49 protein-coding genes (2 of these 49 cut by a window edge) are annotated in these 57,398 nt (G+C 67.0%); 35 read left to right on the top strand and 14 right to left on the bottom strand.

Features of this window, described 5'->3' with window-relative positions:
• Both A7V84_RS10750 and A7V84_RS10745 read right to left on the bottom strand, forming a co-directional pair.
• Positions 1-348, bottom strand: partial view of a RidA family protein gene (locus A7V84_RS10750; protein ID WP_025512866.1) — the 5' portion only. 33 nt of this gene lie to the left of the window's left edge; 348 of the gene's 381 nt are visible here — the first part of the coding sequence; its start codon is at positions 346-348; the stop codon falls past the left edge of the window.
• A gap of 37 nt (positions 349-385) precedes the next feature.
• Positions 386-1,522, bottom strand: coding sequence for an NAD(P)/FAD-dependent oxidoreductase (locus tag A7V84_RS10745; protein ID WP_025512867.1), 1,137 nt, complete (start codon positions 1,520-1,522; stop codon positions 386-388).
• A 151-nt stretch (positions 1,523-1,673) separates the two neighbouring features.
• On the opposite strand from A7V84_RS10745, the gene A7V84_RS10740 reads away from it, so the two are divergent.
• From A7V84_RS10740 to yghU, 4 genes are all read left to right on the top strand, one after another.
• Positions 1,674-2,627: a LysR substrate-binding domain-containing protein gene (locus A7V84_RS10740; protein WP_052125833.1), complete on the top strand. Its 954-nt coding sequence runs from the start codon at positions 1,674-1,676 to the stop codon at positions 2,625-2,627.
• Positions 2,628-2,700: 73 nt separating this feature from the next.
• A complete protein-coding gene (locus A7V84_RS10735) occupies positions 2,701-3,960 on the top strand; it encodes a carboxylesterase family protein (RefSeq protein WP_063491899.1) in 1,260 nt (419 codons plus the stop codon).
• Between the two features lie 36 nt (positions 3,961-3,996).
• Positions 3,997-4,944 (top strand): tripartite tricarboxylate transporter substrate binding protein, encoded by a 948-nt coding sequence (locus tag A7V84_RS10730; protein ID WP_033535426.1) that lies wholly within the window; start codon positions 3,997-3,999, stop codon positions 4,942-4,944.
• A gap of 113 nt (positions 4,945-5,057) precedes the next feature.
• Positions 5,058-5,924: a glutathione-dependent disulfide-bond oxidoreductase gene (gene yghU / locus A7V84_RS10725; RefSeq protein WP_025512871.1), complete on the top strand. Its 867-nt coding sequence runs from the start codon at positions 5,058-5,060 to the stop codon at positions 5,922-5,924.
• A gap of 57 nt (positions 5,925-5,981) precedes the next feature.
• Here yghU and A7V84_RS10720 read toward each other — a convergent pair whose 3' ends face one another.
• Positions 5,982-7,220 carry an MFS transporter gene (locus tag A7V84_RS10720; protein ID WP_063491898.1) on the bottom strand — a complete coding sequence of 413 codons (1,239 nt, stop codon included), beginning with the start codon at positions 7,218-7,220 and terminating at the stop codon, positions 5,982-5,984.
• Positions 7,221-7,341: 121 nt separating this feature from the next.
• Between A7V84_RS10720 and A7V84_RS10715 the strand changes: the two genes are divergently transcribed.
• Positions 7,342-10,059, top strand: a complete 2,718-nt coding sequence (locus A7V84_RS10715) for an ATP-binding protein (RefSeq protein ID WP_157988185.1) — start codon at positions 7,342-7,344, stop codon at positions 10,057-10,059.
• A 135-nt stretch (positions 10,060-10,194) separates the two neighbouring features.
• Here the strand turns inward: A7V84_RS10715 and A7V84_RS10710 are convergent, their stop codons facing one another.
• The gene (locus A7V84_RS10710; protein WP_025512874.1) at positions 10,195-10,794 is read right to left on the bottom strand and encodes a nitroreductase family protein; all 600 of its coding nucleotides are present in this window, start codon (positions 10,792-10,794) and stop codon (positions 10,195-10,197) included.
• 173 nt (positions 10,795-10,967) lie between these two features.
• A complete protein-coding gene (locus A7V84_RS10705) occupies positions 10,968-11,753 on the bottom strand; it encodes an alpha/beta fold hydrolase (RefSeq protein ID WP_033535430.1) in 786 nt (261 codons plus the stop codon).
• A gap of 176 nt (positions 11,754-11,929) precedes the next feature.
• On the opposite strand from A7V84_RS10705, the gene A7V84_RS10700 reads away from it, so the two are divergent.
• The 10 genes from A7V84_RS10700 to A7V84_RS10655 all read left to right on the top strand — a co-directional run bounded on the left by A7V84_RS10700 (position 11,930) and on the right by A7V84_RS10655 (position 22,429).
• Entirely contained in the window at positions 11,930-12,937 is a 1,008-nt protein-coding gene (locus A7V84_RS10700; RefSeq protein WP_063492573.1) for an ABC transporter substrate-binding protein, read from the top strand.
• Positions 12,934-13,728, top strand: coding sequence for an ABC transporter permease (locus tag A7V84_RS10695; protein WP_231886707.1), 795 nt, complete (start codon positions 12,934-12,936; stop codon positions 13,726-13,728). Before A7V84_RS10700 ends, A7V84_RS10695 begins: the two co-directional genes overlap by 4 nt.
• A complete protein-coding gene (locus tag A7V84_RS10690; protein ID WP_063491896.1) occupies positions 13,716-14,456 on the top strand; it encodes an ABC transporter ATP-binding protein in 741 nt (246 codons plus the stop codon). The genes A7V84_RS10695 and A7V84_RS10690 overlap by 13 nt, the downstream gene beginning before the upstream one ends.
• Positions 14,449-14,751 carry a DsrE family protein gene (locus A7V84_RS10685; protein ID WP_063491895.1) on the top strand — a complete coding sequence of 101 codons (303 nt, stop codon included), beginning with the start codon at positions 14,449-14,451 and terminating at the stop codon, positions 14,749-14,751. The genes A7V84_RS10690 and A7V84_RS10685 overlap by 8 nt, the downstream gene beginning before the upstream one ends.
• Positions 14,752-15,070: 319 nt before the next feature.
• On the top strand, positions 15,071-16,327 hold the full coding sequence (locus A7V84_RS10680; protein ID WP_063491894.1) for a M20 family metallopeptidase: 1,257 nt from the start codon (positions 15,071-15,073) through the stop codon (positions 16,325-16,327).
• Positions 16,328-16,372: 45 nt separating this feature from the next.
• Positions 16,373-17,875, top strand: coding sequence for an ABC transporter substrate-binding protein (locus tag A7V84_RS10675; protein WP_063491893.1), 1,503 nt, complete (start codon positions 16,373-16,375; stop codon positions 17,873-17,875).
• A 3-nt stretch (positions 17,876-17,878) separates the two neighbouring features.
• Positions 17,879-18,838: an ABC transporter permease gene (locus A7V84_RS10670; protein ID WP_063491892.1), complete on the top strand. Its 960-nt coding sequence runs from the start codon at positions 17,879-17,881 to the stop codon at positions 18,836-18,838.
• Positions 18,816-19,667: an ABC transporter permease gene (locus A7V84_RS10665; protein ID WP_063491891.1), complete on the top strand. Its 852-nt coding sequence runs from the start codon at positions 18,816-18,818 to the stop codon at positions 19,665-19,667. The genes A7V84_RS10670 and A7V84_RS10665 overlap by 23 nt, the downstream gene beginning before the upstream one ends.
• Before the next feature lies 1 nt (position 19,668).
• On the top strand, positions 19,669-21,297 hold the full coding sequence (locus tag A7V84_RS10660) for a dipeptide ABC transporter ATP-binding protein (protein WP_063491890.1): 1,629 nt from the start codon (positions 19,669-19,671) through the stop codon (positions 21,295-21,297).
• Positions 21,298-21,367: 70 nt separating this feature from the next.
• Positions 21,368-22,429, top strand: coding sequence for a LacI family DNA-binding transcriptional regulator (locus tag A7V84_RS10655; protein ID WP_063491889.1), 1,062 nt, complete (start codon positions 21,368-21,370; stop codon positions 22,427-22,429).
• A gap of 167 nt (positions 22,430-22,596) precedes the next feature.
• On the opposite strand, the gene A7V84_RS10650 is transcribed toward A7V84_RS10655, so the two are convergent.
• Positions 22,597-23,562, bottom strand: a complete 966-nt coding sequence (locus A7V84_RS10650) for a Bug family tripartite tricarboxylate transporter substrate binding protein (RefSeq protein WP_025512881.1) — start codon at positions 23,560-23,562, stop codon at positions 22,597-22,599.
• A 198-nt stretch (positions 23,563-23,760) separates the two neighbouring features.
• The gene (locus A7V84_RS10645) at positions 23,761-24,306 is read right to left on the bottom strand and encodes a GNAT family N-acetyltransferase (RefSeq protein WP_033535431.1); all 546 of its coding nucleotides are present in this window, start codon (positions 24,304-24,306) and stop codon (positions 23,761-23,763) included.
• A gap of 114 nt (positions 24,307-24,420) precedes the next feature.
• Here A7V84_RS10645 and A7V84_RS10640 point away from each other — a divergent pair, with 114 nt between their 5' ends.
• The 3 genes from A7V84_RS10640 (at position 24,421) to A7V84_RS10630 (ending at position 28,050) form a co-directional block, all read left to right on the top strand.
• Positions 24,421-25,221 carry a nucleotidyltransferase domain-containing protein gene (locus A7V84_RS10640; RefSeq protein WP_025512883.1) on the top strand — a complete coding sequence of 267 codons (801 nt, stop codon included), beginning with the start codon at positions 24,421-24,423 and terminating at the stop codon, positions 25,219-25,221.
• Positions 25,222-25,336: 115 nt separating this feature from the next.
• Positions 25,337-26,539 carry a sodium/glutamate symporter gene (gltS, locus tag A7V84_RS10635; protein WP_025512884.1) on the top strand — a complete coding sequence of 401 codons (1,203 nt, stop codon included), beginning with the start codon at positions 25,337-25,339 and terminating at the stop codon, positions 26,537-26,539.
• A gap of 2 nt (positions 26,540-26,541) precedes the next feature.
• The gene (locus tag A7V84_RS10630) at positions 26,542-28,050 is read left to right on the top strand and encodes a TAXI family TRAP transporter solute-binding subunit (RefSeq protein ID WP_063491888.1); all 1,509 of its coding nucleotides are present in this window, start codon (positions 26,542-26,544) and stop codon (positions 28,048-28,050) included.
• Between the two features lie 34 nt (positions 28,051-28,084).
• On the opposite strand, the gene A7V84_RS10625 is transcribed toward A7V84_RS10630, so the two are convergent.
• Positions 28,085-28,876: an IclR family transcriptional regulator gene (locus A7V84_RS10625; protein ID WP_025512886.1), complete on the bottom strand. Its 792-nt coding sequence runs from the start codon at positions 28,874-28,876 to the stop codon at positions 28,085-28,087.
• Between the two features lie 170 nt (positions 28,877-29,046).
• Between A7V84_RS10625 and A7V84_RS10620 the strand changes: the two genes are divergently transcribed.
• Genes A7V84_RS10620 through A7V84_RS10585 form a run of 8 tightly spaced genes read left to right on the top strand, consistent with a single transcriptional unit; the run spans position 29,047 to position 38,555 of the window.
• Entirely contained in the window at positions 29,047-30,189 is a 1,143-nt protein-coding gene (locus A7V84_RS10620; protein ID WP_081694972.1) for an ABC transporter substrate-binding protein, read from the top strand.
• Positions 30,190-30,226: 37 nt separating this feature from the next.
• Positions 30,227-31,093, top strand: a complete 867-nt coding sequence (locus A7V84_RS10615; protein WP_157935662.1) for a branched-chain amino acid ABC transporter permease — start codon at positions 30,227-30,229, stop codon at positions 31,091-31,093.
• Between the two features lie 2 nt (positions 31,094-31,095).
• Positions 31,096-32,076, top strand: coding sequence for a branched-chain amino acid ABC transporter permease (locus tag A7V84_RS10610; RefSeq protein ID WP_063491887.1), 981 nt, complete (start codon positions 31,096-31,098; stop codon positions 32,074-32,076).
• A complete protein-coding gene (locus tag A7V84_RS10605; RefSeq protein WP_025512890.1) occupies positions 32,073-32,855 on the top strand; it encodes an ABC transporter ATP-binding protein in 783 nt (260 codons plus the stop codon). The genes A7V84_RS10610 and A7V84_RS10605 overlap by 4 nt, the downstream gene beginning before the upstream one ends.
• Complete coding sequence (locus tag A7V84_RS10600) at positions 32,842-33,543, top strand: ABC transporter ATP-binding protein (RefSeq protein ID WP_025512891.1); 702 nt, start codon at positions 32,842-32,844, stop codon at positions 33,541-33,543. Before A7V84_RS10605 ends, A7V84_RS10600 begins: the two co-directional genes overlap by 14 nt.
• Before the next feature lie 20 nt (positions 33,544-33,563).
• Complete coding sequence (locus tag A7V84_RS10595; protein ID WP_063491886.1) at positions 33,564-34,892, top strand: aspartate aminotransferase family protein; 1,329 nt, start codon at positions 33,564-33,566, stop codon at positions 34,890-34,892.
• Positions 34,889-36,907, top strand: coding sequence for a hydantoinase/oxoprolinase family protein (locus A7V84_RS10590; protein WP_063491885.1), 2,019 nt, complete (start codon positions 34,889-34,891; stop codon positions 36,905-36,907). Before A7V84_RS10595 ends, A7V84_RS10590 begins: the two co-directional genes overlap by 4 nt.
• 7 nt (positions 36,908-36,914) lie before the next feature.
• Positions 36,915-38,555: a hydantoinase B/oxoprolinase family protein gene (locus A7V84_RS10585; RefSeq protein ID WP_025512893.1), complete on the top strand. Its 1,641-nt coding sequence runs from the start codon at positions 36,915-36,917 to the stop codon at positions 38,553-38,555.
• A 43-nt stretch (positions 38,556-38,598) separates the two neighbouring features.
• Here the strand turns inward: A7V84_RS10585 and A7V84_RS10580 are convergent, their stop codons facing one another.
• Positions 38,599-39,891, bottom strand: coding sequence for an O-acetylhomoserine aminocarboxypropyltransferase/cysteine synthase family protein (locus A7V84_RS10580; RefSeq protein ID WP_033535432.1), 1,293 nt, complete (start codon positions 39,889-39,891; stop codon positions 38,599-38,601).
• A gap of 152 nt (positions 39,892-40,043) precedes the next feature.
• A complete protein-coding gene (locus A7V84_RS10575; RefSeq protein ID WP_063491884.1) occupies positions 40,044-41,432 on the bottom strand; it encodes a metal-dependent hydrolase family protein in 1,389 nt (462 codons plus the stop codon).
• A 268-nt stretch (positions 41,433-41,700) separates the two neighbouring features.
• Here A7V84_RS10575 and A7V84_RS21355 point away from each other — a divergent pair, with 268 nt between their 5' ends.
• The 8 genes from A7V84_RS21355 to A7V84_RS10535 all read left to right on the top strand — a co-directional run bounded on the left by A7V84_RS21355 (position 41,701) and on the right by A7V84_RS10535 (position 51,143).
• Entirely contained in the window at positions 41,701-42,234 is a 534-nt protein-coding gene (locus A7V84_RS21355; RefSeq protein ID WP_025512896.1) for a DUF3455 domain-containing protein, read from the top strand.
• 556 nt (positions 42,235-42,790) lie between these two features.
• A complete protein-coding gene (hdeA, locus tag A7V84_RS10565) occupies positions 42,791-43,099 on the top strand; it encodes an acid-activated periplasmic chaperone HdeA (RefSeq protein WP_025512897.1) in 309 nt (102 codons plus the stop codon).
• Between the two features lie 100 nt (positions 43,100-43,199).
• Positions 43,200-44,600 carry a glutamate decarboxylase gene (locus A7V84_RS10560; protein ID WP_063491883.1) on the top strand — a complete coding sequence of 467 codons (1,401 nt, stop codon included), beginning with the start codon at positions 43,200-43,202 and terminating at the stop codon, positions 44,598-44,600.
• Between the two features lie 169 nt (positions 44,601-44,769).
• Positions 44,770-45,063, top strand: a complete 294-nt coding sequence (locus A7V84_RS10555; RefSeq protein WP_101604638.1) for a YtcA family lipoprotein — start codon at positions 44,770-44,772, stop codon at positions 45,061-45,063.
• A 1-nt stretch (position 45,064) separates the two neighbouring features.
• Complete coding sequence (gene mdtN, locus A7V84_RS10550; protein ID WP_033535433.1) at positions 45,065-46,117, top strand: multidrug transporter subunit MdtN; 1,053 nt, start codon at positions 45,065-45,067, stop codon at positions 46,115-46,117.
• Complete coding sequence (locus A7V84_RS10545) at positions 46,104-47,981, top strand: FUSC family protein (RefSeq protein ID WP_063491882.1); 1,878 nt, start codon at positions 46,104-46,106, stop codon at positions 47,979-47,981. Before mdtN ends, A7V84_RS10545 begins: the two co-directional genes overlap by 14 nt.
• A complete protein-coding gene (locus A7V84_RS10540) occupies positions 47,971-49,473 on the top strand; it encodes a TolC family protein (protein WP_025512902.1) in 1,503 nt (500 codons plus the stop codon). Before A7V84_RS10545 ends, A7V84_RS10540 begins: the two co-directional genes overlap by 11 nt.
• Positions 49,474-49,496: 23 nt before the next feature.
• On the top strand, positions 49,497-51,143 hold the full coding sequence (locus A7V84_RS10535; RefSeq protein ID WP_025512903.1) for a Na+/H+ antiporter: 1,647 nt from the start codon (positions 49,497-49,499) through the stop codon (positions 51,141-51,143).
• Between the two features lie 11 nt (positions 51,144-51,154).
• Here the strand turns inward: A7V84_RS10535 and A7V84_RS10530 are convergent, their stop codons facing one another.
• Positions 51,155-52,054: a LysR family transcriptional regulator gene (locus tag A7V84_RS10530; protein WP_025512904.1), complete on the bottom strand. Its 900-nt coding sequence runs from the start codon at positions 52,052-52,054 to the stop codon at positions 51,155-51,157.
• Between the two features lie 88 nt (positions 52,055-52,142).
• Between A7V84_RS10530 and A7V84_RS10525 the strand changes: the two genes are divergently transcribed.
• Positions 52,143-53,750 carry a thiamine pyrophosphate-binding protein gene (locus A7V84_RS10525; protein WP_063491881.1) on the top strand — a complete coding sequence of 536 codons (1,608 nt, stop codon included), beginning with the start codon at positions 52,143-52,145 and terminating at the stop codon, positions 53,748-53,750.
• Positions 53,751-53,755: 5 nt separating this feature from the next.
• Here A7V84_RS10525 and A7V84_RS10520 read toward each other — a convergent pair whose 3' ends face one another.
• The 3 genes in view from A7V84_RS10520 to A7V84_RS10510 are tightly spaced (at most 30 nt apart) and all read right to left on the bottom strand, a layout consistent with a single transcriptional unit that may run on beyond the window.
• Positions 53,756-54,709, bottom strand: coding sequence for a tripartite tricarboxylate transporter substrate binding protein (locus A7V84_RS10520; protein ID WP_063491880.1), 954 nt, complete (start codon positions 54,707-54,709; stop codon positions 53,756-53,758).
• 21 nt (positions 54,710-54,730) lie between these two features.
• Entirely contained in the window at positions 54,731-55,468 is a 738-nt protein-coding gene (locus A7V84_RS10515) for an enoyl-CoA hydratase/isomerase family protein (RefSeq protein WP_025512907.1), read from the bottom strand.
• Between the two features lie 30 nt (positions 55,469-55,498).
• Positions 55,499-57,398, bottom strand: partial view of an acetate--CoA ligase family protein gene (locus A7V84_RS10510; protein ID WP_063491879.1) — the 3' portion only. The gene runs 209 nt beyond the window's last position; 1,900 of the gene's 2,109 nt are visible here — the last part of the coding sequence; the start codon falls outside the window, past its right edge; the stop codon is at positions 55,499-55,501.

The following is a 57,398-nucleotide window of genomic DNA, read 5'->3' as shown; positions in this document are numbered from 1 at the left end:
GATTTCCACATCCACGCCCATGGCCAGCGCAGCCTGCACGGTGGAACGCGACGGGAACATGCCGTCCTTGAAGTGGCTGCGATAGGCTTCGTTGAAATCCGCGAACTGCGCCAGATCGGTCAGCCAGATCGTGGCGCGCACCACGTCGTCCAGGCTGGCGCCGGCCAGGGCCAGGGTTTCCTTGATGCGCTCCATGGCGGCATGGGTCTGCTCGCGGATATCGCCGCGCACGACCTGCCCGCTGGCATCCAGCGGAATCTGCCCCGACAGGAACAGGAAACCGCCGGCGCGCGTGGCGCGCGAGAAAGGCAGCGGCAGGGAACTCGGATAACGGGTGATGGCGCTCAAGACAGCCTCCGGCAAGAAATTAGGAAAGGGAAAAACGTCAGCGCAGCCGCGCCGGCGACAGCGCATCGCCCTGCACGCCATGGCGCGTCAGGGTGTCGGGCAGGGCTTGGCGGCTGACCAGCGCGGCCGCCAGCTCCGAAGCCGCGGCAGCCGTCTGGATGCCATAGCCGCCCTGGGCGGCCAGCCAGAAGAACGCAGGCGCGGCATCGTCCCAGCCGATCACGAAATCGCCGTCACGCACGAAGGAGCGCAAACCCGCCCAGGTATGGCGCGGACGGCGGATCTGCAAGGTGGTGGCCGCTTCGATGCGATAGATGCCCGTGGCGACGTCGAGCTCTTCGGGCACCACGTCGTGGGCATCGACCGGGTCGGTGTTGGCCGGAGAACCCAGCAACTGACCGGCATCGGGTTTGAAATAGAAACTCTCATCGATTCCGACGACGGCCGGCCAGCCGCTGAAATCGACCTCCTGCGGGCCGCTGAAGGTAAAGGCGGTGCGCCGGCAAGGCTGCAAACCCACCGGCTGCGCGCCGCAGACGGCCGCCACCTGGTCGGCCCAGGCGCCGGCCGCATCGATGACGACCCTGGCGCGTACCGTGGCGCCGTCGGCAAGGGTCAGGTTCCAGACGCCGGCCTCATGCCGGGCCGCCACCACTTCGGCGTTGTTACGCAGTTGCGCGCCTCGCGCGCGCAGGCCGCGCAGAAAACCCTGGTGCAAGGCGTGCACATCGATATCCTTGGCATCGGGCTCCTCCAGCACGCCGGCCAGCTCGGCCGGCCGCAGACAGGGCACGCGACGAGCGGCCTCCTGCGGATCGATCAGGCGCACATTGTCGGATTGCTGGCGGAAGTCGTCGTAGGTCTGCTGCAGCAGCTCGCGCTGATCGTGCGTGGCCAGGTAGAACACGCCGCGCTCGATCAGCAAGGGATGCTCGCTGAACCCTTGCGGCGGCTGTTCATAGAACGCACGGCTGGCGCGCGTCAGCGCGCGGATCTGCGGCGTGCCATAGGTTTCCATGAACATCGCGGCCGAGCGGCCGGTCGAGTGGTAGCCGGGCTGGGCCTCGCGCTCCAGGACCATCACGCTGGCGTGCTGGCTCAAACGCCAGGCCACGGACGAGCCGGCAATGCCGGCGCCGATGACCGCGTAGTCGAATACAAGATCACTGCTCATGGGTATCGGATACGAGAATTCTATTATCGGAAAATTCTCAGATACGATAATGAAGCCTGCACCGCAACGTAATAAGGGCTTTTACCGATCCCGCATTGCCAGAAGACGTGCCAGCCGAGAATAATCGGGGCTTCATCCCGACAGGCAAGACATGACTCCCTTCAAAGGCAAGCTGCGCGTGCGACATCTGGAAATCGTGCTGGCGGTGGCCGAACTCGGCAATCTGTCGCGCGCGGCCGCCCAGCTGCAAACCAGCCAGCCCAGTCTGTCACGAGCGATCGCCGAGATCGAAGAGCTGGTGGGCGCGCGCCTGTTCGAGCGCACCGCCAAAGGCAGCCACTGCACCCCGCTGGGATTGGCCATGTGCCGCCACGCGCGCCAGCTGCTGATCGATTTCCGCAAGGCCGAGGTCGACATGGCCGCGCTGCTGCGCGGCGACCAGGGCAGCCTTACGGTCGGCTGCTTCGCGCTTTTCAGCGGCTGGCCGGCCGCGCCGGCGGCGCGGCGCTTTCGCGCCGATTTCCCCCGCATCACCCTGAGCATCGAGGTCGGCACGCATGAGCAACTGATCGAACAACTCGATGCGGGCGCCATCGATCTGTTGGTCAGCCGCTACTCGGCCGCCGTCAATCCGCAGATCTATCGTTCGGTCACCCTGCTCAATGACCCGGTGGTGCTGGCCTGCGCGCCGGGCCATACGCTGACGACACGCCCTGGCGCCACGCTGGCCGATTACGCGCGCTACCCGTGGATCACCGCCCTGCCCGGCAGCCGGATCCGCGCCGAGCTGGAAATGAATCTGGTGCAAGCCGGCCTGCCCGTGCCGGATATGATCGGCGCTCTCTCGCCCGAATTCAGCCGCGAACTGCTGCGGGACAGCGACTATCTCTGGATGCTGCCCGGCAGCGTGGCCGCCGTGCACCAGGCCCGCGGCGAACTGGCCGTGCTGCCGGTGCTGCCCGGCATCCAACCCTCGCCGCTGGCGGCCATCTGGCGGCGCGACCGGCCCAGCAGCCGGCCGGCGCGCGCCTTCACGGCCCGCATGGCGCAGGCCATCCGCCACGACCTGCCGCCCGGCCAGCCATTCGCTTTGCGCATGGCCTGAATCGCCACACGCATGAAGGCGGCCGGGTTTCGTTCGTACCATAGCCGCATCCGACATCCCGCAGGCCTGATCCATGACCCAGAACGTCTACGCCACCCTGCCGCAAGGCCGGGTGCGCGGGCTGCGCCAGGGCGCAGTCAGCCGCTACAGCGCGATCCCCTATGCCGAACCGCCGGTGGGCGAGCTGCGCTTTGCCCCACCCCGGCCCTTTCTCTGGCAGGGCGAGCTCGACGCCCGCCTGCCTGGCCCGGTGGCGCCTCAGCTGCCCTCGCGCCTGGAAGCCGCCATGGGCGGCTTTCGCGCCGCGCAGGCTGAGGATTGCCTGCACCTGACTGTCTGGACGCCGGTAGCCGACGAAGCCCGCCGCCCCGTGGTGCTATGGGTGCACGGCGGCGCCTGGCAAAGCGGCGGCGTACTGCCCTGGTATGACGGCGCGCGGCTGGCCGCCGAGGGCGATATCGTGGTGGTGGCCGTCAACTACCGCCTGGGCGCGCTGGGCTGGCAGCCCCTGCCGGGCGGCACGGCCAATGCCGGCCTGCTCGACCTGGAACTGGCGATCGACTGGGTGCATGACCACATCGCCGCCTTCGGCGGGGATGCCTCGGCGCTGACCGTCATGGGTCAATCGGCCGGCGCCTCGAATCTGATTGCCCTGCTTACGCGCCAGCCGCGCTTCTCGCGCGCCATCCTGCAAAGCGCGGCGCTGGGCAGGGGCTGGCGCAGCGCCGAAGACAGCGCACGACTGGGCCGGGCGCTTTATGCCGCCTGCGGCATCGAATCGCTGAGCCAGGCCCGCGCCCTGCCGGCGGCCGCCTGGCTGCAGGCCGGCACCCATCCTGCCGTGCTGCTGGCCCTGCAGGAGGAAGGCCAGGGCCGCAGTCTGGCCGCTCCCGTGTGCGATGGCGAGATTCTGCCTCGGGACATGAACGCCGCGCTCACGCGCGCACAGGCCCACTGCGATGTGCTGGTCAGCTACACCCGTGACGAAATGGCGGCCTTCCCCGGCCACGACCGCCACAGCCAGGCCGAAACCGGGCGCCTGTTCGGCCAGCCGGCGCGCGACTGGGCCAGCGCGGCCGCCGCCCACGGCCGCCAGTCCTGGCTGGCGCGCTTTGACGTCGGGCCCAGCGAACGCTTCGGCGCCTGCCACTGCATCGAGCTGCCCTTTACCTTCGGCACGCTGGACACCTACGCCAACGCCCCCATGCTGGCCGGCCTGTCGCCGGCCGCAGGGCAGGCGCTGTCGCAACGCGTGCGCCAGGCCTGGATTGCCTTCATCCGTGGCGGCAGCCCCGGCTGGGCCCCGGCGCCGCAAGAGGAAATCCTGGCCTGAAGGCCGCACTTTGAAGATCGACGGAGGAGACACCCCATGCTACGACGCGCCCTGCTCGCGCTGACCCTGACCCTGCTCGCGCCGCTGGCGCTGGCCGCCTATCCCGACAAACCCTTGCGGCTGATCATCAACAACCCGGCCGGCGGGCCGGTCGATGCCATGGCCCGGCTGCTGGGCACGCGCCTGGGCGAACGCTGGGGACAACCCGTCATCGTCGAGAACCGTCCCGGCGCCTCGGGCATGATCAGCGTCAATGCCCTCACCAAGGCCGCCCCCGACGGCTATACCCTGGGTCTGGTGGTGGCCTCCACGGTCACCATCGTGCCGTTCGCGGTCAGCAACTTCGATCCGGTCGACGCGCTGACGCCCATCTCGCTGGTGGCACGCACCCCCTTCGTGTTCGTGGTCGCCGCCGACAGCCCCTTGCGCAGCTGGGAGGATTTCGTGGCCGCCAGCAAGGCGCGCGAACTGAACCTGGGTTCGTTTTCGATCGGCACCGCCTTTCACCTGGTATGGGAGCAGACCGCGCGGCGCGCCGGCATCCAGGCCTTGTATGCGCCGTCGTCATCCTCGGGCAAGACCCTCAACGACCTGATCGGCGGCCAGCTCGACATCGCGCTGGATGCCCCCTCCAGCGCCAAGGGGTTGCTGGACAGCGGCCGTCTGAGGGCGCTGGCGATCACCAGCCCGCAGCGCTTTGCCAACCTGCCCGATACGCCCACCCTGCAGGAAGCCGGCATGGACGGCTATGCGGCCCAGCCCTGGATCGGGCTGATGGGGCCGGCCGGCCTGTCTGCCGAACAGGCGGCCTTCATCGGCGACAGCGTGGCCGAGGTATTGCAGGAGCCCGCCATGCGCCAGCAGATGCAGCAGCTGGGCATGATCCCGATCGGCGGCGATGCCCGGGCGCTGCGCGAGACGATCGCCGCCGAGCGCGCCGAGATGGCCCCGCTGGTGCGCGAACTGGGAATCCGGCTGCAATAACACAACACAGGGGAAAACCCTGAACATCCCCCACGACAGGAGGGCGCGGTCGCTGACGTCGGGGGAAACGCGGCACAATCATGGCTGCTCGTCATTACCGGAACCGCATAGTCATGGAATACACCCCTCCCAAAGTCTGGACCTGGAACCAGGGCGGCGCCAGCACCGCCTCGCCGGCCTCCTCGCTGAACCGGCCCGTGGCCGGCGCCACGCATGAGAAGGTCCTGCCGGTCGGCCGCCATCCCCTGCAGCTCTATTCGCTGGGCACGCCCAACGGCCAGAAGGTCACCATCATGCTGGAAGAACTGCTGGCACTGGGCCACCAGGGCGCCGAGTACGATGCCTGGCTGATCCGCATCGGCCAGGGCGACCAGTTCGGCAGCGGTTTCGTCGACATCAATCCCAACTCCAAGATCCCGGCCCTGATGGACCGCTCGGGCGAACAGCCGATCCCGGTGTTCGAGTCGGGCGCCATCCTGCTGTATCTGGCCGAGAAGTTCGGCGCCCTGCTGCCGCAGGACCCGGCCGGACGCGCGCGCACCCTGTCGTGGCTGTTCTGGCAGATGGGCAGCGCCCCCTTCGTGGGCGGCGGCTTCGGCCACTTCTATCATTACGCGCCGGTGAAGATCGAGTACGCCATCGACCGCTTCACCATGGAAACCAAGCGCCAGCTCGACGTGCTGGAACGCCGCCTGAGCGAGTCGCCCTATCTGGCCGGCGCGCAGTACACCATCGCCGACATTGCCGCCCTGCCCTGGTATGGCGGCATCGTCAAAGGGATGCTGTACGACGCCGCCGAGTTCATCTCGGCCCAGGATTATCCGCAGGTGCAACGCTGGGCCGACGAACTGCTGGCCCGCCCCGCCGTGCAGCGCGGCCGCATGGTCAATCGCACCTCGGGCGAACTCTCGCAGCAACTGCACGAACGCCACGACGCCAGCGACTTCGACACCCGTACGCAGGACAAGCTGCAGGGCTAGGAAAGGCCGGGGATCGGACCTCCCGTGGGCCTGCCGCGAGATTCGATCCCCGCCTGCTCAAGCCTGCGGGGAAGAAGGGTCATGCGCATCGCCCCGGGTGCCGCTGCGGTGCAGTATCAAGCCGGTCAGCACCAGCATGCCGCCCGCCGTGCAGGCGGCATGCCATCCCCCCATGCGCCAGCTTAGGCCGGCTACCCATGAGCCTGCTGCGCCACCGACGAACATGCCGCTCATGAACAGCGTATTGAGCCGGCTCCTCGCCTGCGGCTGCAGGGCATAGATCACGTGCTGATTGGAAATGAGCGCCAGCTGCTCACCGATATCCAGCAAAAGAATGCCGGCAATCAGCCCGGCCATGCTGCCCCATAGGCCCAGAACCGGGTACGACAGCAACATGATCAGGCAGGCGCCCCCGATCACGGCCTGCGGGCCGCGACGATCCGCCATGCGCCCCGCCAGCGGCGCCATCAAGACTCCCGCCGCCCCCACGACCCCCATCAGGCCGGCAACATCGGCGCCCAAGCCATAGGCTTGGTGCATATGCAGGGCCAGAATGGTCCACAAGCCCATGAAGGACGCAAAGAGGGCGGCCTGGATACACGTTGCCCGGCGCAGCAAAGGCTCCGCGCGCCACAGACCGATCAGCGACCTCATAAGTGCGAAGTAACCATGCCCGGCCTGAGGCTCGCTATGGGGTAGTTTGACGCGCAACACCAGCCAGGCCAGCGCCGTCAGGACCGCACCCAGCCAATACGTCGCGCGCCAACCCCAGTGGTCGCCGACAACTCCGCCAACAGCCCTGCCCAGCAAAAGCCCGCACAGCACTCCGCTCATCACGATGCCGACGGCCTGACCGCGCCGATCGGGCGCAGCCAGCTCTGCGGCGAACGGCACGATTTGCTGCGCCACCGAGGCCGAGATGCCCACACACGCCGAGGCGAGCACCAGCCCCCAGGCATTCGGCGTGGCAGCCAGGACGATCAAGGCCACCACCAAGGCCGCGGCCTGGCCAAGAATGAGTTTTCTGCGATCGACCCGGTCGCCGAGAGGCACCAGGAAAAACAGGCCGCAGGCAAATCCCAATTGGGTCGCGGTCGGAGCCACACTGACCAGGCCGCCTGCCTGCGGGAAGGCCTGGTGCAGCAACTCCAGCAACGGCTGGTTGTAATAGACGTTCGATACGAAGATGCCGCAGGCGAGCGCCATTGCCGCCAGCAAGGCCGTATCGAGGCGGCCGGGCGGCGTCCTGGCCTCATTCTGCGGCTGAGATCCGCTCGCAACGGTTTCCCGACTCATGGACGGCTCACAAAGTAATAGACAGGCCGCCATGGTGGCCGAGGGGGCAGGCAAAGTCTTTGGCTTAGAATTTCAGATGTCTGAAATCCCCAAGCCCGTCGGCTCTTGCCCTGTGATGAGGATGTCCAACGCTGACCAGGCAGGCCCCTCCAGGCCACATGCCCGCGCCGATACGCGCGACGACGATATGGTGGCCTTTGGCCCGTACCAGTTGTTTCCACGGCTGCGGCTCCTGCTCAAGGAGGGGGTACGGTTGAAGCTGGGCGACCGGGCTCTCGACGTGCTCATCCAGCTGGTCGGCGCTGCCGGGAAACCGCTCTCCAAAGACGCCCTCCTTGCCCGGATATGGCCCAAAGAAGCCGTCGAGGAGAACAGCCTGCAAGCGCAGATCTCGTCGCTGCGGAAAATCCTGGGCGCGGATCGCGATCTCATTGCGACGGAGTTCGGCCGGGGCTACCGTTTCACGGGTTCCATACAGTCTCATCGCGCGGTGACGGCTTCCTTTGCCGCCAGCCCCGGACGCAGCGGGCTGCCCCGCCCGAGATCGCCCTTGGTCGGTCGGGCAAGGGAGTTGCAGGAATTAAATCGCCTGCTCGCCACCCGGCGGCTGCTGACGCTCGCAGGCCCCGCCGGTGTAGGCAAGACCCGATTGGCCATAGAGGTCGCTTCGGCGTCCAGCCGCTGTTTTCCGGACGGGGTTTATTTCGCCGACTTGTCGCAGCTTGGCAGCGCCAGTTCGGTGGCGGCGGTCCTGTCCAGTGTGCTGGCGGGTTTCAGCGCCAGCGGCGCGCCGCTGGCGCCCGAGCGCGGAGCAGCCCTGCTGCTTGTCGACAATTGCGAACACCTGGCATCGGCTTGTGCCGATGCCATTGAACCGCTCCTGCAAGCCGAGCCCGCCCTTAACATCCTGCTCACCAGCCAAACCCCGCTGGGACTCGATGGCGAGCAGGTCTACCGGGTCCGCCCTCTGGCCGTGCCCCCGCCATCGTCAGCGGCCGCCCGCGCGCGGGAATACAGTGCCGTCGAACTGTTTGTCCGCCGCGTCATGGCCGCTGACTATCATTTCGAGCTGACTGAAAAAAAACTGGCGCAGATAGCCGCAATATGCAGGGCGCTCGACGGAATTCCCCTGGCGCTGGAGATTGCGGCAGCCCGGGTGCCGTCGCTGGGGCTCGCCGCCATCACGCAAGACCTGGCTCTTTCATCGGAATGGCCCGCCGCAGCGGCAGGCCGCAACGCCGCACGCCACCGCACGCTCGGCGACGCCATGAAATGGAGCTACCGGCTCCTGAACCCGGCCGAACAGACGACGTTTCAAGAGTTGGCCATTTTCCCTGGCGATTTCACGCTTCCGGATGCGCAACAGCTCGTATCCCTGCAGCCGGGCCACGCCCCTAGACTGCTCGATGTCATTTACGGCCTCGCCGAGAAGTCCCTGATCACGTTGCAGGCAGGCACCCGGCCAGGCCGCTACCGCTATCTGAGCATGCTGCGCGCATACGCCCTGGAGCAGCTGGGAAGCAGGGCGGACAGCCTGGCCGAAAAGCATGCGCACTTCGTCGACAGGCGGGTTTCCCAGGCTCAGCGGGACTGGACCTCATTGCCCACGACACAATGGGGAAGACAGTACGAACATCACATCGATGACATCCGCTCGGCGCTCTCCTGGGCCTTCCAGGCAGGCCACGACCGCCCACTGGGCTTGCGCATCCTGGCCAGATCCGCCCCTTTCTGGATACAGCTGTCGCTGCATGATGAGTGCCGCCAGCGGATTACGGCAGCGCTTGAAAAGGCGGAAGGCCCTTCCATGGAGGCCCATCAGGAAATGATGATTCAGGCCGCATTGGCGACCTCCCTGACCTGGTCTCGCGGGCCCCTGCCAGCCAACGGGCAGGCGTGGGCCCGGACCGCCGCTCTGGCATTGCGGCTCGGCGACCAGGAGATGCGCCTGCAAGCGGAGTATGGCTTATGGCTCTTTCATCTGCGGGGCGGCCGTAATGCTCAGGCGCTGCAGCACGGCAGAGCCATGGCCGATCTGGCCACGGAATTTGGCGATCAGGATGCGCTGCTGACCGCGCGCCGGCTGATCGGGACGGCTTACCACTTCCTGGGCCGCCATGCCGAGGCTTTGCTTGAAATCGAATCCATGCTTGAGGCTTACGTACGCGACACGCCCCAGGGCTCGAACTTCAGATTCGGTCTGGACCAGCGCGTGGCGGGCTGGGCTTTTCTTGCCCGCATCCACTGCCTGATGGGCAATGCAAGCGAGGCGAGACGCGCGGCTCAGCTGGCCATTGACGAAGCCACGGCGCTGGACCACGCCTGCTCGCTGTGTTGCGCCCTGGTGGAGGGAAGCTGCACGGTCGCGGCTCTTTCCGGCGACGCGCAAGAGGTGTTGCGCGTATCGCAGCAGCTGAATCAAGCCGCTGCCCGCCATGGCCTGCATTTCTGGGCGCTCTACGGTGCAGCCTTTGCCCTGTGGGCGCGGGTCGTGCAGACCCCCCTTGCGGTATCTTTCTCCGAACTCCAGGCAACGTTGCACAGGCTGCAGTCGCATGGCTTCGACCCGGCTTACTCCGTCTTCTTGCCCGACTTTGCAGACGCGATGATCGAACAAGGGCATAGCCGGGAAGCCCGCGAACTCATCGACACCCGCCTGGGCCGCGAGGCCGACGCCGGACAGCACTGGAACGCGCCGGAACTCATGCGGGTCAAGGCCAGAGCGCTGCAGCACGACGCGGCAAGCCGCAGTGCCGCCGCGGCGCTCTTGCAGCAGGCATTACAACTGGCGCAGACCCAGGGCGCCCAAGCCTGGCAGACCCGGCTGGCAGCCCACTGACGCGGCCATCTCACCGGGCCCCGCACCGCCGCTCTTGCCCATCGCGCCGGGGGGGCCGCCGCCATGGCGCAAGGCAAACGGTAAATAGAAAACGGGGCCTGCGGCCCCGTTTGCATGGCTGGCGTCCCGGCAGGATCAGCCGATCACGCGAAAGCGCGCGCCATCCTCCATAAAGGCCTTCTCGCCGAAGCCGCCCTCATGCGAGCCGAAAGGCATCTGGGCGCGCAGCGTCCAGGAGGCCGGGATGTCCCAGCGTGCTGCCACCGCCGCATCGATCAGCGGGTTGTAGTGCTGCAGGCTGGCGCCCACGCCGGCCTGGGACAACGCGGTCCAGACAGACAGCTGCGCCATGCCGCTGGCCTGCTCCGACCAGATCGGGAAATTGGCGGCATAGGCGGCGAAACGCTCCTGCAGGCCGCGCACCACGTCCTGGTCTTCAAAGAAAAGCACCGTACCCACGCCGGCGGCAAAGCTCTTGAGCTTGGCTTCGGTCTGGGCAAAAGTCTCGGCCGGCGCGACCTTGCGCACCTCGTCGATGGCGATGTCCCACAGCGCCTCGCTTTCGGCGCCGAACAACACCACCACCCGCGAACTCTGCGAATTGAACGCCGACGGACTGTGCTTGACGGCTTCCTGGATGATCGTGGCCAGTTCCTGCTTGCCATGCGACAGATTGCGTCCCAGGGCATATTGCGTGCGGCGTTGCTTCAGTGCGTCGATATACGCATTGTTCATTTGGTGTACCTCGCGGCGAAAGAATCAAAAAAGATGTTGAAGCGATTCTACCCAGGGCCGCGGGGCAGGGGCTAGCGTTTACCCTCAAAAAAACGGGGGTTTTGGCAAGACGGATTGTTCTACTGATGAACCCAATCCCGGCTCATGCCCGCCCCCCTCCAGGCTGTGCGCGCTCACTCCCTTGCCGCCAGCCAGGGCAGGATCACGGCCAATACGGCCTCGGGCTGCTCGCGATGCGGCACATGACCGCAGCCGGCGAACACATGCTGTTGCCCGCGCGCCAGGGTGGCGATGCGATCCGGATGCGCCAGCGACCCATACTCGTCCTGGTCGCCATGCAACGCGAGCGCCGGGCAGCGAACCTGCTGCAGTTCATGATCCAGATTCCAGCCGGCGAAATCCTCAGCCAGCCAGGTATCGATCCAGGCACTCAGCACCCAGGCGGCCTTGTCCCCGTGGTAGCGCGCCAGGCGGTCAAGCTGCCCCGGCTGGGCAAAACCCGCACGCGCCTCGCGGATCCCCGCCAGGGTGCGCGGCTCGACAAAAGCCTGAGCCGACTCGGTAATCAGCCCCCGGCAATCTTCGCCCCAGGCCGCCGCGCAAGCGATGGCCATGCCGCCCCCCACGCTGTGACCCAGCGCCACGAACGTCGTGATGCCCAGTTGCGCGCGCATCCGCGCGAAATCCTCGCGCGCCTCGGCGCTGACGAAATCCGGCCGCAGGCGCGCCGGGTGCGCCGCCGACTGGCCAAAACCGAGCCGGTCATAGGCCACCACCTCGCGTCCGCTGGCCTGGGCCAGCTGCTGCGGAAAGTCCCGCCACAAGGCCACGCAACCGAGGGAATCGTGCATCAGCACCAGCGGCGCTGCGCCGGCACCGGCCGCGGGACGCCAACGACGTGCAAACAGGGCACCGGCCGGGGTCTCAATCAGATGATCTTCAATCGCGACAGAGGACATGCTTGGGCTTCCGACGAAAAGAAGCCCTGATAGTACGTTGGGCCCGGCGGCGAGCGCGCCGGGACTTCTATAGATATAACCAGAAAGAATATAGGACGAGGATTAAGTTCCTTAAAATTATTTAGAAATGACCTTACCCGCTCCGGCCCGACGGAGCCCACCGGATACCGAAGATGATCTTGCGCAAGCTGTTTGCCACCGCCCTGCTGGCCGCCGGAGTGCACGGCGCAGCCGCCGCTGCCGATACGCCACTGGAAATCGGCTACCTGCCCATCCTGCCCGACGCCCAGCTGTTCGTGGCGCTGGAAAGCGGCGCCCTCCAGAAAGGCGGGCTGGCCGCCCCCAAACTGGTGCAATTCCAGAGCGGGCCAGCCCTCACCCAGGCCCTGATCGCCGGCCAGCTCGACGCCGCCTATGTCGGCATCGGCCCGGCCCTGGTGGCGCGCGCCAAGGGCGCCGACATCAAGGTCGTCGCCTCAAACATCGTCGAGCAGGTCGGCGTGCTGGCGCTGCCCGCGCTCGCGCCCTATTTCGCCTCGGGCGACCCTGCCACCGCCTTTGCCCGCTTTGCCAAGGACAAAGGCCGCAAGGCCGTGATCGCCAGCTACCCCAAGGGCGCCGTGCCCGAGGCCGCGCTGCAGTATTGGCTGCGCAATGTGCTCAAGGCCGATCTGGCTGACATCGAGTTCGTCTACCAGGGCGAAGCGCAGATCCAGCAGTCCCTCATGACCGGCGCGGTCGATGCCGCCGCCGTGCTCGAACCCACCACGACCAGCGTGCTGGCCCGCCAGCCCGACGCCAGCGTGGTGGCGCGCGGCTCGCAGCTCTTTCCCAAGCAGCCCGGCGCCGTACTGCTGGTGCGCGAAAAGCTGATCGCCGAGCGCCCCGAAGCCGTGCGCACCCTGGTGCGCGCCCAGATCGAAGCCACCGACCTGCTGCGCGACGAACCGGCCAAGGCGGCCGCGCATGTACGCAAACACGTCGGCGGCGGTCGCCTGTCTGCCGATATCGTGGAGCAGGCTGTGCGCAATTCGCACGACCAGTTCGAGGCCGACCCGAAGGCCATCATCGAGGCCACTGCCAAGCTGCAGGACTTCCAGGCCAGCCTGGGCACCCAGGCGCAGCGCGTGGATGTCGACACGTTGTTCGACACCCGCTTCTATGACGAGGCCAAGGCGCGATGAATACCCAGGCCCTGCGGCTGAGCATGCCGCGCATGCCCCGTCGCTGGCCGCGCCGTCTGGTCTACGGTTTGGCCGGCGTGGCGTTGTTCGTGGCGCTCTGGAAGGCCGCCCAGGTATGGGAGTGGGCGCCGCGCGGCACGCTGCCCGACCCTTTCGCCCTGCCCGAAGCGCTGCTGCGCGAATGGCAGGACGGGCGTCTGCTGCCGGCCGTGGGCTCCAGTCTGGTGCACTATTTCTGGGGGCTGACGCTGGGCACGCTGCTGGGCTTTGGCGTTGGCCTGCTGGCTGCCACCCTGCCTCGCTTTGACATGCTGCAAGGTTATCTGGCGCGCGTGCTGCGGCCGATCCCGCCGCTGGCCTGGGTGGTCTTCGCGATTGCCTGGTTCAAGGTCAGCCATGCCGGCGCGGCCTTCGTGATCGCCATCGGCGTGTTCTGGGTCAATTATTTCGCCACCTACGCGGCCGTACGCAACGTCGACCCCCGACTTTATGAGCTGGCCCGCGCTTTCGGCCACGGCGGCTACCTGGCGCGCGCCTGGACCGTGACGCTGCCGGCGATCGCGCCCGGCGCGCTGTCCGGCGTGCGCGCCGGCATCGGCCAGGCCTGGATGACGCTGATCGCCGCCGAACTGCTGGGCGTGCCGGGCATGGGCCAGGAAATGAACGCGGCTGCCGGCGTCGGCGCCTATGACGCCGTGGTGGTCTACATGCTGACCATCTCGCTGGTCTACACGCTGTGCGACTTCGTCTACGGACGGCTGGAAAAAAGGATGCTGCAATGGCGCCCGTGATGCGTTTCGAGAACTTCGGCTACACCCATCCCGGCGCCGACCTGCCAGTGATCCGGGGTCTCACGCTGGATATCGAACCGGGCAGCTTCGTGGCCATCGTGGGCGGCTCGGGCGTGGGCAAATCCACCCTGCTGCGTGCTGCCGCCGGCCTGACCGAGGCCGGCACGGGCAGTGTGCACTTCGAGACGCGTTCCACGCCCGGGCGGCGTGCCCGCGCCGTAGTGTTCCAGGACAGCCGCCTGCTGCCGTGGCGGCGCGTGGCCGCCAACACGGCTTATGGCCTGGAAGGCCTGGGCCTGCCGGCTGCCGAACGCCGCCAGCGCGCCCACGACGCGCTGGCGCTCACCGGCATGGCCGGTTTCGAAGACCGCTGGCCGCACCAGCTTTCCGGCGGCCAGGCCCAGCGCGTGGGAATCGCCCGGGCCCTGGCCGTCAGGCCCGACCTGCTGCTGATGGATGAACCCTTCAGCGCCGTGGACGCGATCACCCGCCGCATGCTGCAGGGCGAACTGATCCGCGCCTGGCAGGCCAGCGGCGCGGCCGTGCTGTTTGTCACGCACGACATCGAGGAAGCCGTCTTTCTCGCCGACAGGGTGGTCGTGCTGGGCGGCCGCCCGGCCAACATTGCAGGTGTGTACGATGTAGGGCTCGCCCGCCCACGCGATCGCGGCCAGCCCGCCTTCGCCGAGGCGGTGGCTGCTGTTTCACGGATCCTCGAACATGCCTGACACCCTGCACGTCCTCATTCACGCGCCCACTCCGGACGCCTTGCGCCGCGCCCGCAACAACGCCGCCAACCTGATCAAGGCCGAACCCCAGGCGCAAGTGGAAATCATCGCCAACGCCGCCGCCGTGGCCGCCGCCCTGGCCGAACCGCACGCCACCGACGCGCAATTGCGGCTCTGCGGCAACACGCTGCAGAACACCGGCGCACAGGCGCCAGCCGCGCTGCAAGTGGTGCCGGCCGCCATCGTCCACCTGGCACGCCGCCAGGCCGAAGGCTGGGCTTATATCCGCGCCTGACGCGACCCCGGGGCCGGCCGACCGGCGCCCGGTCCAACGCGGCACCCGACTGACGCGAACGCCGCCACAGCCGGCCTAGCCGGATTGCCGCCCGAGCGGCTTTGCCACGCGGACACGGACGCGAAGTCCGTACCCCCTGCGGCCGCCCCGGTCACATCCGCAAACCGTGCAAAGCACGGTTTTTTTGCGTCTGGCGAGTACGGAAGAATCGACCGGGAAAACCATGATGGACTGCGTTATGGGTGACCCATACGATTTCATTAAATCGTTTTACCAATGTTCGCGCCACGCCCCGGCGCGACCCAATCAGGGATAGCTCATGACCAAGCAAGCCATGCTCGAGGCCATCGAATCCGAGCGCGACACACTCATCCAGTTCCTCCAGGCTTTCGTGCAAGCGCCCTCGCCCAACCCACCCGGCGACACGCGCGCCGCCGCGGCAGTCCTGCAGGATTTCCTGACCGCGCGTGGCGTACCGACAGAGATCATCGCTGCGCAAGAAACGATGCCCAACCTGGTGAGCGACTGTGAAGGCGCGCGCCCCGGGCCGCGCCTGATACTCAACGGCCATATCGACGTCTTTCCAGTTGGCGAGGCCCGGGGATGGGAGCGCGACCCCTGGTCCGGCGAGATCGAGAACGGCCGCCTGCATGGCCGCGGCACCTGCGACATGAAGACGGGAACGGCCGCCTCCGTCATAGCCTACAGCTACCTCTATGCACGTCGTCAGGCATTGGCGGGGAGCCTGGCGCTGACTGCGGTCTCCGATGAGGAAACCGGCGGTCGCTGGGGCACCCGCTGGCTGCTCGAGAACGACACCCGCTGGCGCGGCGACTGCGTACTCAATGGTGAACCGAGCAGCCTGGCCACCATTCGCTTTTCCGAGAAAGGCACGTTGCGGCTGAAGTTTGAAGTGCTGGCCGCGGGCGCCCACGGCGCCTACGTACACCGTAGCGAAAGCCCCACCCGCATCGCCGCGGCCCTGATCTATCGCCTGGCTGAGGTCGAGCGCATCGAGCCCGCACTGCCGCCGGCCTTGCGCGCGCACCTGCAGCGCGAGGAGGTGCGCTGTGCGCTGGATGTGGCCATGGGAGAGGGCGCCGCCGATGTGGTGACGCGCACCACGTTGAATGTCGGCGTGCTGCAGGGAGGCCTGAAGATCAACATGATCCCCGACAGCTGCCATTTCGAAGTCGACATCCGTCTGCCGGTGGGCACTGAGCCGCAGACCGTGCTGGCCTGCATCGAGACCATCATGCAGGACTTCCCGCAAGCGACGATGGAAGTCCAGCAATGGCACAGCACGCCACCCAACGTCTGCGCCCACGATCATCCGATGATCGACCTGATCGCGAACAATGCCGAAGCCATCACGGGGCTGCGTCCGGTCGCAGTGCCCTCGATCGGTTCGACGGACTGCCGCTATTGGCGACGCGCTGGCGTGCCCGCCTATGTCTACGGTCCGCCGCCCGGACGCATGGCCATGGCCAATGAATCCGTCGATCTGGAAGACTTCATCGCCGTGGTGAAGGTTCACGCCGCAGCTGCCTGGGACTACCTCGACGGCCAGGACTGAGTACGGCATTACTCTGCACAGCACACATAACAAGGGGACAAAGACATGAGCATCAAACGCATACTGGTCGCCAGTCTGGGGGCCTTTTTCATCGGCTTTGGCGCCGCCCAGGCCGGGTCGACCTTGCAGGTCGCCCTGACAACCAGCCTGAACAGCCTCGATCCCAACGTGACCACGCTGGGCGAGGAATACGTGTTCAATGGCTTGGTTTTCAGCGGCCTGACACGGATCGACGCCGACTCCAACGTGGTGCCCGACCTGGCCACGGAATGGTCGCCCTCCGAAGACCTTAAATCCTGGACCTTCAAGCTCAGACCGGACGTCAGATTCCACCACGGCAAACCGCTACAGGCAGAAGACGTGGTGTTCTCGTTCGAGCGCATCATGGATCCAGCCACAGGTTCGGCCGGGCGCAGCCAGATCGAGGTGCTCAAACAGGTCGAAGCGCTCGACCCGGCAACCGTGCGCTTCACGCTCTCGCAGCCCTATGCGGACTTTCCGGGGCTGCTTACCGGGCGTCAGATGCGCATTGTGGCCAAGGATCGTGCCAGCACCCTCAAGACCGAACCCAGCGGCACCGGCCCCTATCGCTTCCTGCGCTATACCCCCGGCGACCAGTTGGTGATGGAGCGCAACCCCGACTACTACGATCGCGACCGCATCAAGATAGACAACGTTGTACTGCGCGTCATGCCCGAGGCGGCCTCGCGCGTGGCAGCGCTGCGCTCGGGCAGCATCGACCTGATCTGGAACCTGCCGCTGGAGACCATCCCCGACCTGAAAGGCGACCCCGGCGTGACGATCGACTCCGTGGCCAGCGCCAGCTGGGACGGCATCGTGCTGAACAATGCCAAGCCCCCTTTCAACGATGCCCGGGTGCGCCGCGCCGTAAGGTTGGCGCTGGACAAGAAGGAACTGGTGCAGTTTGCGCTGTTCGGCGAAGGCAAGCCCACCCACACGCCGATCCCGCCCTCGTCACCGGCCTTCAACCATGACATCGGGTTTGAAACCGACTTGCCACGCGCGCGCCAGTTGCTGGCCGAAGCGGGCTATCCCAACGGTTTTTCGGTCGACATCTTTGTGCCGGCGGGCCGTCCGTCGCGCGAACGCCTGGGCGTGGCAGCGCAACAACTGCTGCGACCCTTGGGCATCAAGCTGAACGTACAGCGCGTACCCTACAACCGCTACGCCGCCGGCGTATCCGGTATCGCGCCCATGTATGTAGACGGCTTTTTCGCCAACCCGGTGATCGACGCAGCGACCACGCCCTGGTTTCACAGCACCGGCTCATGGAACTCGCGTATGTGGCACTTCTCCAGCCCACGCGCCGACCAGGCCCTGGACGCCGGCCGTGCGGCCACCGATGCCGCCCAGCAGAACCGCCATTACCAGGAGTTCCAGCAAGCCGTCGTCGAGGATGTCCCTGGCATCATCGCCTACGTCACCAATGTGGCATCGGCTTATCGCAGCAATCTCAAGAACTACCGCACCAACCCCTATCTCTGGATCGACCTGTTCGATGTGGAGATCGCCGACGACGGGAAATAAGCCATGTGGGCCTATCTCATCCGACGACTGGGCCATGTCGTCTTCGTGGTCGCGGTCATGGCCGTGCTGATCTTCCTGATCACCCAGGCCATGCCAGGCAACGTGGCCTATAGCATCGCCGGCCATTTTGCATCGCCCGAGCAGGTCGCTGCGGTCGAACAGCGCCTGGGCCTGCACGATCCGCTATGGACCCAGTTCTGGCGCTGGGCCGGCGGGGCGCTGCGCGGCGACATGGGCGACTCGCTGGTCATGGGGCGTCCGGTCGGCCCCCTCATCTCGGAAGCGCTGGGGCACTCGGCCCAGCTGGCCGTCGCCGCCCTGGCGCTGACGGCCCTGGGCGGAATCACCCTGGGCGTGGTCGCCGCCATCTGGCATGGCCGTTGGCCCGACCGGGCGGTGCTGGGCTTGTCCTGGCTGTCCATTTCGCTGCCGCAGTTTCTCATCGCCATCGTGCTGGTGCTGGTGGTGGCCGGCACGCTGGGCTGGCTACCCGCCACGGGCTATGCGCCGCTGTCGGCCGGAATCGGCGCCTGGCTGTCTCACCTGGTCATGCCGGTCTGCACCCTGGTATTGGGATTGCTCGCACACGTGGCCATGCTGCAGCGCTCAAGCATGCTGGAAGTCCTGAGCGCTCCTTATGTGCGGGCTGCCCGCGCCAAGGGATTGAAGGAACGAACCGTGATTTTCCGGCACGCCCTGCGCAATGCCCTTATCCCGACCGTCACAGTTCTCGCGCTGGATTTCGGCATTCTCATGGGCGGCATCGTGGTGGTGGAAACCATCTTTTCCTACCCTGGTCTGGGTCGCTTGCTCATCTTCGCCGTGGAGCAGAAAGACCTGCCCGTCCTGCAAGCTGGCGTACTTGCGGTCACCGTGATCTACGCCCTTGCCAATCTCGCGGCCGACATCGTCTATGCCGTGCTTGACCCCAGGATCCGCTATGGCAACCTCCGCAGCGCTTGACCGACTCCCACAGCCTCACCGCCCCCGGGCCCTGACGACGGGCGTCATCCTGCTGGCCATCATTCTGACCGTGTCGCTGGCCGCGCCCTGGATCGCGCCATACAGTTTCGAGGCCATGGATGCAGCGGCGCGCATGCAGCCGCCCAGCATGCAACATTGGCTGGGCACGGACGAATTCGGTAGAGATGTATTCAGCCGGGTGCTGTACGGCGGCAGCAGCTCCATTCTCCTGGGCGTGTGCGCCACCGCGCTGAGTTTCGCAATCGGCGTGCCACTGGGCCTGCTGGCAGGATACCTGCGCGGCTGGGTGGACGATGCGGTGATGCGCATGGTCGACATCGTAATCTCCGTGCCCCCAGTCATGCTGGGCCTGTTGATCCTGGCCTCCACGGATCCCAGCCTGTGGAAAGCAGCCCTGGCCGTCGGGATCATATACATCCCCATCATGATCCGACTGGCGCGCGGCATGACGCTCTCGCTGACACACGAAGAGTTCATCACCGCCGCGCGCGCGCGGGGAGAACGCCTCCCCTGGATTCTGTTGCGCGAGATCCTCCCCAATGCGCTGCCTCCCCTCATCGTCGAGGCTTCCTTGCGCGTGAGTTTCGCCATTCTGCTGGGCGCCGTCTTCAGTTTTCTCGGTCTCGGCACCCAGCCGCCCTCCTCCGACTGGGGACTGATGGTCGCTGAAGCCCGCCCCTATCTGGAGCGCGCCCCGTGGGTAGCGCTCGCCCCGGGATTGGCCATCTGCCTGACCGTCATCGCGGTCAATCTCACGGGCGAAGGACTGCGCCAGTCCCTGGACACTCGCGGCCGACACAGGAGCTGACATGACGCATCACCCTATTCTGGATATCGAAAAACTGGATGTCCGCTACGGCTCCCAGACCGTACTGCACGGCGTCGATCTGCAATTGCCGCGCGGCGACTCGGTGGGGATCGTAGGCGAAAGCGGCTCAGGAAAAAGCACGCTGGCCTGGGCCATCCTGGGGCTGCTTCCGCCCGGCGGGGTCGTCAGCGGCGGCAGCCTGCGCTTTAACGGCCAGGACATCCTTGGAAGACCGGCAAGCGCGCTGCGCGGCGGGCGCATCGCCATGGTTTTCCAGGATCCCTTTACCGCGCTCAACCCCAGCCTTCCCATCGGACGTCAGATCACCGAAGTGCTCATCGAGCGCGGCCTGGCCGACGCCCACTCGGCCCGCACCGAAGCCTTGCGGCTCATGGACGAAGTGCGTCTGCCGCGCGCCGAGACGCTGCTGCACGCCTATCCGCACCAGTTGTCCGGCGGCATGAAGCAACGCGTAGTCATCGCCACCGCACTGGCCTGTTCCCCGGAACTGCTGTTGCTGGACGAGCCCACCACCGCACTGGACGTCACGGTCGAGGCGCGCATCCTGGACCTGCTCGACGAGCTGCGCAAGGACCGTGGACTGAGCATGATGTTCATCAGCCACAACATCGGCCTGGTCGAACGCATGTGCTCACGCGTCACCGTCTTGCGCCATGGCAAGGTACAGGAAAGCGGGCCTGCCACACAGGTCTTGTGGCAGCCTCGCCATGCTTACACGCGCAAGCTGCTGGCCGCGCTTCCACGCCTGCGCTACGACCAACCGCCTGCGCCCGCACCCGCAGCCGTCATTGCCCAGGCGCGCAACGTCAGCCTGAGTTTTCGCAGCGTCCATCCGCTGGGCGGACTGGCGCGGGTGCTCCGCTTGCCCGAGCCCCCCAGCGTTGCGGCGCTGTCCGGGGTTTCGCTGTCACTGCACCCTGGCGAAGTGGTCGGCCTGGTGGGGGAAAGCGGCTCGGGAAAATCCACGCTTGGGCGCTGCCTGATCGGCCTGCAGGCACCCGACTCGGGCCAGGTGGAGCTCGAGGGACACGACATCTACGCGGCCCGCGGCGCCACCGCCAGGCAATTGCGACGCCGCTCGCAGATGGTATTCCAGAACCCCGACTCATCGCTCAATCCTCGCCACCGCATCGGCGAGGTCCTGCGCCGCCCCCTGCAACTGCTGGGCATGCCTCGCACGCGCCAGCAGGCCCGCATCGATGAGCTGCTGGATCTGGTGCGTCTGCCGCGCCACTACGTGGACCGCTACCCCCACCAACTGAGCGGCGGAGAAAAGCAACGAGTCGGCATCGCGCGCACGCTGGCTCTGGAGCCTTCGGTTCTGGTATGCGACGAAGCGACTTCGGCGCTGGATGTCTCCGTGCAGGCGGCCATCCTGGAACTGCTGCAGGACCTGCGCGACCGGCTGGGCGTTGCTATGCTGTTCATATCCCACGATCTGGCCGTCGTTTCGCAGATCGCCGACCGCGTCGTGGTCATGCGCCACGGCGTCATCGTCGAACAAGGCCAGACCGGCGCGCTCATGCGCCATCCGCAGCACGAGTACACGCGTCAACTGCTGGCCAGCGTCCCGCCTTTCGTAGCGCAGCGTAGCCTGAAGGCTGCCTGACACAGCCGCGAACCCGGGAGTTGTGCGCCTATAATTCAGCGCATGACTCCCGTCCCTCGCACGTGATTCCGTGACGGCGCCACACAAGCCCAAAACGGTCAAAATCGTGGACGTCGCCCGCGCGGCCAACGTCTCGCCGGCCGTCGTCTCGCGCATCCTGAGCAACGACGGCAAACTGGTAGTGCGCGATGACACGCGCGCGCGCGTGCAACAAGCCATAGAAGCCTTGGGCTACATCCCCAATCCGCAAGCACGCGGCCTGCGGCTCTCACGCTCCAATACCCTGGCGATGATCGTCCCCGAGCTCAACAGCCCGGTGTTCCCGGTCATCATCCAGGGAGCCCAGCGAGCGGCCTGGGAGCGGGGCTACTCCCTGTTGGTGGGCGGCATGGGCGGCGAGGAGGAGGACCCGAAAGTCGCCGCGCGCCTGCTGCGCAGCAATCGTATCGACGGCCTGCTGGTGACCACCGGCCGCCATGAAGCGCAAATGCTGCAGGAGCTCAAGACACTCAGCGCCCCGTTCGTGCTGGTCAACCGCTATCTGGATGACGCGCACCCCTACGCCACCTTGGACGAACGTGCTGCGGCCGACGCGCTGACCCGGCACCTGATTTCACTGGGGCACCAACGCATCGCCTTCCTGGGAGGGGTGCATCGCACCGTCGGCGAACGCCGGGTGGCGGGTTACGCCGACGCACTGCAGCAGGCCGGGCTGCCGTGGCGGCAAGAACTGGTCATCGACGCCGGTTACTACAAGCATGGCGGCGAGACCGGGCTGCGCCAGCTGATGGCCCTGGACGAACCGCCCACGGCCATTCTGGCCACCAACGAGATCGTGGCTGCTGGCGCGATGGCCAGTGCCCACGCGCTGGGACTGCGCATGCCGCAGGATCTTTCGCTGGCCAGCCTTTCCGATGGCATGGTCGCCGAGCTGCTCACGCCATCGCTGACCGCAGCGCGCTTTCCGCTGGACAGGCTGGGGTACCAGGCCACGTCCATGTTGGTGGACATCGTCGAAGGCCGGCCGCTCGAGCAGCCGGGCCTGCAACTGCCGCACGAAGCCATTATCCCGCGTCAATCCACCGGCGCCCCATCCGCCAGACGGCGCCGACGCGCCGTGCCTGCCAGATGAGTGCAGCCGCTTTCCCAAGCTCGCCGACGGCGGGAGAGAGATCCGCCAGACACGCCGCCAGCCCCGGGGACCGGGCCGGTATCCGCGTGGCATCCCCGCACAGCCGGGCGACATGAAAAAAACGGCCGCATTTGCGGCCGTTCCTGCTCAGGGCAGACGCAGGCGGCTTAGTCCACCTGCGCGCCCGAGCGGCGTACCACGTCGCCCCACTTCTCGACCTCGGCGGCCACGAATTCGCCCGTCGCCTTGGGAGTGCTGGGCATGGCCTGCGCACCGCGATCGGAGAAGAACTTGCGCATGCCCTCGGCGTCGAGCACCTTGCCGATGTCCTGGCTCAGGCGGTCGGTGATCTCGGCGGGCGTACCGGCGGGCGCCAGCACGGCAGCCCAGCCGATGGCCTCGAAGCCCGGATAACCGCTTTCGGCAACCGTCGGCACCTGGGGCAACTGTTCCAGCCGCTTGGCGGTGGTCACGGCCAGCGGCACGGCCTTGCCGCTCTGGATGTGGGGCAGCCCGGCGGTGACCGAGTCGACCATCAGCGGCACCTGGTTGCCCAGGAAATCCGCCTGGGCCGGGCCGCTGCCCTTGTACGGGATGTGGCGGATATCGACGTCGGCGGCGGCCTTGAACATCTCGGCCGACAGATGCTGGGTGCCACCGATGCCGGCGCTGGCGTACACCAGGTCACCCGGCTTGGCGCGCGCCTGCTCGACCAGGCTCTTGATGCTGTCGATGCCGGCGGCCGGATTGGCCAGGAATACCAGCGGCACCGAGAACACGCCCGAAACCGGCGCGAAATCCTTGGTCAGGCTGTAGCCGATATTGTTGTAGAGCGTCTGGTTGACGGCCGCGGCGCTGCCGGCGACCACCAGCGTGTAGCCATCGGGCGTGGCGCGGGCGGCTTCGGCCATGCCGATGTTGCTGCCGGCCCCGGCGCGGTTTTCCACGATGATGGGCTGCTTGAGCTCGGCGCTGAGCTTCTCGGCCAGCGCGCGGGCGAAGATGTCGGTAGCCTGCCCGGGCGGGAAAGGCACGATCAGGCGCACCGGGCGCTCGGGATAGGCGGCATGGACGGCAAAGCTGGCCGATGCCATAACGACGCCGGTGCACAGCCCGGCGAGAATGCGTTTCATGGTCATGACACGTCGAAGAAAAAGAGAGGAAGGGCTTGCGGCGGCGCATGGCGCGCCTTGTGGGCTGCCCTGCTCCGCTCGCGACGCGCCCCGGCCGCATCCGGCCGCCACAGGCGCTGCAAGGGGGTAGTTCGGGCCGCCAGACCCGGCCCACATGATACGTGCAAACGCCGGCACTGTCCGGCCACGCCCCCGGGCTCAGGCCTGGCGGGGATCCCGCGGCGTGTCCAGCACCAATTGATAGAAAGCCGCATCGAGCCAGCGACCGAACTTGAATCCCACCTGGCGCACGGTGCCGGCATGGGTGAAGCCCGCCTGCTCATGCAGGGCGATACTGCGCTGGTTGGCGGTATCGATGCAACCGATCATCACATGTCGCTGCGCCTGGCGCGCACGTGCGATCAAGGTGCGCAGCAGCAGGCCGCCCAGGCCCCGGCCCCGTTCTTCGGGATGAACATAGATGCTGTGCTCGACGGTGTACTGGTAGGCGGCATGGGCACGAAAGGCGCCCCAGGTGGCGAACCCCAGCAGGCGGCCTTGCGCATCGACCGCGCCCACGACCGGATGCCCGCCCGCCCGCTTGGCGGCGAACCAGTCGATCATGGCTTCGGCAGGCCGGGGCGCGTAGTCGTAGATGGCCGTCGAATGGAGGATGGCGTCGTTGAGGATGGCCAGGATCTCGGCCGAGTGCCCGGCTTCGGTGCAGTCGATCAGGCGTACCCCTGCGGTGGAACTTGCGGTCATCAATCACTCCGGAACGACCCTGGCATTTTCTCCAGCCGCAGCAGAGGCTGTCAATCTGCACCTGCCGGCAAGCTGTTGCTATGCTCAGGCCTGACCTTTCTTCGCTGTCGTCCCATGCCACAACCCCGCGGCGTCGATGCGCAAGGCCGTATCGCCCAGCTTCCCGACACCCCTGTCCCGGCTCCCTTCGACTGCCTGCTGAAGACGGCGGGCGACACCCTGCAGCAAGCACTGGGGCCCTCGATTCACAGCCTCTATGTGTACGGCAGCGTAGCGCGCGGCACCGCCCGCGTCGGGCAATCCGACCTGGATCTATGCCTGCTGCTGCACACGCCTGCCACGCCGGCGCAACAGGCGCAGATCGACGCGCTGCGGGCGGATCTGCAGACCCGCTGTGCCGGGATCGTGACCAAGGTGGATATCGACCTGGGCGACGCCGCCACCGCCCTGGCGCCGGCCCACCGCCTGAGCTGGGGATACTGGCTCAAGCACCATTGCCGCTGCATCGCCGGCCCGGACCTGGCTGCGCGCATTGCGCCTTTCACGCCGTCGCGCGACATCGCCCTGGCGGTCAACGAGGGTTACGACGCCGCACTTCGATCGCTGGCCACAAGGATACGGCGAGCAGGCGGCGACGCCGCGCTGCAGAAACAGGCAGCCCGCCAATGGATCCGCGCCACCCATATCCTGTGCGCCGGCGATGAGCCCGGCTGGCCCCAGACCCTGCAAGACTATGCCGACCACTGCCGGCGGAGCCACCCGGCGCTGGCCGCCGGCCTGAGTTTCATGCTGGCTCAGGCCGACACCCCCGACGCACCCGCCGAGTCTTTCGCGCGGACCCTGGAGGGGCTGCTGGACACCATGCAGACCCTCCAGGCGCAGCAACGCCGCAACGCCGGCGCGCGTTCCCCTTGAGCGGGCGCGTCACTCAGACCACAATACCGCCGGGTGCGCGCCGCACCATGGCCAGCCGATCCGGCGTCTGGCCGCTCCCCTCCGTTTCGCCGCTCCGGACAGATCCAAGGCTCGCATGATGTCCCTTTCTGCTGTTCAGTCCTTACTCGCTTGTTGCCTGGTGCTGGTCGTCGGCCGGGTCTTGACGACCCGCGTGAGCCTGCTGGAGCGCTACAGCATCCCCGTGCCGATCGTCGGCGGCCTGCTGTTTTCCGTGCTGGCCACGATGCTGGCCGCCTGGGGCAACGTGCAGGTCGCCCTGGAAACCACCATCCGGCCCACCTTGCTGCTGATCTTCTTCGGCTGCGTGGGCCTGACTGCCAACCTGAAACTGCTGGCGCGCGGCGGCCCCAGACTGATCGGCCTGCTGCTGGTGCTGGTGCCCTATCTGATCCTGCAGAATGCCGTCGGGCTGGGCCTGGCATGGCTGCTGGACCTGCATCCCCTGATGGGCCTGATCGGCGGCAGCATCACGCTGCTGGGCGGCCACGGCACCGGCGCGGCCTACGCGGCGCGTTTCGCCGACATCAACAACATCCAGGATGTGATGGCGCTGGCCATGACGGCCTCGACCATCGGCCTGGTGCTGGGCGGGGTCCTGGGCGGGCCGGTCGGCGAGTGGCTGATCAAGCGCAACACGCTGGCTGCGGGCGCCCGAACCCGCAACGCCCAGCCGCAACAGGCGGCCGAGGTCGCCGCCGAAGCGCCCGACACCACGGCTTTCATCACGTCGTTGACGGCGGTTTTCGTGACGCTGGTGGCAGGCTCTTACCTGGCCGGTCTGGTCGAGAATGCGCCGATCAGCCTGCCCAACTTCCTGTGGTGCCTGGCCACCGGCATCCTGATCCGCAACCTCGGCCCCAAAGTGGGCTTTCACCTCAATGACCGGGTCACCGACATCGTCGGCTCGATCGCGCTGTCGCTGTTCCTGGGCCTGACCATGATGACCATGGACCTCTCCAGCGTCATCAGCCTGGCCGGCCCGCTGGCCCTGATGCTGGCAGTGCAGGCGCTGGTCTGCGCGCTGTATTCGGCCTGGGTGGTGTTTCGCGTGCTCAAGCGCGACTACGAAGGCGCGGTCATTTCGGCCGCCTTCTGCGGCTTCGGCCTGGGCGCCACCGCCACGGCCATCGCCAACATGCAGGCCCTCACCCGACGCCACGGCCCGGCACCCGAAGCCTTTATCGTGGTGCCGGTCACCGGCGCCTTTCTGGTGGACATCCTCAACGTGATCGTACTGACGTCCTTCATCGCCTTGCCCTTCGTGGGAGGGATGTAATCATGTTCCGCTGGCTGACTCTCGCTTTCTGCCTGCTGCTGGCGGCCTGCGGCCGCGCGCCCGACGCCGAGGCGCTGCGCCAGGACGTCGCCCGGCAGCTGGATGCCGCCTATGGCGGCCAACCCTTTGACATCGTCGAGTTGCGCCGCATGGGCTCGGCCGCCGACAGCGGCGCGCCGGCCGGCGAAACCCGCCGGGTGGTCTATTACGACCTGGTGCTGCGCGTGAACAAGCCCATCACGCTGGGTGCCTGGGACCAGCCGGGCGCCGCCTCCCTGGTAACCCTGCTGGGCGCCGGACCGCGCAGCATCCGCGGCGTGAAATCCGGCGGCAACGCCGCCGGCGACGAAATCATTGCGCACGGCAGCGCCATCTACCGCCAGCAGGATGGCAACTGGACCCTGGTCACCCCGGCGGCGTTTCGCGCTGCCCAGGCGCCGGCTTTGGAGGACGGCGCGCCCGCCCCGGTGACGCGCCAGTTGCTGGAGTCCCTGGAGCAGATCACCCGCTCGGTTCCCTACAGCGCATCCAGCACCGCGCAACGCGTCGTGCAACAGGAGCTGGAGCGCTCGGTGGCCCGCATCAATGGACGCCTGGCGCGCCTGCAGAACGGCTACCCGCTGGCCGCCGGCCCCGACAAGGGTGAGTACCTGGCCTTCGGGCAGGCCCTGGCGCAGGTCGCCCGCAACGAACAGGTGCGCGTGATTCCCCTGCTGACCGAAGGCAGCGTCGACAACATCGCCATGCTGCGCAATGGCGCCGCCGTGGCCGCACTGGCCCAGGCCGACACCGCCGGCCAGGCCTACGACGGCACCGGCCCCTTCGCCAACCAGGGACCATTCACCGGCCTGCGGGCGCTGGGCAGCCTCTACCCCGAGCTGGTGCATATCGTGGCGCGCCAGGACGATGGCGTCGCCAGCGTGCAGGATCTGCGGGGCAAACGAATTGCCCTGGGCCCGCTCGACTCGGCTGTGCGCAATACGCTCGAAACCGTGCTTGCCGCGCACGGCCTGCAGGCCGGCCGGGACTACACCGTGAACGACACCCCGGCCGCAGCCGCCCTGCCCCTGCTGAACGAAGGCGCCGTGGACGCCGTCGCCCAGGTGATCGGCATTCCTGCCACGCCGCTGCGCGCCGCGCTCGCCCAGGCCGGGCTGAAACTGGTGCCGCTGGAGCGCAGCGCCATCGCCACGCTGGCACAGGCCAACCCGGTGCTGCTGGCGCTGGACATTCCGGCCGGCGCCTATCCCAACCAACCGCAGGCCATCCCCACCGTGGGCATGGCCGCCCTGTTGGTGACCACCGCCGACCTCACCCGCGACGAGGCCGCGCACGTGGTCAATGTCATCTATCGCAGAGGCCAGGACATGCTGGCCGCCGGCTCGGCCCAGGGCGCGCAGGTTTCGCCCGTCAATGCCCTGGTCGGCCTGAGCGTGCCCATGCACGACGGCGCACTGGAAGCCCTCCAGAAACTGATCAGCGCCCCGACGCCCAGCGCCATCTTGCCGTAACTCAGCCGGCCCGCGTCTGACGCGGGCCCCTCATTCAACGCGGCAGCGCATCGGCGTGCCGCACATAGCCGGCCGCCAAAGCCTGTGCCACCCGCTCGGCATAACGCTGCATGATCTCCGCCAGTGCCGCCAGGTCCTTGCCCAACATACGTTGCAAGGGACCCGTGACGCCCAGGCTGTAAACCACCCCCACCCGCGGCAGGCGCACCGGTACGCCCAGTGCAGCCAACCCCTCATCGATCTCACCGATGCACGTGGCGTATCCCTGCTCGCGGATCGCAGCGTACTCCTGCAAGATGCGCCCGGCATCCACGCAGGTATTGGCCGTGAGTACAGGCAACGGTTCAGCCAGCGCGGCTGCAATCACTTCCTCGGATTGAAAGGCCAGGATGGCCTTTGCCGAGGCAGCCGCATGGGGCGCCATTCCCTTGCCCGGCAGCACGAATCCCCGCCACGGCGTATCCGGCGCCTCCATAAGGATGGAGGAGACGCGATGGCCGGCATGCAAGCGCGCCAGGTAGCAGGTTTCGTTCGTCTCGGCGGCCAGGTCCGCCAGGTGCGGCTGCACCACCGCCCCCAGCCAACCCGCATCTGCCCCGGCATAGGCCAGGCGCCGGACGCGCTCACCCAGAATGTAGGTCGATCCGTTGGCGCAATCTGCCAGACGGGCTTCCTGCATCGTGCCCAGCAGACGATGAACGCTGGTTTTTGGCAATGCCAGCATTTTGGTGATCTCGGTCAGGGCCAGTCCTTCAGGAAAGGCCGCCAACAGTTCGAGGATGCGGGTGTAGCGCTCAAGCGGAGAGAGTCGGGAGTCTTGGCTCATGTGGGGTTCCTTGACCGGCATTGTAGGGCGCGGCGCAGACGATCTCGGGAAAACCCGCCTTGCCCCGGTGTTCCGTGGTTTTCTATAGTGTACCGAAAAACAGAACTAAGTACCGAAAACCGGAACAACCAGGGGAATGTGCCCCGCCTCACTCTCAGGAGCGCCGCACCATGTCACACCACACTTTTTCCCTTCTTCTTCGCCGCTGTATCGCAGGCGCCATGCTCGTCGGGCTGGCTGCGCAAGCGCATGCCCAGCAGGTCGTGGTGGGCGCGACCGCCCCCCTTACCGGCCCCTTGTCCCTAACGGGAAAGCAGTACTACAACTCCCTCAAACTGGCCGAGGACGACATCAACAAGGCCGGCGGCGTGCAGGGCAAGCCGGTGAAGTTCGTCTTCGAGGATGCCCAGGCCTCCAACGGCACCGCCGTCAACGCCTACGTCAAGCTGGTGCAGGAAAACAAGCCGGCCTTCACCTTCCTGACCAGCTACAGCACGCAGAACGTGGCCGTCGCCCCGGAGGTAGCCAAGGCCGCACTGCCCGCCATGTATGCGGGCGGTGCAGACAGCGTGGCGGAACTGGGCAATCCCTGGCTGTTCCGCATCCGCCCCCAGGACAGCACGGCAGCGGTAGCCATGGCCCGCTTCGTCAAAGATGATCTCAAACTGGCCAAGCCCGGCATCCTCTACATCCAGAACGACTTCGGCCAAGGTGGAGCCAATGCCGCAGCCGCCTTCCTGAAGGAACAAGGCCTGACCCCCGTTGGCATGGAAGCGTACGGCCAGAACGACAAGGACATGTCGGCTCAGATTCTGAGTCTGAAGAACAAAGGAGCCGACGTCATCCTGGCCTTCGTCTACCCGCAGGATGGCGCCATGCTGCTGCGCCAGATCAAGATGCTCGGCATCAAGCAGCCCGTGGTGGCCTCCTCGGCCGCCTTCGTGCCGGCGGCCATGCAGTTGCTGTCGCCGCGAGACCTCGAGAACGTCTGGGGCGTGATCGACACCTACCTGCCGGCCACCGAAAAAGGGAAGCACTACGCCGAGCGCTTCAAGCAACGCTTTTCCATGGATGCCGACCCCTACGGCGCAGCCTATTACGACGGCGCCATGCTGATGGCCCAGGCCATGAATGCAGTCGGCACGGACCCCGCCAAACTGCAGCAGTACTTGCGCGAGGTGAAGGACTATCCGGGCGTCTCGCACGTCTATCGCTTCGACGACCAGGGCAACGGCGTGCATGACGTGGCTGTCGTGAAGTTCGCCGACGGCAGCAAGGACATGCAGTTCATCCGCGCTATCCAGGTTGACTGAACATGGTCACCGAAACCGGGGAACTGCCATGCAGGAAATGATCCAACTTCTTGTCAATGGCGTGGCATTGGGCAGCGTCTACGCCCTGGCTGCGCTGGGCTTCGTGATCGTCTACTCGGCCACCAGCGTGGTGAATTTTGCCGCCGGGCAATTCGTCATGCTGGGCACTTTCTTTGGCGTGACCACACTGATCCAGGCCGAATGGCCGGCGGCGGTGGCCTACCCGGCCGCCATCGCCATGATGGCCGCCTTCGGGCTGCTGTTTTACGCGATGGTGCACCTACCGTTGCAGAACCGTCCGGTGGTGTCGGTGATCATCGGCACGGTCGCCGCCGGCATCGCCATGCAGAACGCGGCCCTGCTGATCTGGGACGCCTGGCCGTTTCGCGTGCCCTCGCCCTTTGGCGACGGCACGCTCAGCATCGCAGGCGGTGTCATCACGGTCCATGCTCTGGCCACCATCGGCATCACCCTGATGCTGATCGCCGGCCTGTATGCCTTGCTTCATCGAACATCGATCGGCCGCTCCATGCGGGCAGTCGCCCAGGACGTCGAAACCGCAAGCCTGATGGGCCTGCCTGTGCGCCTGCTGCTGGGCTTTGCCTGGGTGCTGGCGGCGGTATTTGCCGGCTTTGCAGGGCTGCTGGTCGGGCCAATGTGGTTCGCCGACGTCAACATGGGCGACGCCGTCGCCCTCAAGGCCTTTGCAGCCACCATCATCGGCGGCTTCGGCAGCGTGCCGGGCGCCATCGCCGGAGGCCTGGTGGTCGGGCTCATAGAGATCCTGGGCGCCGCCTATCTGTCGTCCACCTACAAGGATCTGCTGGCATTCGGCATCATGATCCTGTTCCTGCTGCTGCGGCCACAGGGCATCTTTGGCGAACGCATCGCCGAGCGAGGCTGACTATGAAGAAGCACCCTTTGCTCTATGCCTCGTTGGCCCTCTTGCTGGCGGCCTTGCTGCCCTTGGCGATCCAGGGCTATGGCAACCGGCTCGCGAACACGGCCGTCATTTCCGCCATCGCCGTCATCGGGCTGAACTTCGTGTTCGGCTATGCCGGGCTGATCTCGCTGGCCCATGCCGCGTTCATGGGCATGGCAGGCTATGCGGCAGCCATCCTGACCACCGCCCAGCAATGGAACCCCTGGCTGGCCATTCTGGCCGCGCTCGCGGCCACGGCGCTGTTCGCCTATGGCACGGGTCGCATCCTGCTGCGCCTGAAGGGCCATTACCTGGCGCTGGCTACGCTGGGGCTGAACGTCAGCTTCACCATCGTGGCCTCCAACTGGCTGGAACTGACCGGCGGAACCAATGGCCTTTCGGGCATTCCGGCACTGAGCCTGGGCGGTCTGGCACTGGACACCGAACGCAGCTTCTACTGGTTCGCCCTGGCGGTGCTGGCCTTGCTTGCGTTGCTGGCCAACCGGATACGTCGTTCGCACGCCGGCCGGGCCTTCATGGCAGTGCGCGACGATGAGCTGGCCGCCGCCATGACTGGCCTGCCCGTCACCCGGGTCAAGGTCGCGGCCTTCACGCTGGGGGCCATCTACGCCGGTGTAGCCGGCTGCCTGTTTGCGTTTCACATCCGCTTTGTCTCCCCCGAGGACTTCAACTTCTCGCATTCGATCGTTTTTCTGGCCATGCTGGTCGTCGGCGGCGAAGGCAGCATCATCGGCGCCATCCTGGGCGCAGTGGGCGTGACGCTCCTTCCGGAGTTACTGCGCGGCGTGGGCAACGCCTATCTGCTGGTTTTCGGCCTGCTGGTGCTGCTCATCCTGATCATCCTGCCGCGCGGCTTGATCAGCCTGGCCGATCGCAGCACCTACCGCCGCCTGCTGCGGCGCAAATCCGCTGTCGTTCCGAACGCGCAAGGAGACCGCCCATGACCCCGCTCATGCACGTGCGCGGCATCAGCAAACGCTATGGCGGCGTCCAGGCGCTCTCGGACGTCTCGCTGGAAATTGCCGCCGATCGCTTTCACGCCATCATCGGCCCCAACGGCGCGGGCAAGAGCACGCTGCTCAACGTCATGACCGGCCTGGTTCCGCCCAGCACCGGGACGATCGATTTCGATGGTCATACGCTGACCGGACGCCCCACTCACGACATCATCCGCGCAGGCATCGGCCGCATCTTCCAGAGCGGTCGTCTCTTCACGCGGTTGAGCGTGCTGGAGAACGTCATGCTGGGCGCCGCGATGAAGGACTCGCGTTCGCTGGCGCGCTTGTTGTTGCGCCCCTTCGCCACCGCTCTAGCGGAAAGCCGGGCGCGCGAGACGGCCTACGAAACCCTGCGCCAGTTTGACCTTCACCTGATGGCCGATCGGCCCATCGGGTCGCTTTCCTATGGGAACCGGCGCATGGTTGAAATGGCGCGCGTCATGGTCGCGCGGCCACGCCTGCTGCTGCTGGACGAACCGGCGGCCGGACTGAACTCGGGCGAGGTGGAGCAGCTCATGACGCTGCTGCGCCGCCTGCGCGAGCAGCATCGACTGTCCGTGGTGCTTATCGAGCACAACATGGGCATGGTGATGCGCCTGGCTGAACACGTGGCCGTGCTGAACTTTGGCGCCAAGCTGGCCGAAGGCACGCCCGCCGAGATTCAATCCAACCCGGCCGTGCTCGAGGCCTATCTGGGAGGAGGCTACCAACATGTTGCAGTGTAGAAATCTGGTGGCGGCCTACGGGGACATCGTCGCCCTGCGCGGCATCGACCTGGACGTGCAGGCTGGCGAAGCGGTCGCGCTGATCGGCGTGAACGGGGCCGGCAAAACCACGCTGCTGCGCGCGATTTCGGGGCTGCTCCCGACGAATGGCGAACTGACGCTGGAAGCGCGCTCACTGATACCCCTGTCGGTTCAGCAACGCGTACGCGCCGGCATTTCGCACGTCCCCGAAGGGCGGCGCATCTTTCCTGGCCTGACTGTGCGCGAGAACCTGGAGGTCGGCGCCTCCATCCGCGCAGGCGGGCCCCAGTTGCGTGAGGATTTCGAGCGCGTCTATGACCTGTTCCCACGCCTGAAGGAGCGTGCCGGCCAGCTGGGCTGGTCGCTGTCCGGCGGTGAACAGCAGATGCTGGCCATCGGCCGCGCACTGATGGCACGCCCCCGCCTGCTGCTGCTGGACGAACCCTCCCTGGGCCTGGCGCCACGGCTGGCCGAGGAGGTCTATGCCCGCATCGCCCGCATCAACGAAGGCGGCATGACCGTGCTGCTGGTCGAACAGAACACCGTACTGGCCTTGGGCGTGGCCGACCGCGGCTATGTCATCGAGAACGGCGTCATCGTGCTGGCCGACAGCGCCCAGGCGCTGCGCCACCACCCCCGTGTCCGGGACGCCTACCTGGGCCGTTAATCCTTTCCGCAGAGACATCCATGTATCCTGACTCATCCTCCCGCTCCCAGGCCATGCATACCCGCGCGCGCGCCGCGCTGCCTGGCGGCAACACACGCACCACCGTCTACCTGTCGCCCTACCCGGTCTATGCCTCGCATGGCGAAGGCTGCCGCGTGCACGACGTAGACGGCAACGTGCTGATCGACTGCATCAACAACTTCACCGCACTGATCCACGGTCATGTCCAGCCCGACGTGAATGCGGCGGTACGCCGCCAACTCGAACGCGGCACCGCTTTCGGCATGCCCACCGAAAGCGAGATCCTGTTAGCCGAACTGTTGGCTGAACGGGTGCCGAGCATTGAGCACATCCGCTTCACCAACTCCGGCACCGAGGCGGTGATGATGGCGCTCAAGGCCGCCCGCGCCTATACCGGACGTGCGCGCATCGCCAAGGTGGAAGGGGCATATCACGGCTCCTATGACTATGCCGAAATCAGCCTTGACGCCCGGCCGGAGAACTGGGGGCCCGCCCGGGCACCTGTCAGCATTCCCTATGCCAAAGGAACGCCGCCGGCGGTGCTTGACGACGTCGTGGTGCTCCCGCTGAACGACACCGCCGCCACCGAGGCGCTGCTGCGCGAGCACGGCGCCAGCCTGGCCGGCGTGCTGATCGATTTGCTGCCCAACCGTGCCGGCCTGGTTCCGGCCAGCCCCGACTACCTGGCCATGCTGCGCCGCGTGACCACGGAACTGGGCATCGTGCTGATCGTCGACGAAGTGATCACCTTGCGCCTGGGCCTGGGAGGCGCCCAGGCCCGACTGGGCATCACCCCCGACCTGACCACGGTGGGAAAGATCATGGGGGGCGGCTTCCCGGTCGGCGGCGTGGGCGGACGCGCCGATATCATGGCCGTATTCGACCCCAGCCAGGGGCGGCCAGCCGTGCCGCATGGCGGCACCTTCTCGGCCAACCCCGTCACCATGACTGCGGGCCTGACCGCCATGCGCCTGCTGGATGCGGCCAGCCACGCCCACCTGGACCGCATGGGCGAGACCCTGCGCCATGCCCTTAACCGCGCCTTCGAAGATAGCGGCGTGGCCGGCCAGGCCACTGGCCTGGGCTCGCTCATCAAGCTGCACATGAAGACCGGCCCGCTGACCAGCTACCGTGATGCCTGGCCGGACCCGATACAGGCTCGCGCGATGCAGCGCCTGAATGTGGAAATGCTCAACCGGGGCGTACTGATGGCCGGCTATGGCTTGATGGCCCTGTCAACGGCGATGAGCGATGCCGACATCGAACAGATCGCCGAGGCAACCCACGACGCCCTGCTGGCCTTGCGCCGCACGGAGGAGCAAGCATGAGCATCACCGCAGGCATCGACGTCGGTGGCACCTTCACCGACCTGATCCTGGTCGATGACGCGACCGGGGAAGTCCGCATTTCCAAGGTGCCGAGCACCCTGGACAACCAGGCCTTCGGGGTGCTCGAAGCGCTGCGTCGCATCGATATGCCGCTGGAGCGGATAGACAGCATCGTGCATGGCACCACCACCACCACCAACGCGGTACTCGAGCGTAAGCTGGCCAAAGTTGGCCTGATCACGACGCAGGGCTTTCGCGACATTCTGGAACTGGGCCGGCGCACCCGGCCACAAGCCTATGGCTTGACCGGCAGCTTCGTGCCGTTGATCCCGCGCGAACTGCGCCGCGAGGTGCCGGAACGCATGGATGCCCAGGGCAATGTTCTCACGCCCTTGGATGAACAGGCCCTGCTGGACACCGTGCATGCTCTGCGTGAAGCCGGCGCCGAGGCACTGGTGATCCATTTTCTGCATAGTTACGCCAACCCGGCCCATGAACAGCGAGCCCTAGCCCTGGCGCGCGAACACTGGCCCAACCCGTACGTGACTGCCGGCCACACCATCATCTCGGAGTTTCGCGAGTTCGAACGCGGCACCGCGGCTGCCGTGAATGCATCGGTACAACCCATTCTGGATCGCTACCTGCAGCGCCTGCAGGCCAAGCTGTCCGAAGCAGGCTTTCGTAGCGACCTGCTAGTCATGCAGGGTAACGGTGGCACGGTCTCGGCGCGCACCATCGGACGCAACGCGATCAATACCGTCATGTCCGGGCCAGCATCCGGCGTCATGGCGGCCGCCTATTCCGGCCGCCTGTCCGGCTACCCCAACCTCATCACCTATGACATGGGCGGCACCTCTTCCGACGTCGCACTGATTGAGAACGGTGTGCCCAAGGTATCCAGCGAACTGGAGTTGGAGTACGGCATGCCCTTGCATGTTCCGATGGTCGATGTCCATACCGTTGGCGCCGGCGGCGGCTCGATCGCGCGGGTGCAGGGCAGCGGGTTGTTGCGCGTCGGGCCGGACAGCGCGGGGGCCCGGCCGGGCCCGATCTGCTATGGACGCGGCGGAGAACAAGCCACCCTGACGGACGCCAACCTGGTACTGGGACGGTTGGATCCGCAACGCCTGCTGGCGGTTGACCGCCCCGTCGACGTCGCTGAGGTCGCCGCACGTATCGAGGCGACCATCGGGAGGCCGCTGGGGCTGGATGCGGTCGAGGCCGCAGCCGCCATCCTGCGCGTCGGCAATCACAACATGGCCGGAGCGGTTCGGCTGGTCAGCCTGGCGCGGGGCTATGACCCCCGCGACTTTGCGCTGTTTGCCTTTGGCGGTGCCGGCCCCCTTCATGCCGTCGCGCTGGCGCGCGAACTGGCCATCCCCACGGTGCTGATCCCGGTACGCCCAGGCTTGACCAACGCGCTGGGCTGCCTGGTGGCCGACGTGCGTCATGACTTCGTGCGCGCCTTCAATCGCCCGCTCAAAGATCTGAGCGACGACATGCTACGTGCCTGCCTGCAGGAGCAGATATCGCAAGGGCGCGAGGCGATCGCGCGAGACGGTATTCCCGTATCGGAAATCCAGGTCTTCCACCATGCCCAGATGCAGTATCAAGGGCAGAGCCATTTGCTGACCGTGCCCGTCGACAGTGGCGACATCAGCGTGGCACGACTGCAGGACGCCTTTGCACAGGCTTACTGGCAACGTTTCCAGGTGGAATTAAGCGAATTGCGCCCGGTGCTCGTCACGCTGGACACGAGTCTGGTCGGCAAGCGCCACGAAGTGGCGCTGGCAGCATTGGCCACTCGCAGCGACGATCCTCCCGCTCCCCGCCAGCGCCCGGTCTGGTTCGCCGAAACGGGCTGGACCGATACGCCCGTGCTCACGCGCGAGCACATCCCGGCCGAAGGTCTGGCCGGCCCGGCCATCATCGAGCAGTTGGACGCGACGATCGTTCTCGACCCCGGCACGAGGGCGCGCAGCGACACCTGCGGCAACCTCATCATTTCTCTGTAGGCATATCATGGCAATCATCGATCCGGTGACGCTCACCGTCATTCAGAGCGGACTGCATCAGGTCTGCAACGAAATGGACCTGACGCATTGTCGCGCCGCGTTCTCCCCCATCATTTCCGAATCCCAGGATCGCTCCAACGGCATTTATCATCGCGACAGCGGCGAACTGATCGCGCAGGGCGAACTGGGACTGCCCATCTTCGTGGGCACCATGCAGTTTTCCACCCAGGCCGTCATAGCGCGGGCCCGCGACATTGCGCCCGGCGACGTCTTCATCGTCAACGACCCCTATCTGGGTGGCACGCACCTGATGGACGTGCGCTTCGTCAAACCATTTTTCTACCAAGGCAAGCTGTACGCGTGGCTGGCTAACACCGGCCACTGGCCGGACATGGGAGGGATGGTGCCGGGCGGATTCTCCGCGCACGCTACCGAGATCGAGCAGGAAGGCTTGCGCTTGCCGCCAGTCAAACTCTACAAGGGTGGCAAGCTGGACGAGGAAATCCTGGCCATTCTGATGTCCAATATCCGCATCTCCGAGCAACGCATCGGCGACATCAAGGCCCAGGCGGCCGCACTGGCTGTGGGGGAGCGCCGCCTGACACAGCTGCTGGACCGCTATGGCCAGGATATCGTCGATCAGGCTATCGAAGAACTCAAACAACAAGCCACGCAGCAAACCCGCGAAGTCATCGCCGCCATCCCCGATGGTGACTACGACGGCGAAGCTTTCATGGACTCCGATGGCGTCGTGGACCAACCCCTGACGATCTCGGTACGCATCCGCAAGCGTGGCGAACGCATGGAGTTCGACCTGAGCCGTTCAAGTCCGCCCTGCGCCGGACCCATGAACAGCGTGATCGCCACCACCCGGTCTTCGATTTACCTTGCCATCAAGCATGTCTTTCCCGAACTGCCCATCAATGCGGGCATGTTCGAGCCCCTGGACATCATCGATCCCGAAAACACTTTTCTCTACGCGCGTTATCCCAAACCCGTCTCGGGCTGCGCGGCGGAAGTCAGTCAGCGCATCGCCGAAGCCGTTTTCGATGCACTGCAAAAAGCCATCCCGGACCGCCTGTTCGCGGCGCCTGCCGGCACCACGGCCAACCTGGCCATCGGCGGCGACGATCCCGACCGAGGCAGCGCCTATGTGATGTACGTCATTTCAGGCGGCGGCTACGGCGGTCACCCCGGAGGCGACGGCCTGACCAATGGCTGCTCCACAATCGGGATTTCCAAAGCAGCTCCGGTCGAGGTCCAGGAGCAGCTCTACCCGATACTGTTCGAGCGCTATGCCATTCATGAGGGCTCCGGTGGCAGGGGCCAGTTCCGCGGCGGCATGGGGGTGCACTACCGCATCCGACTGCGCGCCGGATCGGCCCGCGCCTCCATGGTGATGGATCACGGCAAGTTCGGCCCGCCCGGGGCCGCCGGCGGAGAGGAAGGCGGACGCACGCGCGTGACCATCTACCGCGATGGCCAGCCGTATGTGCCGGCGCACATATCCAAAGACCAGGGCATCGTCATGCAGGCCGGCGACGTGATCGAAGTCTATACGCCAGGCGGCGGTGGCTATGGCGATCCGGCGCTGCGCGCGCCACAAGCCATCGCCTACGATCAGCGCCAAGGCTATTACCCCGACTAAGGGCTGACAACGGCCCCGGGAAGCGTGCCGGGGCCGTTGCCGTTTACACCTGGGCCAGAGCCTGATCCAGGTCGGCGATCAGGTCATCGATGTGCTCGATGCCGATCGACAGGCGCACGGTTTCTTCGCGCACGCCGGCCTTGGCCAGTTCTTCGGGGTTGAGCTGGCGGTGGGTGGTCGAGGCCGGGTGCGTGGCCAGCGACTTGGCGTCGCCAATATTGACCAGGCGCGTGAAGAGGTTGAGCGCATCCTGGAAGCGGGCGCCGGCCTCACGGCCGCCCTTGACGCCAAAGGTGAACAGGCCTGGCGCCTTGCCGCCCAGATACTTCTGCACCAGCGCATGGTCGGGGTGCTCGGGCAGGCCGGCGTAGTTGACCCATTCGACCTTGGGGTGCTGCTTCAGGTATTGCGCGATCCTGACGGCGTTCTCGACGATGCGGTCCACGCGCAGCGCCAGCGTCTCGATGCCCTGCAGGATCTGGAAGGCATTGAAGGGCGAGAGTGCGGCGCCGGTATTGCGCAGCGGCACCACGCGTGCGCGCCCTATGTAGGCGGCCGCGCCGAAGGCTTCGGTGTAGACCACGCCGTGATAGCTCACGTCGGGTTCGTTCAGGCGCTTGAAACGCTCCTTGTGCTGCGCCCAGGGGAACTTGCCCGAGTCAATGATCGCGCCGCCCAGGCTGGTGCCATGCCCGCCCAGGTATTTGGTGAGCGACTGCACCACAATGTCGGCGCCATGTTCGATGGGACGCAGCAGGTAGGGCGACGGTACGGTATTGTCGACGATCAGCGGCACGCCGTGGCGGTGCGCCAGATCGGCCAGCGCCTGGATGTCGGTCACGTTGCCCAGCGGGTTGCCGACCGACTCGGCGAAGATGGCTTTGGTGCGCGCGTCGATCTGGCGCTCGAAGCTGGCCAGGTCCGAAGGATCGGCAAAGCGGGTGGAGATGCCGTACTGCGGCAACGTGTGCGCCAGCAGATTGTAGGTGCCGCCATACAGCGTGCTGGACGAAACGATGTTGTCTCCAGCTTCGGCCAGCGTCAGGATCGAGTAGGTCACGGCGGCCTGGCCCGAGGCCAGCGCCAGCGCGGCGATGCCGCCCTCGAGCGCAGCCACGCGCTGCTCAAGCACGTCGTTGGTCGGGTTCATGATGCGGGTGTAGATGTTGCCCGGCACCTTCAGGTCGAACAGATCCGCGCCATGCTGCGTGTCGTCGAAGGCGTAGGCCACGGTCTGGTAGATGGGCACGGCCACGGCGCGCGTGGTGGGATCCGGACGGTAACCGCCGTGCACGGCGATGGTCTCCAGGCGCCAGTTCTTGTTGGAATCACTCATCTGCTTCTCCTTCCGCAGGGATGGATGGGGGGAACGGGATAGAAACTCGGGAATACGGGAATTCGGGCCGGGCGGCGGACGCAAACACGCCGGGCGCCCACCAAGGGGCGCCCGGCGTAACCATACTCCAAATCGACCGGCGCGCAGAAGCGTCAGGCCAGGGCGTTCCTGTAGATTTTCCCGTCCTTCATGATGAGCCGCAGATTGGCCTGCGGGTCGGTCAGGAAGTCCAGATCGCGCGAGGGATCGCCGTCGACCACCAGCAGGTCGGCCAGGCTGCCGGCGGCGATGCAGCCGACGCTGGCGCCATAGGGGTTGCGCGCGCCCGACATGCCCAGCAGCTGGCCGTTCTGGCCAGTCGCCATGCGCAGCAGGTCCAGCGGCGCATACAGGCGGGTCAGCTTGGCCAGCATGTGGCCGTGGCGCGCCAGCTTGTCCGGCGCGAACAGGATATCGGTGCCCCAGGCGGTCTGGATATTGAACCGCTGCGCCAGCGCATAGGCGCGCTCGGTGCCTTCGGCCACCATCTGCTGCTTGGCGTGGCTGCGCGGATCGGCGTGCGGATTGGCGTCGTCGTCACCGAAGAAGGGCTGCAGACTCCACCAGGCGCCGTGATCGGCCATCATGCGCACGGTTTCCTCATCGGCCAGCTGGCCGTGCTCGATGGAGCGCACCCCGGCCCGCAAGGCGCGCTGTATGCCCTGGGCGCCGTAGACGTGCACCATGACGTAGGTGCCCCAATCGGCCGCGGCCTGCACGCCGGCGCGCAACTCGTCTTCGGTGAACTGCACGCTGGTGAGCGGGTCATAGAGCGAGGTCACGCCGCCGCCAGCCATGAGCTTGAGCTGCGAGGCGCCCAGCATGAGCTGCTCGCGGGCGCGGCGCAGGACTTCGTCGCGCCCGTTGGCGATGGCGCAGATGCCGGCCGCCTCGGGATGGCTGAGAATATCCGGGCGCGACGGCACCTCATAGGGCATGCGGAAATCGCCGTGGCCGCCGGTCTGCGACACCATGGCGCCGGAAGGGAAGATCCGCGGGCCGTGCACCAGGCCCTCGTCGATCGCGCGCTTGAGCGAGAAACTCGGCCCGCCGGCGTCGCGCACGCTGGTGAAACCGCGCATCAGGGTGTTCTGGGCCTGGCGCGCAGCGTTCAGGTGAATATAGGGAGTATCGGCGGTCATGGCCGCCAGCTGGCTGATGCCGCACAGCATCGAGTGCCAGTGCGCATCGATCAGGCCCGGCATCAGCACGCGCCCGCCGCAATCGAGCGACTCAACGCCTTCCTGGCGCGGCCCGGCCGGCTGGATGTCGGCCACGCGATTGCCTTCGATACGCACGCACAGCCCGTCGCGCAGGGACGCCGTGACGCCATCGAACAGACGAATATTGGTCAGCACCAGAGGTTTGGCGCAAGCCAGCGGTTCACCCATGAAGGCGCTGTCGGCGCGAAAGGCGCCGAAAGGCCGGGCAGCCTCGGCCGGCCCGCCTGCGGCCATGCGGTGCAGCAGATCGTTTTCAAGACGACGATGCGCCCAACGCATGGCCGGCCCATGGGCCACACAACCGCAAGCCGGCGCCGCGCCCGCCGCACGCCCACGCCGGCTCTGCAACGGCCGCGACTCTGTTCTTGCCATAAACATCGAAACTGCTCCCTTGATGACTGAGGAATGCTTGCCCAGGACTTTCGCCATCCTACTGCCTGCCGTGGCTTCCCGACACTCCCCCGGGGAGCAGGGCGGCCCGGCCCCCTGTAGAATCAGCATTAATGCTATTGAAATTCTATTTCCGGCTCGACGCACAGGAGTACGCATGAAGCACGCTTTGCAGGCTACGCCCACCCGACTCATCTCGCTGCTGGCCCTCGCCCTGGCCGCCACCGCCGCACAGGCTGCCGACAGCGTCCCGCCGCTGGTGCAGGTCCCGGCGGGCAACTATGTCACCTGGCGCGCCCCGGCCGAAGGCGTCATCACCTATCAATGCCAGAATCGCCTGGACGGCGCAGAAGCGCCCGCCTGGACCATCGTGGCCGGCAAGGCCCGGCTGGGCGACGCCGCGCAAAACGGCAGCTACACCAGCCCGCCGGACACCTGGCGTGCCGCCGACGGCTCCTCGCTGACCGGTCTGCAGAGCATCCGCGCCAGCTCCGGCGCCAACCAGCTCCAGGACCAGCTGGTGATCGCCAACCCGGCACCCACGGCCGGCCTGCTGAGCGGCGTGACTTACATCCAGCGTCTGGTGCGCAGCGGTGGCGGCGCGCCCCAGGAAACCTGCGACGCCAGCCAGGTGGGCAAACGCGTGGACAGTCCCTTCCAGGCAGACTACGTGTTCTGGTCACCGAACTGAGCCGGCGTTGCCGGACCGATACGAACGCGCCGGCCTGGCGCGTTTTTTTTGCCTTGCACCGGTCGTCACCATCCCGAGCGGGCCTGAGCGGCATTGTCAGAATCCGGGCGGCATCGTCCCCGGGCCGGCGATGACGCGCCACGAACATCACTGCAAACATGCAAAATGCGGCGCAAGAATAGGAAAGAATCGCGGGGGTTTTCCATTTTTTCCTATGGCGGGAAAAAAATCACGAACCCTGCGCTATGCTAATGAATCGGAAAAGAGAATGACATTCCCTTCCGGAAAAACAACGCATACACTTTGAAATAAAAAAACCTCAAACTCCCGCTAACCTGATAGGCTGATAATCGGCCTGCAAGCCGCATGTCCATTGCGCCTGCGGACCGCCGCAACAGAATTCAGGTCAAGTATTGATTGAAATCAGATTCCCCCGAGCCGGCCTTGTATTAGGCTCTGGAATATCCCGGGTTGCGAAGGCTCCACCCAATCCGGGAAAGTCAACGACGTGGAGCCTGATTGTTATATAGCTTGAACTCAGATCGAGGGACTTCAAATGAAAAAAGCTATTCTGGCTATGAGCATTTTCGGTGCCGCCGCTATGGGCGGCGTGGCACATGCCGACGCGGCCAAGCCCGTGCCGCTGTGGCTGTGCAGTGATTACCTGGCTGTGGACGAGTCCTATCAGCCGACCGTGCTCGGTTTCGCTGAAGCGCTCAACCGCAGCGGCAAGCCCGAAGCCGAAGTACTGGACGTCGATGGCATCGCCAAGGTCAAGCCGGAACTGCTGCAGTACTGCAAGGAAAACCCCAAGATCGCCCTGCGCGACGCGCTGGTGCAAAGCTGGGGCAAGATCAAGAAGTAATCCGCTTCTCTGATTCATGCGCTAGGGGCGCCACGGTTTGCCGTGGCGCCTGTCATTTCAGCCCCCGCTTTCCGCGTCTGCTCCACACAAAGGATCCCCCATGCCACTGCACGCCAAGGACACGGTCCGTGCCGACCTGCTCGATGACGTCTACGCGTCGAGCGATCTCTCGGTAGCCATGCCCAAGTACAAACTCCCGGCCGAGGGACATGCGCCGCGCCATGCCTATCAGGTCGTGCACGACGAACTGATGCTGGACGGAAACTCGCGTCAGAATCTGGCCACCTTCTGCCAGACATGGGTGGACGAGGAAGTCCACAAGCTGATGGACGAGTCGATCGACAAGAACATGATCGACAAGGATGAATACCCCCAGACAGCGGAAATCGAAGCGCGCTGCGTGCACATGATCGCCGACCTGTGGCACTCGCCCGATGCGATGAACACCCTGGGCTGCTCGACCACGGGCTCATCCGAAGCCGCCATGCTGGGCGGACTGGCCATGAAATGGGCCTGGCGGAAAAAACGCCAGGCCGCCGGCCTGCCGACCGACCGGCCCAACCTGATCTGCGGCCCGGTGCAGATCTGCTGGCACAAGTTCGCGCGCTACTTCGACGTCGAGCTGCGCGAGATCCCGATGGAGCAAGACCGGCTCATCATGAGCCCGGAAGAAGTCATCAAGCGTTGCGACGAGAACACCATCGGCGTGGTACCCACGCTGGGCGTGACGTTCTCGTGCGATTACGAGCCGGTCAAGGCCGTGCACGATGCGCTCGACAAACTGCAACAGGACACCGGTCTGGATATCCCCATTCACGTCGATGGCGCCAGCGGCGGCTTCCTGGCCCCGTTCTGCGCCCCCGATCTGGAGTGGGACTTCCGCCTGCCGCGCGTGGTGTCGATCAACACCTCCGGCCACAAGTTCGGGCTGGCGCCGCTGGGGGTGGGCTGGATCGTCTGGCGCGATGCCGCCCACCTGCCCGAGGAACTGATCTTCGACGTGAACTACCTGGGCGGCAACATGCCCACCTTCGCGCTGAACTTCTCGCGACCGGGCGGCCAGATCGTGGCCCAGTACTACAACTTTCTGCGTCTGGGCCGCGAGGGATACACCCGCATCCAGCAGGCCTGCTACGACACGGCGCAGTACCTGGCGGACGAGATCGCCAGGCTGGGGCCCTTCGAGATGCTGTTCGACGGCAATCCGCAAAAGGGCATTCCGGCACTGTGCTGGAAGATCAAGGACGGCCAGAAAGACCTCGGCTTCAATCTCTACGATCTGGCCGACCGGCTGCGTTCGCGCGGCTGGCAGGTGCCGGCCTACTCGATGCCGGCCCATCGCGAAGACCTGGTGGTGCAACGCATCCTGGTGCGCCATGGCGTCAGCCGCGACCTGGCCTCGCTGCTGATCGAGGACTTCAAGCGCGCGCTGGCGTATTTCGCGCGCCACCCGGTGGCCGTCCAGGGATCGGAAGACGAATCGGGCGGCTTTCATCACTGAGCCCGACATGCCCGGCCGCCGCACCCTACCGTGCGGCGGTTTTTCATTGACCTGCAGCGTCGTGCTTTCCCGGGTCAAATGGTATAAATTCCCGCACATCACCCTGGCGCATCGCAAGCGCCGGCATTTCACCAGCGCCCGTGCGCCCGATGATCACCGAGGTTAGCTCTTGACGACGTTGCAACAGTCCCCGGGCCGGCGCCTGCTGCCCATGGCGGTGTGGCTGCTGCCGCTGCTCACAGGCTGCAGCGCAACCGTGCAGCCCCCCTATGTGGTCATCTTCGAATCCTACTTCCCCTCCTGGATCGCCTGCGCGGTGGCCGGCTGCATTGCCGCCCTGGTGCTGCGCGTGGTGCTGGTGCGCAAAGGCATCGATGAATACCTGCCGCTACACCTGTTGACCTATCTGGCCGTTGCCGCCGCCGTCATGTTCCTGCTCTCGCTGACCATCTTCGCCCGCTGACATGCCGACCTCTCCCGAAAAAACCGACCGCAAACGCCGTATCGCGATCGTGCTGTTCGTCGTGATTCTGCTGCTGGCCGTCGGTCTGGGCTGGGCCTATTTCAGCCGCATTGCCGCCAGGCCCCTGTCCGAAGACGCCGTCCTGACCGCCAACATGGCGCGCATGGCCTCCTCGGTGCCAGGCCGCATCCAGAATCTCGCTGTGCAGGAGAACGGCACGGTCAAGGCGGGCGATCTGTTGTTCAGCGTCGATCCCGAGTTCTATCGGCTGCAGCGCGACCAGGCCCTGGCCGGACTGCAAGCCGCCGAGGCCGCGCTGGCCACGCGCAAGCGCACATTGCAGGCCGAAGGCGCCAATGCGCGGATTGCGGCCGAGCAGGTCTCGCGCGCCCAGATCAACCTGGCGCAGACCACGCAGACCCTGCAGCGTCTGCAGAGCCTGCAACCCAAGGGTTATGTCACCACCCAGCAGGTCGACGACGCACGCACGCTCAAGCGCAACGCCGAGACCAGCCTGAAAGAAGCCATGGCCCAGCAACACGCCGCCGATGCGCTGGTGGGCGACACCGATGCCGCGATCGCGCTGGTGGCGCAAAGCAAGGCCACCCTGGCCATCGCCGAACGCCAGCTGCGCGACACCGAGATCCGCGCGCCCAACGACGGGCGCATCGCAGGGCTGAACGTGGCCAACGGCGACTACATCATTCCTGCCCAGATGGCCTTCACGCTGATCGACACCACCCACTGGTATGCGTCGGCCGGTTTCCTGGAAACCGAGCTGCAGGACATCAAGATCGGCAGCTGCGCACGCGTCTATGTGGCGGCCGACCGCAGCCGCACCATCCAGGGCACGGTCGAGTCCATCGGCTGGGGCGTGGCCTCGGAAGACCAGATTCAACTGCCGCGCAGCCTGCCCTATGTGCCCAAGACCCTGAACTGGGTCCGTGTGGGACAGCGCTTCCCGGTGCGCATCCTGCTCAAGGACCCGCCGCCCGACCTGATGCGCGCCGGCGCCTCGGCGACCGTCATTCTTCATACCGATGAGCAGTGCTGAGGCCTGGCCGCCCTTCCTGCGCCAGACCTGGCGCGACCTGACCGAGGCCTTCCCGGGGCGCTTTGCGCAATCCTGGCGCATCGCCCTGGCCTGCGCGCTCACGGCGATGATGGCGGCCGTCTATGGCATCCCCGAACCGGCAATCAGTTGCTATCTGATCTTCTTCGTGATGAAGCCGGACGCAGCCGAAGGTTGTCTGCTGGCCGTCGGCCTGACCGTGCTGGTGGCCATCGTGGTGGTGCTGCTGTTTCTCTTTACCCGCTGGACCATCGATGTGCCGGCGCTGCGCATCCTGGCCATCGCCGCCACGTCGCTGGTGCTGCTCTTTCTGGGATCGGCCAGCAAACTGGGCGAGCTGGGCGGCATCATCGCCCTGGTGATCGCCTTCGTGCTGACGCTGCTGGACTTCGTGCCCTTTGGCGAGGCCGCCACGCGCGGCATCCTTTATGCCTGGCTGATGGCGACGATGCCCATGGCCTGCGTGCTGGGGGTCAACCTTTTCATGGGCAGAAAGCCCGTCGCGCTGCTGCGCCAGACCGTCGCCATGCGGCTGCAGGCGGCCGCCGGCTGGCTCGAGCGCCCCGATGCCGCCGCGCGCCAGCACCTGCGCGAGCAGATCGAGGAGGGCCAGGAAGACGCCCTCAAGCGCCTGGGCCTGACGCGCTTGCTGGCGTTGGGCCGCAGCGCCGAGCGCCAGCGCCTGGCGCGCGCGCTGCTGGAGAGCTACCGCCTGACGCTGGCATTGCTGGCCCTGCGCCAGCCCCCGGCGCCCGCCCAGGCCCAGGCGCTCGCTCGCCAGATCCGGGCCGCTGCCCAGGCGCTGGCCACCGGCAAGCCGGTGCCTGCCGACACCGCCGGCTGCACGGACCCGGCGCTGGCCGCCGCCAGCGATGCCCTGCGCCACATGGCCGGCGATCCGCAGGGCTACCCGGCCCAGCCGCCCGGCGACCCCTTTCTGCGGGCCGACGCCTGGCGCAACCCGGTGCATGTGCGCTACGCCATCAAGACCACCGCAGCGGCCATCATCTGCTACCTGGCCTACACCGCCTTCCAGTGGCAAGGCATCCACACCGCCATGATCACCTGCTACGTGGCAGCGCTTGGGTCGGTGGGCGAAACCACCCACAAGCTGGTGCTGCGCATCAGCGGCTGCCTGGTCGGCGCCGCGCTGGGCATCGGCTCGATCCTGTTTCTGATGCCCCACCTCAGCACCGTGGGCGGCCTGATGCTGCTGGTGTTCTTCGGCACGCTGCTGTCGGCCTGGATCGGCGTGGGCAACGAGCGGGTGTCGTACGCCGGCGTGCAGGTGGCCCTGGCCTTCCTGCTGACCGTGCTGCAGGGCTCGGGCCCGACCTTCGACATGGACACCGCGCGCGACCGCATCATGGGCGTGCTGCTGGGCAACTGCGTGATGTATGTGATGTTCACCCAGTTCTGGCCGGTAAGCGTGATCGTGCGCGCCCGCGACAGCGTGCGCCAGTTGATGGGACAACTGGCTTTCATGGCCTGGCCTGGCGGGAAAACGCCCCAGGACGACCGCGACCTGCGGCTGGCGCAAGCCTCCAAGGTGGCCGACAATATTGCCCAGACCCGCCTGGCGCTGGGCTTTTCCCTGTTCGAGGTGTATCGCCGCCGCCCCTCGGCCGCCGCCATCCGCCGCATCATGACCATCGACCACCGCGCCCGGCAGCTGTCTCATCAGCTGCTGCTCGCCCCGCCTTCCGATGACGCCCTGGCCCATCGCCTGCAGGCGATGGCCAGCCCCGCCGAAACGGCGGCGCCTTGCCCGCCGGCCATGCCCGCCCCCGCCGGCACGCCGGCCCAAACCGTGCAACGCCTGGAGACCTTGATAAATGGCCGCTGACTGGGCCCGCCTTCGTTCCTTGCGCTGCGCCCTGCTGGCTGGCGCCGCGCTGCTGCTGGCCGGCTGCGCCAGCGGCACGGCCGATGCGCCGCCGCAGGCGCAGACAGCCTGGGCGCCGCCACCCACCCCCGCCGACTGGCGCTCCCTTGCCGAACAGGGGCCGGCCGCGGCCGCCAACAATGCCCTGGCGCCGACGGTCGCGCCGCAAGCCGACCAGACCTATGATCTGCCCGCCCTGATCGATCTGGCCCAGCGCAACAACATGGCCACCCGGGTGGCCTGGAATCAGGCCCGCCAGGCCGCCTCGGCGGTGGGCCTGACCGAGGCCACCTTCCTGCCGATGATTTCCGCGCGCGCCGTGGCCGGACGCCTGAAGACGCGCCATGAACTGCCCCGCATCCTGGGCGAGCGGCCCGAGGTCGACACCTCCCTGAGCGGCACCGTACCCATGCTCACGCTGGAGTGGCTGCTCTTCGACTTCGGCCAACGCGCGGCCGCCAACCAGGCTGCGCACAATCTTTCGCTGGGGGCCAACTTCCTGTTCAATGCGGTGCACCAGAAGCTGGTCTTCGATGTCACGCGCACCTATTACGAATATGGCGCGGCCCGCCAGGGGCGGCAGATCAGCGAGGAAACCCTCGCCAACAGCCTGGCCGTGCAGGATGCCGTGCTGGCCAAGCGCAAGGCCGGTCTGGCCACCTCGGTCGAAGAAGCGCAGGTGCGCCAACTGGTCGCGCAGGCCCGCCTGCGCCAGGTGCGCAGCACCGGCGCCGAGCGCAACGCCTACCAGGCCTTGCTCGATCACCTCGGGCTGGCGCCGGGCGCCGTGGTCCGGATCGCCGCCAGCGACGCCGCTCCCCTGCCGTCCTCGCAGGAGCTGCCCGAAGGCGCGGTGCTGCGCCGAGCCCTGGCCGAACGGCCCGACATCATGGCCAGCATCGCCTCGCTCAAGGCCGCCGAGAGCGGGGTCGACATGGCGCGCGCCGATTTCCTGCCCAAGGTATTCCTGGCCGGCTTTCTGATCGGCGGCCACAACGACCTGTCCATCGGGCCGGTCTCGGGGCTGTCGAACAATGCCGTCACGCGCGGCGTGCTGCTGGGCGTGTCGCTGCCGCTCTACGACGGCGGGATGCGCAGCTCGCGGCTGCGCGACGCCCATGACCGGGTGCACGCCGCACAGGCTTCGCTGGAACGCCTGCGCAACACGGCCATGACCGAGATCATTCTTGCCAGCAATACGCTGGAGACGGCGCTGCAGGCCCATGAGGCCGCCGAGACGCTGGTGCAGACCGCCACGGTCACCTACGACGCGGCGCTGGACGCCTATCGCGTCGGCATGGGCACGGTCACGGTCGCCACAGAGGCCGCCAACGGTCTGCTCACCGCGCGCACTGCGCGCGCCGATGCGCGCGCGGCCGCCCAGATCGCCGCGGCCACGCTGGCGTTGTCGCTGGGCCGGCTGGACGCCGCCCCGGCCGGCTCCATGCGCTGATTTCCTTCGAGGCCCAGGTACCCATGACTACCGTTGCCGTCATCATGGCCATGCTGGTGGCAGTCATGCTCAGCGGCGTGCTGGTACGCCTGCTGCCGCTGGCCATCCCCTTGCCTTTCATCCAGATCGGCCTGGGTTTTCTGATTGCGGCGGTGTTCCAGCGTGGCGTGCTGATCGAACCGGACATTTTCTTTCTGCTGTTTTTGCCGCCGTTGCTGTTTCTGGATGGCTGGCGCGTCTCCAAGGTCGCCGTGCTGCGCGACGCCTCGTCCATTGCCCAGTTGGCGCTCGGCCTGGTGTTCCTCACGGTGGCCGCGGTGGGTTACCTGATCCACTGGATGATCCCCGCCGTGCCGCTGCCGGTGGCCTTTGCCATCGCCGCCATCGTTTCGCCCACCGACCCGGTGGCGCTTGAAGCGATCTCGCACCGCGTGCGCATTCCCGGCCGCATGCGCACCATCCTGGAAGGCGAAGCCCTGTTCAACGACGCCAGCGGACTGGTGGCCTTTCGCATCGCGGCGGCCGCCGCCCTGACCGGCGCGTTTTCCTGGGCCGAGGCCATCGGCAGCTTTCTCTGGCTGGCGATCGCCGGGATCGTGGTCGGCATGGTCATCACCTGGCTGCTCATGGGCACGCGCGCGCGCCTGACGCGCCGCTTCGGCGCCGAGCCCGGCAGCGATGTCCTGCTCAGCCTCATCACCCCTTTTTTCGTCTATTACGTGGCCGAACAGATCGGGGCCTCGGGCATCCTGGCCGCCGTGGCCGCCGGCATCACCATGAGCTATGCCGAGATGTCCGGCAGGCTGGCCGCCGCCACGCGCGTCGAACGCCACGCCGTCTGGAACCTGCTGCAATTCACCCTCAACGGCATGATGTTCGTGCTGCTGGGCGAACAGCTCCCCACCCTCATCGACAACCTGTCGAGCGCGGCCAGCGAAAGCGGCGCTCAGCACCTGTACTGGCTGCCGGTGTATGGCCTGGCGGTCTGCGCCGGCCTGATCGCCTGCCGCCTGCTGTGGGTCACGGTATCGCTCAAGATCGCCGCCCTGCGGGCCCGCCGTCTGGGCCGCACGACGATCGCGCCTCACCCCCGCCTGATCCTGGCGATGGCGCTGGCCGGCGTGCGCGGGGCCGTAACGCTGGCTGGCGTGATGACGCTGCCGTTCGCGCTGCTGGACGGATCCCCCTTCCCGGCGCGGGACCTGGCCATCTGCCTGGCCGCCCTGGTGATCCTGTTTTCCTTGCTACTGGCCAGTCTGGGCCTGCCGCCGCTGATGAAGGGCCTGGAGGTGCCCTCCAGCGAACGCGACCGGCGCGAGCAGGCCACGCTGCACCGCACCCGCCTGCAGGCCGCGCTCAAGGGCGTGCGGGAGGCCGCGGCCCAGTTCGGCCAGGCCTCGCCGGCCGACGCCGCGCTCTATCGCGACGTGGCCGAGCGCGTCAGCCTGGAATTGCGCCGCGAGGCCTGCGCCTATGGCGACCCCGAGGCCAGCGCCCCGCCCGATGCACGCGATCTGTACATCGAACGCCAGCTGCGCCTGCAGGCCGTGGCCGCCGCGCGCCAGGCCATCTATCAGCTGGCGCGCCGGCACCAGATCTCCGATTCGCTGGCGCGCGAGCAGGTCATGTTGCTGGATATGGAAGAAGCCCGCATCCGGGCCAGCCATTAGCCTGGTCCGCCTCAGACAGGCCGTTTGCTCTTTTGCACGTGCCGCCAGAACGCCGTGGCCGCCGGCGACAGACGGGTGACGTCCAGACAAGCCAGGCCGATGCGCCGCTGCGCGCCGGGAGCCAGCGGCCGGTAAACCACTCCCGGATAGTCCGCGGGCAGGGCCAAGGCCGCCGCCACCGATACCCCTTCCCCGCCGGCGACATAAGCCAGGATGGACAGCAACTGCGACAGCTCGTGCGTGACCTGCGGGCGCAGCCCGGCCCGCGCGAACATCTGCGCCACCAGCCCCTGTGAGCCGGCGCGCGTGAGAATGAGCGGTTGTGCGGCCAGGGCCTGCGGAGTCACGGTCCTGGCGCGCGCCAGGGGATGATCGACCGGCAGGACGGCCATGAGTTCGTCGCGGGCCAGCGACAGGGTTTCAAAGCCGGGCCGGGGCAAGGTCACCACACCGAGTTCAAGGCGACGCTCCTGCAGGTCTTGTTCGACCTGCGCGTCGGGCCGCTCCACCACGCTGAGGACGATGCCGGGGTAATGGCGCCGAAAGGACTTCAGCAGCGGCGGCAACAGTTTGAGCGATGAACTCGCGCCGAACGAACCCAGGCGCAACACCCCGCTTTTGAGGCCGGCGCTGGCCTGCGCCGCAGTCATCATCAGTTGCAGGGCCGCGAACAGGTCACGCGCATGCGGCAACACCTGCTGGCCGGCATGCGTGAGGGCCAGGCCCGGCGCCTGGCGGTCGACCAGCGCCGTCCCCATGGCGGATTCCAGCGCGCGCAGGGCATGGCTGGTCGCCGAGGGCGTCATGCCGATGCGGGCGCCGGCACTGGCAATGCCGTCCGCACTGGCCAGGGAAAGCAACAGTTCCAGCTGGCGCAAGGTGGGCGGGGTCGCGCCGAAAGGGGATTCCATATTGAGCGATCACTCAATTGAACGTGATATTGATGGATTATAGACTCAACAATAACAACCCCTCTTTCACCGCGCCACAGGAACCTCCATGCAAACCGTCGCCCAAATCCTAGGACAGCGTCTTTATGAAGCCGGCTGCCGCCATGCCTTCGGCATTCCTGGCGGAGAAGTGCTCTCCGTCATGGAAGGGCTGGGGCAGGCCGGCCTGGCTTTCACCCTGGTCAAACACGAGAATGCCGCCGGTTTCATGGCCGAAGGCGTCTTTCATCGCGACGGCGCGCCCGGCGTGCTGATCGCCACGCTGGGGCCCGGCGTGGCCAATGCCGTCAACGCCGTGGCCAATGCGCTGCAAGACCGGGTGCCGCTGATCTTTCTCACCGGCTGTGTCGATGAGGACGAGGCGGCCACCTATACCCATCAGGTGTTCGACCATGCAGCGCTGCTGCGCCCCATTACCAAGGCCTCGCTGCGCATGAGCGCCGGCGCCGCCGAAGCGCTGATCGACAAGGCGCTGGCCATCGCCCTGGACGACCCGCCCGGGCCGGTGCATATCGATGTGCCCATCTCGGTGGCGCGCGCCGTGGCCGGGCGGCAGCCGGGCACCCGCCGCAGCCGGCCGGCGCCCAGCGCTCCGGCGCCCGGCCCGGCGCTCGAGCAGGCGCGCCAATGGCTCGCGCAGGCCCGCCGGCCAGTGCTGCTGGCCGGCGTGGAGGCGGTCTACCACCAGGCCGGGCACGAGGTCGCCGAGTTGGCCCGCACGCTGCGCATTCCGCTCATCACCACCTACAAGGCCAAGGGCATCCTGGACGAACGCGACCCCTTCGCGCTGGGTGGCGCCGGACTGTCGCCACGGGCCGACGAAGTCCTGCTGCCGCTGTTGCGCGAGGCCGACCTCATTCTGCTGGCGGGCTATGACCCGATCGAGATGCGCAGCGGCTGGCGCAACATCTGGAGCGACAGCGCCCGCGTGGTCGAGTTCTGCGCCACCCCCAACACGCACTACATGCATCAGGCCCGCCACAGCTTCGTCGGCAATGTCCGTGCCGGCCTGCAAGCCCTGCGGCACGGTGTGAGCGGCGCCTCGACCTGGCTGCCAGGAGAAACCGAAGCGATCAAGGCCCGCCTGCGCGAGCGCTATCGGCTGGATGAGCCCTGGGGGCCGGGCGCCATCATCGACGAGGCGCGCCGCGCCCTGCCGGAAGACACCCTGGCCTCGGTGGACAGCGGCGCGCACCGCATCCTGCTGTCGCAGGCCTGGCAATGCTACGAGCCGCGCGCCCTGATGCAGTCCAGCGGCCTGTGCACCATGGGCTGCTCCCTGCCCCTGGGCATCGGCGCGCAACTGGCCTCGCCCGGACGTCCGGTGGCCGTCTTCACCGGAGACGCCTGCCTGGAAATGACGCTGGGCGAACTGGCCACGGCGCGCGACGCCGGCACGCCGGTGATCGTGTTCGTGTTTGTCGACGCCTCGCTATCCCTGATCGAGATCAAACAGCGCGCCAATGCCCAGCCCAACCTGGGCGTGGACTTCGGCGGCAACGACTTTGCCGCCGTCGGCCAGGCCCTGGGCGGCTATGGATGGCGGGTCGACTCGCGCGAAAGCCTGCGGGCGGCCATCGGCCAGGCCCTCTCGGCAGATCGCTACAGCGTGATCGCCTGCGACCTCCCCAGGCGCGCCTACGACGGCCGCATCTGAGTCGCCTATTGCATCGGGATATCGAGCGCCGCGATCAGCGCGCGGCATTGCTCGGTGTCCTGCTGCATCTGCCGGGTGAACTCGGCCGGCCCCTGAAAGCTGGCGTACATGCTGATGGACGCCAGCCGCCGATCGATCTCGGGCGCAGCCATGATGCGGCCGGCCGCCGCGCCCAGCTCCTCGACCAGCGCCGCCGGCGTGCCGGCGGGCGCATAGATGCCGAACCAGCTCGGGATGCCCAGCGCGACACCCTGCTCGGCCAGCGTGGCCACGCCAGGCAGCGTCGAAGAACGATTGCGCGGCATCACGGCAAGCGCCTTGGCGCTGCCGTTCTGCACCTGCGACAGCGCAATGCTGTCGACCATCAGATCGATACGCCCGCCCAGCAGATCGTTGAGCGCCTCGCCCGACCCCTTGTAGGCCACATGCAGCGCGTCGATGCCGAGCGTTTTCATCAGGGCGGCGGCCTGCATGTGCGTCAGCGTCCCCAATCCGGCCGAGCCATAGGTCACCGCTCCCGGATGCTGCTTGCCATAAGCCACCAGGCCGGCGATGTCGTCGGCCGGGAAATCCTTGCGCGCCGTCACGATGCCGATGGACGAACTGAGTTTGGCGACCGGCGTGAAATCCCGCACCGGGTCGTAGCCTACCTCGCGCAGGTAGGGCGTGATGGCCATGATGGCCGTGGGCGCCAGCAGCAACGTGCGGCCATCGGGCGCGCTCTGCGCCACGTGGCGCGCGCCGATGGCCCCGCCGGCGCCCCCCTTGTTCTCCACCACGGTAGTGCGCGCTAGCGTCTCGCCCAGGCCTTGCGCGAACAAACGCGCAATGCGGTCGGCGTTGCCGCCCGCCGGATACGGCACCACCACCGAGACCGGCGCCTCGGCGGCCCGAAGCCGCCCGCCGGCGGCCAGCGCCAGACCGGCCAGGGTGGATTGCAACCACAGTCTGCGATTCATGCGCCTGCTCCTCCGGATAGGTCAGCGCCCCAGATAGACGGGCGCGCGCTTTTCACGAAAGGCCTGACGGCCTTCTTCGATATCGTGGCTGTCGCGCACCACGCCCAGCTCGCGAATCACCCGCGCCATGTCCTCGGCGGGGCCGCGCGGCATCACGTCGCGGGTCACGAAGCGCTTGAGGGTGCTCAGCACCAGGGGCGCCATCCGGGCCAGCCGCTGCGCCATCTCCAGCGCCTCAGACACCTGTTGGCCAACCGGCACCACCCGGTTGACCAGCCCCACTTCGCGCGCGCGCCCGGCATCCAGCGTGGCGCCGCACAGCATCACGTCCATGGCGATCTTGTAGGGAATGCGCGCGGCCAGCCCGGCGATCATCCCGCCGGTGAAGCCCAGCTTGGCCTCGGGATAGGAAAACCGGGAGTTCTCGGCGGCGATGGCCAGATCGCACATCATGTGCATCACCAGCGCCCCGCCCACCACCCAGCCGGCCGTCGCCGCGATGATGGGTTTCTCGGTGGTGATGCCCACGGTCGGGATACAGCGCCACAGCTCAGGCAACCGGGCCACGTCGGCCCCCGACGAGAAGGCCTCGTCACCCGCGCCGGTGATCACCGCCACGCGCTGCCCGGAACGGTCAAACTCGGCAAAGCCGTCCTGCAGCGCCAGGGCGGTATCGCGGCAAATGGCATTGCGCCGCTCGGGCCGGTTGATGGTGAACAGCGTCACCGCGCCAAAGGTATCGATCTCGACGACTGCCATGCTCCCTCCTTGTGCGGGATGTTGAACGCCTCAGGCCAGGCGGGCGCGCGCATCCACGGCCACGCAGCCCTGCCCCTGCAGACGCACCTTGAGCGGATTGATCTCGATCTCGAAGTCCTGTCCGGCCAGATCGCTGGCCAGCCACCCGAGCCGCACCATGACCTGCGCGACGCTGTCGACATCGAGCGCCCCGCGCCCCCGATAGGCCTGCATGAGAGGCGCGCTGCGCAGGCGTGCCAGGGCCTGGCGGGCCGCCTCGAGATCGAAGGGCGCCGGCAGCACGACGATGTCCTGCAATGTCTCGACCAGCACGCCGCCGCTGCCCACTACCACCTGCGCGCCGAACTGCGGGTCGCAACGCGCGCCCACCAGCAATTCCAGTTCGCCGGCTTCCATGGCCTGCAACGAAAAGCCCTGCAGCCGGGCGTCCGGCCGCAGTCGGGCGATACGCGCCTGCATGGCCTGCAGGCCCTCGCGCAGCCGCGCCGGGCTGTCGACGCCCAGCAACACGCCGCCCACCTCTGACTTATGCACGATGTCGGGCGACACCACCTTGGCCACCAGCGGAAAGCCCACGCTTTGTGCCATCTCAAGCGCCTGCGCGACATCGGCGGCCAGCCGCTCGCGGTTGACCGGGATGCCGGCCCCGGCCAGCCATTGCTTGGCGGCCTGCTCGCCCAGCTCGCCCGACGGCGGCCGGGCCGGCGCGCAACCCGCCGGGCGCTGCGCCACGCCGGGCTCGCGATAGGCTGACCAGCGCCGCCAGGCCGAGAGCGCCTGCACCGCCTCGGCGAGATTGTTGGTGAAAGGCTGGCCGGCCGCCACCAGCGCCTGGCGCGCACGCTGCGCGGCGCGTCCCGGCTGCATCACGAACAGCGCCGGCTTGCCGGCTTCGCGCACGCCCTCGGCGAGATAGGCGGTGACGTCATGCAAGGCCGGCGCCGTAGTCAGCACCACCAGCGCGCCATCCACCGCGGGATCGGCCAGCGCCAGCGCGGCGGTCTGGCGCGACACGTCGGCCGCGTTGCTGCCGACCTCGTGCCGGCGGCCGCCCAGATCGATCGGGTTGTGGGCCTGGCCTTCCGTAAACAGCTCGCCCAGAGCGGACTGTGTGGCCGTGCCAAAGCGCGCCAGCGGCACACCGGCCTCGCTCAGGCGATCGGCGCTCAGCGCGCCGCCGCCGCCCGAGGTCGTGATGATGGCCACCTCGTCGAGTTTGCTTGCGGGATGGCGCGCCATCGCGGCCGCAAGCAGCAGCATGGCGGCCGGGTCCTCCATCAATACGATGTTCTCCCGCTCGAAGACGGCCTGCAGCGCCGCGTAGTCCCCGGCCAGGCTGGCGGTATGCGAAAACGCGGCCTGGCTGCCGGCCTGCGTCTTGCCCGCCTTGACGGCCAGCCAGGGCTTGCCCGCCTGGCGCGCCCGGCGCGCCAGCTGCAAAAGCCGGGCGGGCGACTTGACGCCTTCGATGTAGGTGCAGATCACCTGCGTGGCCGGATCGTCGATCAGCCACTCGACGAAATCGCACAACTCCAGGTCCGCCTGATTGCCTACCGAGACACAGTGGCTGAAACCGATGCCCGCCTCGTGCGCCCGGTCGAACAACGTTGCCATCAACGCCCCGCTCTGGCTGACGAAGCCGATCGGGCTCGACAGCAGCGCATCCACCTCCAGGGCGGGCGAGGAGCACAGCACCAGGCGGTTGGCCGGGCTGATCACGCCCAGACAATTGGGGCCGATCAGGCGCATGCCTGTGGCCCGCGCGGCGGCCACCACCTCGCGTTCGGCCGCCGCGCCGGCCTCTCCCGCATCGGAGAACTTGGAGGTGATCACGATGCCGCAACGCGCGCCTTGCTGCGCGCAGGCCGCCACCGTGTCCCTGACCTTTTCCTGCGGAATCGCCATCACCACCATATCCGGCGCCGACGGC

The sequence above is a fragment of the Bordetella trematum genome (genome assembly GCF_900078335.1).
GTDB lineage: Bacteria > Pseudomonadota > Gammaproteobacteria > Burkholderiales > Burkholderiaceae_B > Bordetella > Bordetella trematum.
The sequence above is the reverse complement of the archived record's forward strand: the minus strand, read 5'-3'. Positions and strand labels throughout refer to the sequence as shown.

Bases quoted from the DNA above. Each gene is read 5' to 3' on its own strand.
- A7V84_RS10745 (WP_025512867.1), bottom strand. From the start codon at position 1,522: ATGAGCAGTGATCTTGTATTCGACTACGCGGTCATCGGCGCCGGCATT.
- A7V84_RS10740 (WP_052125833.1), top strand. From the start codon at position 1,674: ATGACTCCCTTCAAAGGCAAGCTGCGCGTGCGACATCTGGAAATCGTG.
- A7V84_RS10735 (WP_063491899.1), top strand. From the start codon at position 2,701: ATGACCCAGAACGTCTACGCCACCCTGCCGCAAGGCCGGGTGCGCGGG.
- A7V84_RS10730 (WP_033535426.1), top strand. From the start codon at position 3,997: ATGCTACGACGCGCCCTGCTCGCGCTGACCCTGACCCTGCTCGCGCCG.
- yghU (WP_025512871.1), top strand. From the start codon at position 5,058: ATGGAATACACCCCTCCCAAAGTCTGGACCTGGAACCAGGGCGGCGCC.
- A7V84_RS10720 (WP_063491898.1), bottom strand. From the start codon at position 7,220: ATGAGTCGGGAAACCGTTGCGAGCGGATCTCAGCCGCAGAATGAGGCC.
- A7V84_RS10715 (WP_157988185.1), top strand. From the start codon at position 7,342: ATGTCCAACGCTGACCAGGCAGGCCCCTCCAGGCCACATGCCCGCGCC.
- A7V84_RS10710 (WP_025512874.1), bottom strand. From the start codon at position 10,794: ATGAACAATGCGTATATCGACGCACTGAAGCAACGCCGCACGCAATAT.
- A7V84_RS10705 (WP_033535430.1), bottom strand. From the start codon at position 11,753: ATGTCCTCTGTCGCGATTGAAGATCATCTGATTGAGACCCCGGCCGGT.
- A7V84_RS10695 (WP_231886707.1), top strand. From the start codon at position 12,934: ATGAATACCCAGGCCCTGCGGCTGAGCATGCCGCGCATGCCCCGTCGC.
- A7V84_RS10690 (WP_063491896.1), top strand. From the start codon at position 13,716: ATGGCGCCCGTGATGCGTTTCGAGAACTTCGGCTACACCCATCCCGGC.
- A7V84_RS10685 (WP_063491895.1), top strand. From the start codon at position 14,449: ATGCCTGACACCCTGCACGTCCTCATTCACGCGCCCACTCCGGACGCC.
- A7V84_RS10680 (WP_063491894.1), top strand. From the start codon at position 15,071: ATGACCAAGCAAGCCATGCTCGAGGCCATCGAATCCGAGCGCGACACA.
- A7V84_RS10675 (WP_063491893.1), top strand. From the start codon at position 16,373: ATGAGCATCAAACGCATACTGGTCGCCAGTCTGGGGGCCTTTTTCATC.
- A7V84_RS10670 (WP_063491892.1), top strand. From the start codon at position 17,879: ATGTGGGCCTATCTCATCCGACGACTGGGCCATGTCGTCTTCGTGGTC.
- A7V84_RS10665 (WP_063491891.1), top strand. From the start codon at position 18,816: ATGGCAACCTCCGCAGCGCTTGACCGACTCCCACAGCCTCACCGCCCC.
- A7V84_RS10660 (WP_063491890.1), top strand. From the start codon at position 19,669: ATGACGCATCACCCTATTCTGGATATCGAAAAACTGGATGTCCGCTAC.
- A7V84_RS10650 (WP_025512881.1), bottom strand. From the start codon at position 23,562: ATGAAACGCATTCTCGCCGGGCTGTGCACCGGCGTCGTTATGGCATCG.
- A7V84_RS10645 (WP_033535431.1), bottom strand. From the start codon at position 24,306: ATGACCGCAAGTTCCACCGCAGGGGTACGCCTGATCGACTGCACCGAA.
- A7V84_RS10640 (WP_025512883.1), top strand. From the start codon at position 24,421: ATGCCACAACCCCGCGGCGTCGATGCGCAAGGCCGTATCGCCCAGCTT.
- gltS (WP_025512884.1), top strand. From the start codon at position 25,337: ATGATGTCCCTTTCTGCTGTTCAGTCCTTACTCGCTTGTTGCCTGGTG.
- A7V84_RS10630 (WP_063491888.1), top strand. From the start codon at position 26,542: ATGTTCCGCTGGCTGACTCTCGCTTTCTGCCTGCTGCTGGCGGCCTGC.
- A7V84_RS10625 (WP_025512886.1), bottom strand. From the start codon at position 28,876: ATGAGCCAAGACTCCCGACTCTCTCCGCTTGAGCGCTACACCCGCATC.
- A7V84_RS10620 (WP_081694972.1), top strand. From the start codon at position 29,047: ATGTCACACCACACTTTTTCCCTTCTTCTTCGCCGCTGTATCGCAGGC.
- A7V84_RS10615 (WP_157935662.1), top strand. From the start codon at position 30,227: ATGATCCAACTTCTTGTCAATGGCGTGGCATTGGGCAGCGTCTACGCC.
- A7V84_RS10610 (WP_063491887.1), top strand. From the start codon at position 31,096: ATGAAGAAGCACCCTTTGCTCTATGCCTCGTTGGCCCTCTTGCTGGCG.
- A7V84_RS10605 (WP_025512890.1), top strand. From the start codon at position 32,073: ATGACCCCGCTCATGCACGTGCGCGGCATCAGCAAACGCTATGGCGGC.
- A7V84_RS10600 (WP_025512891.1), top strand. From the start codon at position 32,842: ATGTTGCAGTGTAGAAATCTGGTGGCGGCCTACGGGGACATCGTCGCC.
- A7V84_RS10595 (WP_063491886.1), top strand. From the start codon at position 33,564: ATGTATCCTGACTCATCCTCCCGCTCCCAGGCCATGCATACCCGCGCG.
- A7V84_RS10590 (WP_063491885.1), top strand. From the start codon at position 34,889: ATGAGCATCACCGCAGGCATCGACGTCGGTGGCACCTTCACCGACCTG.
- A7V84_RS10585 (WP_025512893.1), top strand. From the start codon at position 36,915: ATGGCAATCATCGATCCGGTGACGCTCACCGTCATTCAGAGCGGACTG.
- A7V84_RS10580 (WP_033535432.1), bottom strand. From the start codon at position 39,891: ATGAGTGATTCCAACAAGAACTGGCGCCTGGAGACCATCGCCGTGCAC.
- A7V84_RS10575 (WP_063491884.1), bottom strand. From the start codon at position 41,432: ATGCGTTGGGCGCATCGTCGTCTTGAAAACGATCTGCTGCACCGCATG.
- A7V84_RS21355 (WP_025512896.1), top strand. From the start codon at position 41,701: ATGAAGCACGCTTTGCAGGCTACGCCCACCCGACTCATCTCGCTGCTG.
- hdeA (WP_025512897.1), top strand. From the start codon at position 42,791: ATGAAAAAAGCTATTCTGGCTATGAGCATTTTCGGTGCCGCCGCTATG.
- A7V84_RS10560 (WP_063491883.1), top strand. From the start codon at position 43,200: ATGCCACTGCACGCCAAGGACACGGTCCGTGCCGACCTGCTCGATGAC.
- mdtN (WP_033535433.1), top strand. From the start codon at position 45,065: ATGCCGACCTCTCCCGAAAAAACCGACCGCAAACGCCGTATCGCGATC.
- A7V84_RS10545 (WP_063491882.1), top strand. From the start codon at position 46,104: ATGAGCAGTGCTGAGGCCTGGCCGCCCTTCCTGCGCCAGACCTGGCGC.
- A7V84_RS10540 (WP_025512902.1), top strand. From the start codon at position 47,971: ATGGCCGCTGACTGGGCCCGCCTTCGTTCCTTGCGCTGCGCCCTGCTG.
- A7V84_RS10535 (WP_025512903.1), top strand. From the start codon at position 49,497: ATGACTACCGTTGCCGTCATCATGGCCATGCTGGTGGCAGTCATGCTC.
- A7V84_RS10530 (WP_025512904.1), bottom strand. From the start codon at position 52,054: ATGGAATCCCCTTTCGGCGCGACCCCGCCCACCTTGCGCCAGCTGGAA.
- A7V84_RS10525 (WP_063491881.1), top strand. From the start codon at position 52,143: ATGCAAACCGTCGCCCAAATCCTAGGACAGCGTCTTTATGAAGCCGGC.
- A7V84_RS10520 (WP_063491880.1), bottom strand. From the start codon at position 54,709: ATGAATCGCAGACTGTGGTTGCAATCCACCCTGGCCGGTCTGGCGCTG.
- A7V84_RS10515 (WP_025512907.1), bottom strand. From the start codon at position 55,468: ATGGCAGTCGTCGAGATCGATACCTTTGGCGCGGTGACGCTGTTCACC.